Source organism: Brevibacillus fortis, from assembly GCF_003013395.1.
Taxonomy (GTDB): domain Bacteria; phylum Bacillota; class Bacilli; order Brevibacillales; family Brevibacillaceae; genus Brevibacillus; species Brevibacillus fortis.
This window is the reverse complement of the sequence record NZ_PXZM01000020.1, coordinates 56,627-109,593: the sequence shown is the minus strand read 5'-3', so window position 1 is coordinate 109,593 and position 52,967 is coordinate 56,627. Positions and strand designations below refer to the sequence as shown.

Sequence of the window (52,967 nt, the reverse complement as noted above, 5' to 3'; positions counted from 1 at the left end):
TTCAAACGTAGAAGTTTCGATGGAGTATTCCATAAGTGAAGCTTAAATTCCCCGCCATTCATTTCAAAGCTAGGATGGGCTCCAGAGGCGCTTGGACTGGAAATGCGCTTCTTCCTACGCTGCTTTGGTTAAAAAGTGCGAAAGTGGATTCATGGAAGCTACTCCGAATTGCCCCCCATTATGATCTAAAAGCTCTAAAAGCGGGAAGAGATCAAAGCTGTACGAAAGCACTGTCACATGTTTGGAAGGAGACCGCCCGAACGAAGAGAGGATACAGGCGACTGGAAAACATGTGGCAGGGCTTCACCCGACCACTACCGTTAGAAGTCAACCACTAAGGGTTTTACGAAATGAGAACATACGTGCTATAATAAGTTGAAATTTTCCTAATCTACATAATCATCAAACAAAGGGTGAACGCAATGAAGATGTTTTTCCAGTATAACTGGCAGGTACGCGACGAGTGGATGGAATGGTGTAAGCAGCTTACACCAGAGGAATTGCTCCGCAAGCGCACAGGTGGGGCCGGTACGATTTTGTACACCTTGTTTCACATTGCTGACGTCGAGTATAGCTGGCTTCGGGGCGTGCAGGGAAAGCCGGATATTCAGGTATCATACGAAGCGTATAAGACGCTGGAAAAAGTAACAGAGCTGTCGGATGCTTGGCGCGTAGAATTACATGATTTCATCGAGAATTGGTCAGACGAGATGGAGAACGAACCAGTAAAGGTAGCTTGGGATGATGAAGTGCACACGAAGGGGGAGCTGCTTCGCCACGTCATCGCCCACGAGATTCATCACATGGGACAGTTGTCCATTTGGGCGAGAGAGCTCGGGATTACGCCTGTTTCCGCCAATGTCATTGGACGCGGATTAGCGCGCAGGTAGCCCTGACAAAATCCGATCCAAGCTACTCCTATGCATATTTTTCCTCCAAACGGATCATACTCCAACTGTTTTCAATCGCGGTTGCAAGTGAATGACCCGCTTGGGAGGTCGCACAATATGTCATGGAAAAATCAATTGCTGAGGAAAAAGTCGGTTGCGCAAATGCTGGAGCAGGTGGATAAAAACGAAAGCTCTCTCAAAAAGTCATTAGGCGCTTTTGACCTGACGATGCTGGGCATCGGCGCGATCATGGGAACAGGGATTTTTGTGTTAACGGGAGTTGCCGCTGCCTTGCACGCTGGACCGGCACTGGTTTTGTCTTTTGGTATTGCGGCACTTGCCTGTGTGTTTGCCGCACTCTGCTATGCGGAATTTGCTTCGACTGTGCCAGTGTCGGGAAGCGCTTATACATACAGCTATGCGGCATTTGGCGAATTTGTCGCCTGGATGATCGGATGGGACTTGATTCTCGAATACGGAGTAGCTTGTGCTGCGGTGGCAAGCGGATGGTCGGGGTATGCCCAGGGATTGCTAGCCGGGTTTAATATCCACCTGCCGCATGCGCTCACGAGTGCGTTTGATGCATCGAAAGGAACGATCATCGATTTACCTGCGGTCCTCATCATTGTCATCATTACAGCTTTATTGATGAAGGGGACGAGAGAGTCAGCGAGCTTGAATACCATCATGGTGTTAATAAAAGTAGCGGTAGTTGTCCTGTTTCTCGCCGTTGGAGTCATGTATGTCAAGCCGGAAAACTGGAGCCCATTCATGCCGTTTGGTTTTGCAGGAGTAGCGACGGGTGCTGCAACGGTGTTTTTTGCTTTTATCGGATTTGATGCGGTGTCATCTGCGGCCGAAGAAGTGCGCAATCCCCAGCGAGACATGCCAATCGGGATCATTTCTTCCTTACTCGTGTGCACGATTTTGTACATTGCTGTCTCACTGACATTGACAGGAATTGTTCCGTACAATCTGTTAAATGTCAAAAATCCGGTCGCGTTTGCGCTCAGCTATGTCAATCAGAACTGGGTGGCAGGCTTCATTTCGTTGGGAGCAATCGTCGGGATCACGACAGTTTTGCTAGTCATGATGTATGGGCAAGCCCGGATGTTTTTTGCGATGAGCCGAGATGGCTTACTCCCCGAGCTTTTCTCGCAAGTACATCCCCGCACACAGGTACCACAAAAGAGCACGCTCGTCGTGGCAGCCTTAGTAGCAACCTTTGGTGGATTATTGCCCCTCTCTAGCTTGGCCCAGCTCACCAACATCGGAACGTTGTTTGCTTTTATTTTGGTCTCGATCGGACTGGTTGTACTGCGCCGCACTCATCCGCAATTACCGCGGGCTTTTCGTGTCCCATTTGTTCCGCTGGTTCCCATGCTCTCGGTCCTCTTTTGCGGATATCTCGTTTTCAACTTGCCTGCGATGACAAAGATCGGTTTTCTCGGTTGGTTGTCGGTCGGAGCGATCGTCTATTTTCTTTATGGGCGCAAACACAGTCGATTGGCAACAAAAGACGACTCCTCAAAAACGTAAATGGCAGGGTAATCCGTTTAGGCATGTTCTACGTGAGCATGTCTTTGTTTGCTATCTGACAAAGCGATCCCATTCATGTTAGAGTAAAAGCAACCAAAACGACGAGGGAGAGCAGGCTATGAAGCGAAAACGAGCAGATCGACCTGGTTGGAGACGTGTGAAGCGATTGGGCTACCAGCAAAAATGGGTAGAATCTTTATCTTTCTCTGGTTACACTGTCCGCCTGACTCTGGACGAAGTAACGGAGCCTGCCTACATGCCTGTGGGGGACAAAACACTGTGTGTGGGCGATAGAGGATATGTGTACTTGCAGTATTTTCCCCATGGTCAACCTTATGCCGTTACGAAAATGATGGATGAGTTGGGGAATACCGTGCAATGGTATATCGATATTTGCCGGGGACATGGGAAGGATGAGAACGGGCATATCTGGTATGACGATTTGTACCTCGACATCGTGGTACTGCCGACGGGAGAAGTATACCTGCTTGATCAGGATGAACTCGATGAGGCATTGAAAAAAGGCGTTATCACGAGCGAGGATCACCTGTTTGCCTCCGAGACCGCTGATCTTTTATTACGAAATATTTTGGCGGGCAAACGGGATGACTTTGACTTTCCGAATTTTTTTGCATAAACGTATGGAAGAACGAAGGCGGTTGTTGCTTTCGTTCTTTTTTTGTCGAAGTACCGCTTTTGGGAGTGGAGACGGAGGAGGCCCGGAGTTTGCTCCTAGTCCAAAATAACCGTATTTTTATTTCGTGTAAAAAACTGTATGTTACGCCTTAAAAATGAAATACGATTTTTATGAACAAACCATTTAGGAGGAGAAGTATGAAGAGATTATTTCAAGCCTTACTCGCAGTAACACTCATGTTCAGTCTAACGCTAAACAGCAACAACGTATCAGCAAAATCGGAGCAAGAAGAGCTTGGAGTACCGAATCAGTTCCTTGATGATGAGCAGCTAGAGGAAATTGACGCACACTTCGAAAATGGATACCAACTTGATAGCACATATATTTCCGACAACCTAAACAGTTATCCAAAACCTGGGGATGTGTTCGTATCAGTTTCTAATCCTATTATTGCACAGTCAGATGTTCCTACAAATATTCAACCTGCGCTAACATTCTCGGTGCCAATTGCTTTTGACAATGATCCGTCAACAATAGTATCTCTCTATAAGGTTGAAGGAAAATCACCAGTCAGCGGAAAATTGGAGATTAAAAATAACACAATCTATATTCGTCCTGACAAGACTTTGGAATCAAATACGAAATATGCGATCGAGATCGACAAAGGAGCAATTGTAAGTACCACTGATTCTACTAAATCGATCGATAAGTATTTAACTGAGTTTGTGACCAGCAACACCCAAGCGCCTATAGTAATCGATGTAGTGCCGTATGAAGAGGAAACAAAAGTGGATGTAAATGCGGTGATTACAATTAAGTATGATCGCAAAGTGAAAAGTGGAACAAACGAATTCCTATTAATGGATGAAAATGCTGCGGATGTTCCTGCAACTGTTATCGTCAATAATGACACTGTAACGATCCAACCGAATGCACCTTTAAAAAATAATGCAGAGTACTACTTAGCGGTAGTCCAAGGAGCAGTTAAGGATACATCAGGGAATGAAAGCTATAAATATTTTTCCGTGTTTTCAACAGGCACCCCATCTGATGGAGGGTCCATTCCTAAGAATCCAGAACCAATTGATCTAGAATTAGGTGACATTTCAATAGAGTTTGAGTAGAAGAAATCAGAGAAGAGTGGATTGAAATTTGCGACTGCTACAGTAAAGGGCGACAAGTGTATAGGGTGAAATGTAAAGATAGAAGGGTTGTCTCTATTCCAGAGACGGCCCTTTTTTCATTCATTCCTGAATCCGATTTCCCCTCCTAGGGCTTTTTTGTTTACAATGGATACAGATTGTTGAATTGGTTTGAAAGGATGTCGTACATGAGTAAAACAGTTGTATTGGCAGAAAAGCCTTCGGTTGGACGCGACATTGCCAAAGTATTGCAGTGTCACAAAAAAGGAAACGGCTTTTTTGAAGGAGATAAATATATTGTAACGTGGGCGCTCGGGCATTTGGTCACCCTCGCTGATCCTGAAGCGTACGGGCAGCAATTCAGCTCGTGGCGAATCGAGGATTTGCCGATTATGCCGTCCCCATTGCGCTTGGTCGTGATCAAGGAAAGCAACAGGCAATTCCAGGTCGTCAAACAACAATTGAGACGCAACGATGTCGGACAGATTGTCATTGCGACGGATGCAGGGCGGGAAGGAGAGCTCGTGGCCCGCTGGATTCTCGAGCTGGTGCACGTAAATAAACCAATCAAGCGACTATGGATTTCCTCCGTGACAGATAAAGCGATCCGCGAAGGCTTCCGCAATCTGAAAGACGGCAAAACCTATGAAAACTTGTTTGCCTCCGCCGCTGCTCGTGCAGAAGCTGACTGGCTCGTAGGAATCAACGCTACGCGCGCCTTGACGTGCAAGCATAACGCCCAGCTCTCATGCGGTCGTGTCCAGACGCCAACACTTGCCATTGTCGCAACACGAGAAGAGGAGATTCGTCGCTTTACACCCAAGCCGTTTTACGGGCTGTCTGCAGTGGCCCAAGGTCCGATTCAACTTCAATGGCAAGATCAGCAAACGAAGGATGTCAAAACGTTTTCCAAGGAGAAAGCGGATCAGCTAATAGCCTCGCTCAAACAGGAGAAAAGCGCCGAGGTCATCGAGATTACTCGTGCTCACAAAAAGACATTTGCTCCGCCGCTGTACGATCTGACGGAGCTGCAAAGGGATGCCAATCGGCTGTTTGGCTATTCGCCAAAGCAGACGCTGTCCATCATGCAGGGATTGTATGAGCATCACAAGGCAGTGACCTATCCGCGAACCGATTCTCGCTATCTGTCTGCTGATATCGTAGAGACGCTGCCGGATCGAATCCGTGCTGTGCAAATGAAGCCATATGCGCCACTCGCCGCCAGAATCCTGCGTTCCCCGATCAAAGCGAACAAATCGTTCGTGGATGACAGCAAAGTATCTGACCACCATGCCATTATCCCGACGGAGCAAGCTGTTTTTCTCGGTGATTTGAACGATAAGGAACGCAAGATTTTCGATCTCATCGTGAAGCGCTTCCTGGCCGTTTTGCTGCCTGCCTTCGAATACGAGCAAACAACCATTCAGGCGAAAATCGGGAATGAAACGTTCCTGGCAAAAGGAAAAACCGTGCTCTCCCAAGGCTGGAGAGAGGCGTATGACCACGATGTAGAAGAAGACGATGCGAAGGATGGCGTAAAGGAACAAATCCTGCCTTCCCTTGCAAAAGGAGAACGTCTGTCTATCCAGTCGGTATCCCAGACCAAGGGTGAGACGAAGCCGCCAGAGCCATTTACGGAAGCGAGTCTGCTGACTGCGATGGAAAACCCGGCGAAATATATGGCCAACGAGAGCAAGGATTTGATCAAAACGATTGGGGAAACAGGCGGACTTGGTACGGTAGCCACCCGCGCGGATGTGATCGAGAAGCTGTTTAACAGCTTTTTGCTAGAGAAGCGCGGCAAGCATATTTTTGTCACCGCAAAAGCCAAACAATTGCTAGAGCTCGTCCCAGATGAAATGCAGTCGCCGACCTTGACTGCCCAATGGGAGCAAAAGCTCGGTGCCATCGCCAAGGGAAGCTTGAACAAGCGAGCGTTTATCGAAGAGATGAAATCGTACGCCAAAGAAGTCGTCCAACAGATCAAGAACAGCGATCAGACTTTCCGTCACGACAACCTGACCCGTAGCAGGTGCCCGGAGTGCAATAAGTTTTTGCTTGAGGTAAACGGAAAGCGTGGCAAAATGCATGTGTGCCAGGATCGCGAATGCGGCTATCGCAAAAGCATTGCCAAGCAGACCAATGCCAGATGTCCAAAATGCCACAAGAGATTGGAGCTGCGCGGGGAAGGAGAAGGTCAAGCCTTTGTCTGCGCTTGTGGGCACAAGGAAAAACTGACGACCTTCCAGGAGCGTCGTGATAAGGAAAAGGGCAGCAAGGTTTCGAAGAAAGAAGTAGCCAAGTATTTGAAGGGACAGGACAAGGAGCAGGACGAAGGAATCAACTCAGCGATGAAAGACGCACTGTCCAAATTTAAGTTCGACTAAAGAGGCGTGAAACAAAAGGCGGCCGACAATTCCTGTCAGCCGCCTCATTTTATTTACTTTTTCTCCAGCACAGCAAAGTAATTTTCTTCATCGTCTGCGAAGTTAAAGACGCGGCCTGAAGGCATCGTGACAATGTCTCCAACCTTCACATTTTTATTAACCAGGTCGTTTCGCAATTCCTCGATATTTTCCGAAAAGAGCAGGAGCGAAGGAGTGCCAAGATTCATTCCAGGCGACATTTTCGCGACGAATTCCTTATTGTGCAGAACGATGCTTGTTTCAGCGCCTTGTGCGGGAGCAATTTCAATCCATCTCATTTCACCGTTCTTCTCGTCTGAAACAACACGGAACCCTAGTTTTTCGGTCCAAAAGTTCACTGCTTGATCCTGATTATTGACATACAACATGATTTGACCGACTTTGCTAATCATCATAGACATTTTCCACTCCCTAAATAGTAGTTTAAACCCGACGCTCCTAATCCTTTCCATCCCGCCAGTATCTGATACCCGACGTCAACGGACTTTTCTAGCTTGTCTTCATCATAGCATGAATAATCAGACAGGATTTCTTTTCGATTGCGCATTTGAAAAAATGAATTGCATTTCGTAAAAGAGGAGCATATACTCACAATTAAAAGTGAGTAATCACTCGCTAAAACGAAAAGGTCATCGCCATCCTGATTCTATGGCTTGTTTTTTACCATAAAAAGAAAGTGATTACTCACTCCATTAGATGGGTAGGGGGAAGCGTTTATGAAACCAGTTGTTCGCTCAATTTGTATCGGGGGACTGTTACTGGCATTGTCGGGCTGCAATTGGACATCCGAAAATCATCCGTCACTATCCGGGACAATCGAGGCCATCGAGCTGCCGATCGTAGCTGAAGTAGGCGGATTGGTTACAAACGTTACGGCAGAAGAGGGAAGTGCAGTAATAAAAGGACAAGTGCTGGCGCAAATCGATAAACGAAGCTACGAAATAACTGTGGCAGAAGCACAGGCAGTATTGGACCAAGCAACAGCCAGACTAGAAGAGGCGAGAGCTGGTTCACGCGATACGACGATTCAAAGAAGCATGGCCAACGTCCAGCAGGCAAATGCGAATATCCAGCTGGCACAAGCGAGAAAAAATCAGGCGGAAGCAGGAAAAGCACGTGCTACTGAGCAGATGACGCAGGCAGAATCGCAATGGCAAGGGGCGCAGCAGACCCTTTTGTATCAACAAAAAAGACTTGAGGAAGCAACAACGCTCTTCGAAAAAGGAGCGATCTCTGCCAAAGACCTCGACACGCAAAAGGAAGCAGTGAACCAAGCAAAAACGCAGGCAGATCAATGGGCGGCACAAGTAGCGCAAGCACAGGCACAGTACCGTTCTGCGCAAGAAGACATCGTTGCTGCTGCGGCCCAAATCGGTACAGCACAAGCCGCGCAAGCTGGAGCGCAGGCGGATCTCGATCAGGTGAAGGAAGGAAGTACCGATTACGCGATTCGAGCACTGCTCGCCACCCAGCAGCAGGCGAGGGCGAAACTGGATCAAGCCTTATTGCAATTGGAGAAGGCCCAGATTACCGCAACAGACGATGGTACTCTCTTGCGCTCCTCTATCGAACAGGGGGAAGTAGCCAAAACAGGCGCTACCTTGTTTACGATGATGAAGCCAGATCAGCTCGAGCTTGTCGTGTACATCCCGGAAGCACAATTGAATCGGGTGAAAAAAGGGCAAGAGGTCGGCATCGAGGTGGATGCCTACCCTGAAGAAACGTTTACAGGAACGATCAGTCGCATCTCGGAAAAGGCAGAGTTCACGCCGAAAAATGTACAGACGCCAGATGAACGCACCAAGCTTGTCTTTGCTGTTACGATATATATCACAGATGGACTCGACAAAATCAAACCAGGTATGCCTGCCGATGTGCTGCTGGCAGACGAGGAGGGAGGTCAATGAACGCCGCTATCCAATGCGAGCAGTTGACGAAGCGTTTCGGAGATCGAGTAGCCGTGAATAGCTTGACGCTGAAGGTTCCGAGAGGTTCGATTTACGGTTTTTTGGGTCCGAATGGCTCAGGGAAATCGACCACAATCCGGATGCTTTGCGGTTTGTTGACCCCGACGACGGGAAAGGGCACGGTACTTGGCTTCGATGTCATGACACAGAGTGAGGAAATCAAGCAACGGATCGGATATATGTCGCAAAAGTTCAGCTTGTATGAAGATTTGACGGTGGAAGAGAATCTCGATTTTTATGCCGGTGTTTATCAATTAGGTGCAGCAGAACGCAAGCAGCGGAAAGCGGAACTGATTGAGATGGCAGGCCTGACAGGCAGGGAAAAGCAGCTTGCGGGTTCGCTGTCAGGCGGGTGGAAGCAACGCCTGGCGCTCTCCTGCGCTCTTTTACACAAGCCGGAGCTTTTGATTTTGGACGAACCGACAGCAGGAGTCGATCCAGTTTCCCGCCGGATTTTTTGGGATGTCATTCATGAGCTGGCGAGACAGGGGATCACGGTGCTGGTGACTACACACTACATGGATGAGGCGCAGACATGCGATTGGATCGGCTTTATCTTTTTCGGCAATCTGCTGGCGGAAGGCACTCCCCAAGAGTTGATTGATCGGATGGGAGTAGGCAATCTGGAGGATGTCTTCATCGATCTGGTTAGGCAGGAGGAAGCCAGACAGGCGGCGGAGGAGGGAGTCCGATGAGGCATTTTGTCTGGGAGCGTTACTGGTCTGTAGTGAAAAAGGAAGTCATTCAAATCAAGCGGGATCGTCCCAGTCTGGCGATTGCACTGGTCATGCCGCTGATGCTGTTGTTTTTGTTCGGATATGCGGTCAATACAGACGTGAATGACATTCAGATGGCAGTCTGGAATCAAAGCCCTTCTGCTGCCAGCCGCGAGCTGGTTGATCAGTTCGTCCATACGCGTGTATTCGAGGTGGCAGCCCATGTAAGTGGTTACGAGGAGATCGAAGCCATGCTGGACGATGGCTCGGTAAATGTAGCACTGATTATCGGTCCTGACTACACTCGCAAACGTGATCGCAACGAGCCGGTAGACGTGCAAATGCTCATTAATGGCTCCGACCCGAATATCGCCCGGACGGCTACCTCTCAAGCCCAGTTGATCGTTCAGCATCAAGCGATCACGTTGCAGGAAAAGAAGCTGCAAAAACAGGGCTTGGGAGAGCTGGAACAGCCACTCGGCTTGGATACACGCGTACTGTTTAACCCCAATATGGAGAGTATTGTCTTCAATATTCCCGGCTTGATCGGCTTGATTATGCAAAACGTCACGATGATTTTGACGGCATTCTCCCTCGTACGTGAAAAGGAGCGGGGAACGATGGAGCAGTTAATCGTGACTCCTATACGCCCATTGGAGCTGATGCTCGGCAAAATTACTCCATATGTAGGCGTAGGTCTCTTCTCGTTTTGTCTGGTGCTATTGGTTGGAACGTATTGGTTCGGGGTCCCGGTCAAAGGCAGCATTTCGCTTCTGGTGACGTTGTCTGTCTTATTCTTGGTGACGACGCTTCTCTTGGGCATTTTCATTTCTACGGTGGCAAAGACCCAGCTTCAAGCGATGCAAATGGCATTTGCCTTTATCCTGCCCAGTGTGCTTCTCTCCGGCTTTATGTTCCCGCGCGATTCGATGCCGCTCGTGATACAATGGTTAGGCGGGCTCGTCCCGTTGACCTATTTTCTGGAAATCTTGCGGGGAATTTTCTTAAAGGGCGTGGACATCGATGCGCTCTGGAAGGATGTCGTCGGAATGAGCAGCTTCTGTCTCTTGATCCTGACCGTCGCTATTCTGCGATTCCGCAAGAAGATCGAATAAGAGGAGCGTAATGGGTGATGAACAAGCCGCCAACATTTGTAGAAGGCCTGTTGCAATATGTAGAAGAGTTGAAAGACGAGAGTGAGATGACAGAGAAGCAGCGCAATATTTTGCGTGCATCAGTGAAGCTGTTCGCTGAAAAAGGCTTTCATGCCAGCTCAACCTCTGAAATTGCCAAGGAAGCAGGAGTGGCAGAGGGAACGATTTTTCGCCACTACAAATCGAAAAAAGATATTTTGCTTGCCGTCGTAGCACCTGTATTGGTCAAGTTCGCGGCCCCGTTTATCTTGAAAGATGTACGTGAGATCTTCAAAGAGCAGAATAAAAAAACGTTCGCACAAATCGTGACCGAGCTGTACCGAAACCGGATCGATCTAGTGCTGGCGAATGAAAAGCATATTCGCATTTTGCTGCAAGAAGCCTTTTTTCATGACGAAATCAGGGAAGCACTGATCGCGACCGTTTTCACCGGTGTGAAGGAAATGGCAAATAAGCTGATTGAGGCAAAGGTAGACGTGGGCGAATTGCGTCCGCTCCCGACACAGGCTGTCTTTCGGGCGATCCTATCCTCGATGATCGGTCTCGTTCTGTTCCGGCAAGTCTTGGATACTGATGAATTTACGCAGTTCAGTGACGATGAGCAAATCGCCCTGACCGTAGATATTTTGCTAAACGGGATTGGAAATCACTCTATCTAAAAATTTTTATCGATAAGTGAACATTTTTCTCTCTTTTGGGTATAGAAATCCTTTCTGGGAATGGTATAATTGCAAACAACTTTTTGCTGTTTTTTTATGGAGGAGAGTAAACCATGCAATTGTTATCAGAGAGAGAATGGCTCGCGTACCGAGAGAAAAACAAAGATCGTGCGCGCATGCTGATTTCTTGCCCGGACCGCGCGGGAATCGTCGCTGCCGTATCAAACTTCTTGTTCCAACAGGGAGCAAACATCGTTCAGTCTGACCAGTACACGACCGATCCGGAAACAGGCCGGTTTTTCATGCGCATTGAATTCGATCTCATCAATCTGGATGAGCGTTGCGAAGAGATTAAGGAAGCATTCAGCCCTGTAGCCGAGAGCTTTGGCATGGAATGGTCGCTAGTCGAAGCGAACAAGCGAAAAAAGGTCGCGCTGTTTGTTTCCAAAGAAGATCACTGTCTCTTGGAGCTCTTGTGGCGCTGGAAATCCGGGGAGCTGTTCGCGGATATCGCGGTTGTCGTCAGCAACCATCCTGACATGCAGGAGACCGTAGAGTCGTTTGGCATTCCGTATCGCTGCATCCCTGTTACGAAGGATAACAAGCCACAGGCAGAAGAAGCACAGCTGGCAGCAGCAGAGGGCGTCGATCTGATTGTTCTGGCTCGCTACATGCAGATTTTGTCCCCGCGCTTTTTGGACGATTACGCGATGCGGATCATCAATATCCACCATTCTTTCCTCCCAGCCTTTGTCGGAGCAAAGCCTTACGAGCAGGCGTATCGTCGCGGCGTGAAGCTGATCGGAGCGACTGCGCATTACGTCACGGAAGAGCTGGACGCAGGGCCGATTATCGAGCAAGACGTTCAACGCGTATCGCACCAGGAAGATGTCGAGGCATTGAAGCAGCTGGGACGACAGGTAGAGCGTACGGTGCTTGCACGTGCGGTTCGCTGGCATCTGGAGGATCGGGTGCTGGTATCCGGCAACAAGACGATTGTGTTTCCATAAGCATTGCGTATAAAAAGAGGCTATTCCTTTGAGGAAAAGCCTCTTTTTTCCAATGAACGAAGGCTTTATTAGCCGTGAATACAAAGAGAGGTCTCATTTCTTATTTTCAAGTGAGTTTCTCATGCTTTACCAACTCAAGAAACTGAGCCACAACAGGCCGCTGATCTGTCTCACCGTCACGCGTACAGACATACAAGGGCCGCTTGATCTCCACCCCAGGCACGGTTACTCGACCGACCTCCCCACGCTCTACCATTTCCCTAACAGCCAGCGCAGGAGCCAACATCGTCCCATATCCCGCGCGAACGGAGTGGATAGACTCGACCAGACCGTGATACTGCATACCGACCTGCGGACGTTTCACACCATGCTCGCGACAGAGGGTAAACAGCCAATCGCGGGTAGAGCTGCCTTGCTCCCGCAACAAAAATGGTTCCTCCACGAGCTGCTCCATACTGATCTTTTTTCCAGCAAGCGGATGATCAGCAGGCAAAATAAACCAATAGGGAACATCCATCAAATGATGTCGATTGATAGGCAGCTCATCCCACGATTCCTTGATGATGACGGCCACATCGACCTCACAGCTCAAAAGCAGTTCAATGGATTGCATAGAATTACGTGTGCGAATTTCCACATCGACCCCTTCATAATCGCGTTTGTACTGAGCCAGCCACTGCGGTACGAGATAATGAGAGGGGAGAAAGGTAGAAGCAATGCGGAGCTTTCCTTTCTTCCCTTGCTTCATCTCTGTCAGCTGTGTTTCAATTTCGCGCTCCCAGTCGTAAATGCGACGTGCTTTTTCATAAAGAAAACGTCCCTCATAGGTGAGAGAAATACCGCGCCCATCCGGGATGAGCAAGGTGATTCCCAACTCGTTTTCCAGCTTGCGGATTTGGGCACTGACGGCAGGCTGACTGATCGAGAGGGCGATTGCTGCTTCGGTGACACTGCCTCGTGACGCTACTTCTACGAAAATGCGGAGTGCATGTAAGTTCATCCTGTACCTCGATTCATAACTTTTGTTTATGAGTTGTAGATAAAGATGTATTAGAAATGATGAGTGATTGCGCGTAAGGTATAGCTCAGAAAGACTGAAAACGAGTAGAGAGAAGGATCAGGAGATGAGAGAAGTCAGTGGAAAAACACAAGTCGTGGCAGTCGCACTGGTGACAGCATTATGCATGATAGGGGATTCGATGCTGTATGTGGTGCTTCCTCTTTTCTGGGAGGAGGCAGGATTAACATCGCTGTGGGAAGTGGGGGTATTGCTTGCAGTGAACCGCTTCATCCGTGTACCACTCGGCCCCCTTGTTGGAAAATGGTATGAACGCTCGGGAGGACGCGCGGGTTTGATTGTGGCAGTTGGGCTGGCTTTTCTGACGACACTTTCGTACAGCTTGGAAGGCTTTTGGCTATGGCTAGTGATGCGATGCTTGTGGGGAGTGGCTTGGACATTTTTAAGGCTAGGTGCGTATTCCTTGATCGTGAGCGTTTCCGAAGGGCATAATCGCGGGCAGCTCATGGGCTTGTACAACGGACTGTATCGATTGGGCAGTCTTGGCGGCATGCTGGTCGGAGCGCTGCTGGCCTCTTGGTACGGGCTGTCTGTTGCTTCTATCGCACTTGCGGTGCCCTCCTTGTTTGCGTGGATTCTTGTTTTTCGCTATATACATCCTTCCTTTACTAGTCAGCATCCAAAAGACGTGAAGCCGAAGCATACAGGCAAACGCTTGTGGAGTCAGGCGCAGGTGCTGATGACGATGACGACGGCATTACTCGTCACGATGGTGTACCAGGGGATGTTTACCTCCACACTAAGCAGAGTAATCGAAGTGCGTGAACCGCTTATCATGATTGGCGGGGTCGTGCTGGGGGCAGCAGTGATTGCCAGTGTGATTCAAGGAATTCGCTGGGGGTGGGAGCCGTGGGCTGCCCCATTGGTAGGCAAATTGTCGGACAGGCATGGCAGGACGAATCTATTCATCGTGACGCTGCTGGTCGCTTCCGTTCTGTTTGCCGCGTTGCAGGCAACGTCTTCACTTGTTTTATGGTTTGCGCTTTTATTCGGCATCCAGTTGACCGCGACGATTATCACGACCGTGCTGGATACCCTTGCGGCAGATGAAGCTGCGAGACAGCCTAACAGTCAAGTGGTAATGACGCAATATTCAGTCATAAGTGATCTGGGCGCGGCGTTAGGGCCGCTCCTTGCTTTCTGGCTGGATGAACACGTAGGTCTGGGTCCGATGTACTTCGGAATTGCGATGATCTTGCTTCTGGTGGGACTTGTATGGTTGGGGCGACCGAAGCTGATCAAGTTGGAAAACGCTTCTTGATGGTTGTCATGACGTGAGCAATGGCTGCTTCCTTGTCCGGACCGTGCAGCAGCATATGGTTCGAATGCTCATACCAGGTGATTTGCGGGGAGGCAGATTCGTCTACGCTGGTTGCGAGTATTTGTGCACTCACAGCGTGAACTGTATCGTCCCGCCTTGCTTGCAGCAAGATGTAAGGCGTCGTAATTTGAGCCAAAAGCGGCTTCGTTTCTGCCAGCAGTCTGCGAAATTGCAGCATGCTGGTAAAAGGGATTCTGCCGATGCCATGTATGTAGCGTTTGGAGTGGGTTGGGAAATCCTCACGCAAATAATGCATCGCCTCTTTGACATCCCAATATTTATAAGGGGTGTTGATGGTAAACAGCAGGGCGACGGGGTATTTTGTCGTCAAGTGAAAGGCGAGCAGTCCGCCCATGGAAAATCCGATGACCACGATTGTGTCAGCGCGCATGGACAGTCGCTTGTAGCCTTCTTCTGCCGAGCGGAGCCAGTCGTGGCGGGTGCTTTTTGCCATGTGACGACGAGTAGTCCCATGTCCCTCCAAAGTAGGGCATTCCACCTGATAGCCAGCCTCGCGGAGCTTTTTGGCGAGTGGGAGTATGTCGTTGATGTCTCCGGCAAATCCATGGATGAGTAAGCAACCGACTGTTCCTGACATGGAATCTCTTCCTCTCAGATACTGGGAAATTTGATGGATCATCCATATTATATACGAAAAGGTGAGAAGGAGGCGACCGCGCAAGTGTGCCCAAGACTAACAGATAAAGGAAAGAAAAAGCGACTTCACGCAGCTGCGATGAAGTCGGCTATTCACTAATGGGGTTCTGTACTTGAAAAATAGGTTACAGCCCAATTGTTTTCAGTTCGGAAGAGATAAGTAGCGTAGGTTGCGTGCAGGCTTGGATATCTTCCGCTGTATAGCCTTCTGCTACTTCGACGAGAACAAGCCCGTCTTGTGTCACGTCCATGACAGCTCTGTCCGTAATGATACGGTTGACAACCTTCTTGCCGGTCAGTGGCAGCGCACATTCATTCAAAATTTTTGTCTCACCATGCTTGTTGACATGATCCATGATGACGACGATTTTTTTCGCGCCGTGAACGAGATCCATGGCACCACCCATGCCCTTGACCATTTTACCAGGTATCATCCAGTTTGCGAGATCACCCGCAGCAGAAACCTCCATCGCCCCCAAAATCGCGAGGTCGATATGGCCGCCGCGAATCATCGCAAACGATTCAGCACTGGAGAAGTAGGCCGCACCCGGAATAGCGGTAACGGTTTCCTTACCGGCATTGATCAGATCTGGATCGATGTCTTCTTCAGTCGGGTAAGGGCCAATTCCGAGCAAGCCGTTTTCCGATTGCAGAACGACCGTTTTACCTTCTGGGATGTAGTTGGCGACGAGCGTGGGCATTCCTATACCCAAGTTTACGTAAAAGCCATCTTCTATTTCCCCGGCGGCACGAGTGGCGATTTGCTCACGTGTAAGCGACATCTTTTGTTTCCTCCCTTGAATGTAATCAGGTTCTTTGTTTTGCTGCTTACGAGCGGACTGTGCGTCGTTCAATGCGTTTTTCGAACGAAGGTGCCTGTATCACACGCTGCACATAGACACTTGGTGTGTGAATATGCTCAGGGTCCAGTTCACCCGTCTCTACGATTTCTTCTACTTCGACGATGGTGATTTTTCCGGCTGCGGCCATCATCGGATTGAAGTTTTGTGCTGTTTTGCGGAAGACGAGATTGCCCATCTTGTCAGCTTTCCACGCTTTGATGAGTGTGAAATCACCTGTGATGCCATACTCAAGCAGGTACTCTTTTCCTGCGAAATCGCGCGTTTCCCGTCCTTGGGCGATAGGGGTGCCGACTCCAGCTGGGGTATAGAATGCCGGAATGCCAGCTCCGCCTGCGCGAATTCTCTCTGCAAGCGTCCCTTGTGGTGTCAACTCGACTTCGAGCTCACCAGACAAAAATTGACGTTCGAATTCCTTATTTTCTCCCACATAAGAGGAGACCATTTTTTTGATTTGCTTTTCGCGTAAAAGGAGACCGAGTCCCCAATCATCTACACCGCAATTATTTGAGACGACTGTCAAGTTTTTCACTGCTTTGTCTCGCAGGGCGATAATCAGATTTTCCGGAATTCCTACCAGTCCGAAGCCGCCCACTAATAAAGTGGCACCATCGTGAATATCAGCCACGATGTCCGTGTAAGAAGTGTAAATTTTAGCCATGACGATCACTCCCACCATGAAAAAATAAAGGATTTTTGTAAGCGCTAACAATGGGGGCGATGCAGTTGCCCCGTCTCCTTGCCCTTCTATCATACTAGATGCGAGTTACAAACAAGTGACGAGACATTTGGATTATAAAAAATAATGTAAAATGACAGAAAAGTAGTATAACTATACCATGTTTTTCTGTAAAATATATTTTGTCAATAATCGTCGTTTCTTTGTCAGTATAGGAAGATTCAGGGGGAAATGTGGGGTTGCAGGAATGAAAAATACGAAAAAATGGATAAGTCTCACGGTTGTGGTCCTGCTACTCGTAGGGTGCGAAAAGCTGAATGAGGGTGTTGAGGGTCTGAAACGAACGAAAGAAGATACGGTCATCAAGGTGAAAACCGTGAGTGCGTATACGGTGGAGCAAGGCCAGGATGAGCGATTGATGGAAGTCGCAGGTGTAGTAGCACCGCGTCAGGAGCTGGCTTTATCGTTTGGCGCCTCGGGCAAAATCTCAGGCATTCTCGTTGAAAAAGGAGCCACTGTCAAGGCGGGGCAGACGTTGGCGACATTAGATGGAACGGCCCTGCAACAAGGAATTCACGCAGCACAAGGACAGGTAGCCAGTGCTGCGATCAAGCGGGAAAAGGCTTCCAAGGGACCAGAGAGTCATGAGGTGCAGACTCAGAAGCTGCAGGTAGAAAAAGCGAGAGAACAGACACAAAAAGCTCGCGACGAGCTCAGCAAAGCGGAGATTTTGTATGCGAATGGGGCCATCTCGAAAGATGAAAAAGACAAGCTGTCCTCCGCACTGCGACAGGCCGAGCTTGGTCTGGAAGAAGAACAAGTTGCGTACAACAACCTGTTGAAGGGCGCCGATCCACTGGATATCGAAGAAGCGAATGCAGGTGTCCAGCAGGCCAATGTTCAATTGAGCCGCGCGAAGCAGGAAGCGGCTGATGCGGTGATCAAAGCTCCGTTTACAGGTGTGGTTGCAGCGATCTCCAAGACAGCATCGGAGCAAGCTGGACCTGGGACAGAGGTTATTCGGATGGTCGATACGAGTTCCTGGCTTATCAAATTGCAGGTAGAAAGGGAGCAAATCGCCCATTGGCAGGCAGGTAAAGTGGTAAAGGTGAAAGCTCCCGACGGCAGTGAAGCAGAAGGAAAAGTGACGTTTGTCTCACCTGTTATGGATACTAGCTTGGGGTCTTATCCAGTCGAGGTGACCATAGACGGCAAGAATGTAGCGTGGAAGGGTGGCATGACCATCACTTGTCAGTACCCGCTGCCAGCGTCAAATGTTGCGCTCGTACCAGTTAGCAGCATTGGTGTCTCAGATGAGGAATATTACGTCATGAAAATCAATGAAAATTCAGTGGAAAAGACGTTTGTCAAAGTGGGGGCCTTGCAAGGAACCTTCTATGAGGTAGTGGAAGGTCTCGTGCCTGGTGACCAGATTGTTGCTGCAGGCTTGTCGTATGTAGTGGATGGTGAGGCGGTGAAGGTGGCGGATGAATAACAAGACATTTTTAGCGATTGTCCCCTCCTTTGCCCGCATCCTGGCGGTCATGTGCTGTCTACTTGCGGTAGGAGCTTGGTTCAGGCTTGATATCAAGACGTTCCCTGATCGGTCTGTGCCTGAATATACAATCAGTCTCTTGACACCCAAACTCTCCTCTGCGGAAGTAGATGAATCGGTCGCGAGAAAAGTGGAGGAATCGGTACGTTCATTAGGCAGTGTGCTTACGATTGCTTCCGAATCTCGGACGGGGTCTGCGGTTATTACGGTAAAAACATCGGAACAAATCGGTTCGGATTACAAGGAACGTTTGGAAAAGAAGCTGGGAGAAATCACGAAGCAGCTGCCAGTGCAGGAGTGGAGCGTCAGCCAAAGCAATCTGGCAAATAGCAAAATCGGCTTTTACCTGCTGTACGGTACGGACTTGCAGACCTTGTCTGATATTGCCCAGAATACCGTCTACGACAAATTGATCAATCTGCCAGGAATCGCTCGCATCGAAATGGACAAGCAAGCCTTGAAGGAGCAGGTAGATATTATTTTCCGACCATCGATGCTACTCGCCTACGGGCTTACACCTGCTGATGTTCTGTCACAACTGCCGACAGATGTGGTTGGGGAAGAGGTAGGTTCTGTTGGCGCTGATAAGGATCGAACCATTATTCAATGGACGAGTAAATCGGAAGGGCTGCAAGATCTGGGCAAGCAATTGATCTCCTCCGATAAAGGATACGTGCCATTAAATACGTTGGCGGATATTCGTGATCGACGCGGGAGCAAAGGCGAACAAATCGGGATGTATCGGGGCTCGCCTGCATTAGGAATCACTGTGTATGCAGCAGATGTTGGGCAATTACCTGTAATTAGCAAGCAAGTAAATGAAGCGGTTGCCGAGTTGAATCAGGCTTCAGGCGGAAAATACCGCCTCGATTTGTTTAGTGACGATGCGCAGACAATCACTGCTGCATTAAGACAGCTTGGGGCACTTGCTGTTCTAACCGCTGTCATCTGTTCTCTCTTTTTGTACCTGACCCGAAAACAATTGGCAGGGGCTGTACTTGCGTTTTTGGCAAACGTTCTTGCGGTCGGCAGTGTCCTTGGGGGTATGTGGCTTTGGGGAATCCCATTGACGCTCTCCACGCTTGGACCGCTCCTATTGTTTTCGCTATTGTTCACAGGAGCAGGCTCTGCGTTGTTTCATCAATTTTCTCGCCTGCCCTCGTTCTCGTTCGTTCGTTGCTTGCAAGTTGCCTGGAGTTTGATGAAGCCGATTTTGCTTACGGTTGTCGTAGTGGCAGCCTGTTGGACAGGTGTCGTCTTCACTGATTTCCTCAAGGCAGAAGACAAGGTTGTCTTGTACGATGCTTGGCCTGTTCTCCTGCTGGGGACATTTGCTCTTATTCTTGTCTATGGATTTATCACACCGGTACTGACAGGAACGTGGCTGGAGGCTTCCGAACGAGTCGAGAAGAATACACCACGAGCCTCGAATAAAGTGACAAGCTATTTTCAAGGTCGCTGGGAGCGATTGGTGGAACAAGGGTATTTGCCTTATGGAATCACACTGGTTGCCTCGCTTGCCTTTGTCTTTTTGCTCAAGTCGTTTATTTTAGTAGATCCGTACGCCAAGCTTGATTATGGGGACAAGTCGCTTTCTTTGCCAATGGTACAGGGGAGCAGCATCGATGAGGCCATGCGAGCAGCACAAATAGCCGAGGAGCGTTTGCTCGCCATCGCCGAAGTCCGAGATGTCTATACGATTGCCTCCGAAGAAAAACTAAGCTTTCACGTAAAGCTCGTGGACAAATACGGTTGGACGCAATCAGTCTCGGAGCTAGAAAAAGTGCTGGACAAAGAACTGCGAGATATTCCTCAGACAGATCCGTTTGCTCTGGTCATTAATAAAGATAAGGCAACTCGTCTCGTATTAACGATCATGGGGCCATCCTTGCAAACGACGCAGAACATTGCCAATGAAGTACTGGCATTCATGGAAAAACAGAGAGTGAAGGATAAAGATGGGCGAGACCTTGTAACAGATGAAAGAATCGGTCCGGGTGCAGAGGGGACCTTTATCGAAATTCGCCCGAAACAAGAGATGCTGGCACGCTACCGGATTACGCAAGAGGAGATCAAGAGACAACTAGAGAGCTATTTAGGAGAAAAAACTGCTGGCAGTGTCTATTGGAATGAGCGTCAAGTACCTATCCATGTCCGATTTCCTGACAGGTGGATGGACTATCCGGATCAGGTGAAAAATATTTTGATTCGAACATCACAAGGCACGGTGCGCTTGTCTGAGCTGGTAGATTGGTCCATCGGCAGCGAACCGCCCATTTATCAACGGGAAGACGGGCTGTATGTCTTCAAGGTAAGCAGTGCGGTATCAGACCCAAGTCGAATTGAGCTGTGGTCTTACATCATTCCTTCTTCCATGCAAGAAAAGGTGACGATACCGGAGGGCTACACGGTATATAACGACGATGAGCTGGAGAAATTGGAGGAGAAAAAGCTCAACATGGTTGACTTGAGCAGCCGGTTCCTGACGATCGGCAGTCTGGTTGCCCTCGTACTTATCGTGAGCTTGCTTTTGCAACGCAGAACACGCGATGGATTATTTGCCCTCGTTCTCTTGCCAGTCTTGTCTGGAGGCTTCTCGCTGGGATTGCTGTGGTTGGATCGACCCATGAACGTTATGGGCTTTTACGGAATGATTGCTGCCATTGCGGTCATCGTTTTGCAGGCTCTTCTTGCAATGGATGAGCTGTACAAGGCCCAAGCTGAGCAGGAGCGAGCTTGGGACGGTATCAAGCTAGGGGCCAAACGCACCATGCTCAATCAAGCGGGGATATACTTTGCGATCGCGTTAGCCAGCCTTCCTTTGGCTAGGGGCTTGGGTGCTGGGAATGATTCGTTTGCATCCTTTGCCAGCGTACTATTGTTTGGCATTTTAATGGGGGCTTTTGCCACAATGGCACTTCTTCCTGGCATGCAATATGCAGCCATGCAAAGACAGGCTGCCCATTCTGAGATGTCCTTGCCGATCCTCACCCGTCATTTGCGGATTTGGTGGGAAAACGGCCAAGTACGTCGCCGCGATTTCAAAGAAAGAAAACGGGAGCAAGCCCGCTCACAAAAAACAGTGCAAGCCAAAGCCACGAATCACGATTCTAGGGAGTATGTGCCTGCACAAGAGGACTTCCTGCCTCTTACTTCTTCTACACAAGACGTCAACCGCTAAATAGGTTGGCGTTTTTCTTTTTCAATCGTTCACGTAGCTGTAACCGACTAACTACATATGCGTCATGGTAAGATAGGAAAGAGAATCGAAAGCAGGGGGTAGCAAACACGTGCGTCGATATCGAAAAGTATGGGATTACTTGCTTTTGACAGTCATTCTGCTTGGGTTGTTCATTTCTTCTTCACAGCCTTACGCCAAGCAAGACATGCGAGGGACGATAGACAAGCTAGTGGATGAACAGAGCTTACAGGACCGTCTAGGCGACATAACCATTCCTTATGCAGGTAGGGAAGTGAGCTTGGAAGAAAAAGGAGCGGCTGGTTTTATTGAGTTCTTTATCCGGAAAGGAACACACTTTGCTGTTTTTGCCCTTTTGGCTTTTAGCTGGTACCGCGTGTTTTCGCAACATCTCTCGTTTGGGCAAGCGCTGCCCTGGAGCGGTTTTCTCAGTGTGATGACGGCTGTATTGGATGAATGGCACCAGACGTTTACACCGGATCGAACCGGAATGGTGCAAGATGTTTTGCTCGATGCATCTGGATCTGTCACGATGTTGTTGATAATTGCTCTCAATTACCTGTATTCACGAAGAGCATATCGTTATAAAATGTAGGAAGCCTATCCATCCTATGAGGAGAGAAGGCTGTGATTGAATGATTGGAGAGTGGATTAGATCGTGTTAGAAAAAAAGAATGTCCTTGTACTGAATTGCGGAAGTTCTTCTGTGAAGTACAAGCTGTATGAAATGCCTTCCAAAACATTGATTGCGCATGATTATTTGGAGCAAATCCAGCGTGATCAATATGAAGATACTATTCGGGGAGTGTTTGAATCCCTCAAACAATATTCGATAGATATCGTTTCCCATCGTGTTGTCCACGGCGGGGAAGCATTCAAGCAGTCCGTTATTGTCAATGACCAAGTAAAAGACGAAATTCGTAATCTGTCCCGTTTCGCCCCGCTTCATAACCCCATTAACCTGACCGGGATTGAAGTTGCTCAAAGTCTGTTTCCAGATTTGATTCACGTAGCTGTTTTCGATACAGCGTTCCACCAAACAATGCCACCATCTTCGTATTTGTACGCACTGCCTTATGAGTACTACGAGCAATACGGAATTCGCAAATACGGTTTCCATGGAACGTCTCACCGCTATGTAATGGGACGTGCAGCAGAAATGATGGGTCGCCCGAAAGAGCAGCTCCGTCTGATCAGCTGCCATATTGGGAGCGGGGTAAGTATTACTGCGATCCGAAATGGTGAATCGTTTGACACGTCGATGGGAATGACGCCGTTAGCTGGTCTGTCCATGGGTACACGCAGCGGAAACATTGATCCAGGTATCATCCCGTATATCGAGGAAATTGAAAAGACCGACACGGCGGGCGCTATTAAGATTTTGAATAACAATAGCGGACTGATGGGCGTATCAGGTGTATCCAATGATTTGCGTGACGTTATGAAAAAAGCAGAAGAGGGACATCATCGCAGTAAGCTTGCACTGGAATTGTTTACCACGATTTTGCATAAGCATGTGGGACTGTACCTCGCGCGACTGAACGGAGTCGACGGCATTATCTTTACAGCTGGTGTTGGAGAAAACAGTTCTGCCGTGCGCGAACTGGTTTGCTCTGGTCTGGAATATGCTGGCGTCAACCTTGATCGTGAGGTAAATCGCACAAGCAAAGGCGAGGCATTTATTAGCACGAAGTACTCTCCAGTTAAGGTAATGGTAATCCCGACAAATGAAGAACTCGTTATGGCGATGGATGCTTTCGAACTAGGCCATAAATAGTTTGGAGTAAGCGCCTAGAAAGAATAGGCTTTTCAGTATTGGAATTTCTCTGCTATACTAAGAGAATGAGGCTTCTGGTTTGAGGTTCTCACCATTTTTCTGAAAAAATAAAAGGAGTGCAAACTGGATGGCAGTACAAGTGGGAAGCATCATCGAAGGAAAAGTGACAGCGATTAAACCGTTTGGGATGTTCGTAGCAGTCAGCGAAACCGAGCAGGGGCTGGTCCACATTTCCCAAGTAGCAAACGGTTTTGTTAAGGATATCAATGATCACTTTACCGTGGGGGCACAAGTAAAGGTAAAAGTACTCTCCATTGATGATGCAGGTAAAATCTCGCTTTCGGTTCGCGCAGCACTCCCAGCGCCTGAGCGTCCGGAACGTGAAGAACGCCGTGGTGGTGGATATCGTGGAGGCGACCGCGGAGGGAATGCAAAACGAGAAAGCGGAGCTTCTTTCGAAGATAAGATGAAAAAATGGATGAAGCACAGCGAAGAGAACCTTGCGACAATCAACAAAAAGAACGCAAAACGCGGCTACTAAGCCTTGCGATAACGTGAAAAGGACGGGATAATTCCCGTCCTTTTTTGCGTCTAGTGTTCCAGTGGATTTCCTTCTTTTAGCCAGTATTCAAACCCGCCGAGCATTTCTTTTACTCGAAAGCCGAGAGCGGCCAGTTTCGCGCACGCCTTTGCAGCACCGTTGCAGTTGGGACCCCAGCAGTAGACGACCATGAGCTTGGTAGGGTCCAGAGCAGCCGTCGTTTCAGCCGAAATCAGCGCATGGGGGAGATTCAGGGCTCCGGGAACATGCCCATCCCGATACGCTTTTTCGCTGCGGGCATCCAGGAGGTAGAAGCCTTCTACACCGTTTTGCATGTCATTCCATACATCTGCGACATCTGTCTCAAGAGAAAGCTTGTCGAGAAAATGAGCGCGTGATACTTCAGGTGACGCGGCGGGTGTTTGCAAAACAAGGGACATATCAAATCCTCCTCGTTACGTGTGATGGTTATGTACCAAGCATAGCATTGAAGCAATTATCATAGTTATCTATACTATTTAATGAATGTCATTACTGATTTCTATGGGAGGAAGCGGGATGGAGCTAGTCTATTTACATACATTTCGCGAAGTAGCCCGGTATGGGAGCTTTACACGGGCAGCAGAAGAACTGGGCTATGCTCAGCCGACGGTAACCGCACAAATGCAAAAGCTGGAGCAGTCGTATGGAGCGCCGCTGTTTGAAAGATTCGGACGCAAGCTGCGACTGACGCAGGCAGGTGAAGCCTTGCTACCGTACGCTCGGGAATTGATTCGTCTGTATGGGGAATCTAAAGAAGTGATCAAGCAACAGACAACAGGTCCCATTGCCATTGGAACGATCGATACATTGGCGGCGTTCTTTCTGCCACCGTATTTGCAGGCTTTTTGTCAGCAATATCCTCAGGTCGATTTAGTATTGCGGACGGCTGGGGAAGCAGAAATTGTGCAACAGATCAGGGATGGTTATCTCGATTTTGGGATCATTTTCGACCGACCTTGTACAGACCCTGAGCTGATTACCCACGTCATTTGCGAGGAAGAATTGGTGATCATCATGCCACCAGGACATCGATTCGCAACAGCAACTGCACTCACTGTTCATGATCTGTGCGGGGAGCCGCTTGTATTGACCGAAGAAGGCTGTACGTATCGGGGCATGCTACTGGAGGCCATTGGAGAGGCGGGGATGACGCAGCGAATCGCCTGCCAGTTCAGCAATCCGGAAGCGATCAAGCAATGCGTGCGCTGTGGTTTGGGGGTGGCTTTGCTGCCGCTCATGGCGGTCAAAAGAGAGCTCGCAGAAGGGGCGCTGACAGCCATCCCGTTCCAGTCGGATAAACCGCCTTTTACCATTCAGCTTATTTATCATAAAAAGAAATGGCTATCACCTTCGATGGTGACGCTTGTGGATACGATTACGAGATCACAGAGAGAGGAATCGTGAGCAGGATGCAGCTAGATATTTCACCATTTGTCACATGTACACCTGAGGAGACAGTCCATCCAGGAGTGCGGCTCTATACCGTCAGCTACTACAGTCAAGACTTGCTGGTAAAAGCTGCATTGGCTGTACCAGAAGCCTATTTTCAGGAGGGAGCAAGTCTGCCGGCTCTCCTGTATTGCCGAGGTGGGATTAAAGGAGTAGGACGCGTCAGACCCGAGAGAATCAGTCAGATGGCTGCATTTGGCTACGTGGTCCTGGCTCCTCATTACCGTGGCAACGAAGGCGGAGAGGGAAGGGATGAATTCGGAGGGGCAGACAGGCATGATGTGTTTGCCGCATTCGAATTGCTTCGCAGCCTGGAGAAGGTGGACAAGGGGCGAATCAGTGTTTACGGCTTTTCACGTGGCGGCGTCATGGCCTTGTTTGCTGCAATGGAGTGCAAGGGTGTGCTGTCTTGCGTCGTATGGAGTGGCGTCAGCGACATGTTTTTGACCTACGAGGAGCGGGTTGATTTGAGAAGGATGCTGCGCAGAATCATCGGTCACCCGCGCAAGCAGGAGGATGCCTACCGCGATCGAACGCCTTTGTATCGGATTGACGAGATTTCTTGCCCCGTGCTGATCATACATGGAACGGAAGATGAGAATGTGGGAGTGGAGCATGCTCATAAATTGGCAGATACGCTGACGCGGGCAGGCAAATCGCATGAAAAATGGCTGGCGCAAGGGGCCAGCCATCTGTTTGTCGGAGATGAGATCGAGATGTATACACGTAAAATGTTCGCTTGGTTGGATGCGCAAGCCTAATCTTCTTTGGGTATAAGCGGCAGCGAGATGATGATTTCCGTGCCTTTCCCCAGCTTACTGTTTACGTGCAGCTCCCCACCGTGGTTTTCGACCATTCGTCGCGAGATCGGCAGTCCCAATCCTGTCCCATCCTCTTTTAAGGAGAAGAACGGATCGAATATACGCACGAGATACTCTTGGGAAATGCCTTCTCCCGTGTCTCTGACATGAATATGGACAGCTTGATCGTCCAGGCGGCTTTCAATGGAGAGAACGCCGCCGTCTTTCATGGCTTCAATGCTGTTTTTCATTAAATTTAACAGGATTTGCTTTAATTGCTCGACATCGACGTGAATACGAACGCTTTGATCACAGCGATCTACGATTTCTATTCCATGCAGCATGGCCTCGGCTTTCATCAAGGGAAGAATCGAATGAACGACACCGGCTAGCGCAACCTCGCGATAATCGGGCTTGGACGGTTTGGACAGCATCAACAACTCTGTCACGATGCGGTTGACCCGTTCAATTTCCTGCAAGATTAAGGGCAAGTAATACAAGTCGCGCTCTTGATTCGATAAGCGTTGCTCCAATAGCTGGATAAAGCCGTAGATGACCGTTAGCGGATTGCGGATCTCATGAGCGGCTCCTGCTGCCAGCTGACCGACCATGGCCAGCTTCTCGGACTGATTCAAGTACTCTTGAATTTGCTCCTGCTCCGTAATGTCCAAGAAGGCGACCATCCACCCGGTTTCCTGATCGTGGTGATGATTGTGCAAAGGAATGTAGGAGACCAAGGCAATAAATGGTGTGTCGTCTTTTTTGTACAAGGTCATTTTGCGATTGACGAACCAGGGAGTCGGCTGATTGCATGTGGATGCATCAAAGGAATCCTTGGACACGGGGTAGCCGTGATCGTCGAGCTTGACCAAATGCTGTGCCAGCTGGTTTACATGAAGACCGACTGTCGCATAGGAACGGGTAATAATCCCAACAGGCAGAGAATTTAAGATTTGCTCCCGGATGTTTTTTTCTTCGGTCAAAATTTGCCGTTGCCTTTCATCTTGTGCGAATAGATTGGCGATGCTGCTCGACATTTTGTTGAATTCCTGCGCCAGCTCAAGGAATTCATCTTGATGGGTATAGACGATTTGCTGACCGAATGTTCCTTTCGATACTTCACGTGCTTGCTGCATCAGGGACTGGATCGGGCGCAACAGCTCATTGCGGAAGTAAAACGTACAGAACAGACCAAACAAAATAGAGGCTACGGAAACCGAATAAGTCAGGATCAACGAGACTTTGATGCTCTCATTCGAATTCTGAAACTCTTTGTTTGTCTGATACTCCAGCTGATTGAGTGAGAAAGAGAGATCCCGATCCAATCGATCGAGCAAGGGCTTTACTTCGTTGTCTAGTACATAGCTGACGGCTGGAACATTCCCTGCTTGCAGCAGCGGATTGATTTTGTTCAAAAAGATAAAGTCCAGTTTTGAGATGGATTCAATAATGGAAAACAATCCGCTGTTCGCCTCCGTTTTGGGAAGCGAGGAGAAGCGAGCCGTATCAATCAGATTCGTATAGTACTGATCCAGGTAAGACTCGTCTCGTGTCGAGGTATACATGTTTAGCGCATACGTCTTGGTGTATATCTGGTTTTTGACTTCTAGTAAGGCGCTCGTCTGCGGCAAGAGGTTTTGCGTCAAATACACTTCATCAGAGGTGACCTTGGTCATTTGATAGCTGAACAGGGTCGTCACGCAACCGATGAGAAGCATCATTACGAGATAGCTGAGCATGATTTTTTTCTGAAATCCGAGATTGCTGAAAAGGGGCATGCTGATTAACCTCCATACGAGCCACGGGAAGGAATGAGATTTTTCAGTTCCCGTTCTAAATCTTCACGTACATCTGTTGGTACCATGTGACCGAATTGACTGAGCTGGTTGACTCCTTCGGCAAGTCCGTACATAACCTTTCCATTAGGGAGCTCCCCCTGAATGAACTCTTCCATGATGATGCGGTAGCATTGACGAACATCCTGCATCATGGAGGCCAGCACGTATTCTGGAGCGATGTAGCGTTGATCGGCAATATATCCGATGGTGAATACTTTTGAGCGTTGCGCTTCCGTAATCACTTCGAGATTGAAGCTGTCGCCTGTGGTGTAGATGACATCCACACCCTGTGAAATCATGTCGCGAGTCGTGAGAACGGCTCCCTCAATATCATTGAAATCAGGAACTTTTCCCACGATCACAGACGTTTGGGGCGATGCCTTTTTCACTCCCTCGATAAAGCCTTCTACTTGAGTGAATTCTGTGGGCTTGTCCACCATGATGTATCCGACTTTATCCGATTTAGACATTTTCGCCGCAAGAATACCTACGAGCTTGCCGGCAGGCTTCATATCGTAACGAATAGTCGTCTGATTCGGATGCGGAGCCTCACCGTTAAAGGAAACAAAGTGTGATTTCGGATAGCGCTGTGCCACTTCTGTAAAAGGATCAGAGAAGATGAGGCCATGACCGAGTATGAGATCATAGTCATTGGCTGCATATTTCTCAGCCACCTTCGTGATTTGCTCCGGTTTTATATTGTTGGCGATTTCGAGTGAAAAGTTATATCTTTTTTGCAGTTCTGTCATGCTCTCCAGTGCACTGCTGTTCCAGCCCTGATCGTAAGTGGGGCCCTCCAATAACAGGGCGACACGCACTTTGTCAGAAGAATGGCTGCTTTTATTTATGACTTTATCGAGATGTTTCAGGCTGGTAACGAACTGACTGGTAATGAGCAGAAGCAGCCCGACTACTAAACCGGTAAATAAGACGGGAAATGGCAGCAGCTTTGGCATGCGGGATTCCTCCATAGAAAAAAGCATAATCCACTTGAAAATATAGATACATGTCATGCCTATTATATCGGTTCTCAGAAGGTTGTGCATGGAAAAAAGGGATACGGACAGGCTAATCGTATGGAGAACCTATCCTCCTGCCAATAGGGAACAGAAGGGAGGCGTACACGCGATGGAAAACGATATGGTGGAAATCCCCCAGATTCATATTCCTGATGAGGTAACACAGGTCGATCGACCGGAGATTGGAGAGACCACTCCACACCCGAAACCAGATAGCCCTCTAGCGTCGAGCGGGACAGCCGAATCCGACAGCGACAACAGTACGAAAGAGAGCAGCGAGCGAATCGGATTTATTTCATAATGCCGATCGGATTTTGCGCTATTCGACAAAAGAAGTCATTTTCTCTCGTGGACAAGGCTTGCGATTTCTGCAAAAGTAGGAAGTAGAATAGCAAGCGAGATGCGAGGGGATAAGACTGCATGGCCCGATTGCTGATAGTAGATGACGCAGCCTTCACGAGAAGGGTGCTCAAGGATATGTTAGGCGAGCAACATGAGGTTTGTGGAGAAGCGAGCAATGGCTTGGAGGCAATTGAAAAATACAAGGAGCTCAAGCCAGACATTGTTACGATGGATATTACTATGCCGCACATGCACGGGATTGAAGCCATGCGTCACATCTTGGATTTTGACCGAGATGCCAAAATTTTGATCTGCTCGGCAGTCGGGCACCGGCAGAAAGTGCTGGAAGCGATGAAAACAGGAGCGAGTGATTTCGTCGTGAAGCCTTTTCAAAAAGAGCAGATTCTCGATGCAATCGCACGACTTTTGTAAACAGGAAAAGGCAAAACAGCCGCCAAATCCCGGGTGGGGTGGCGGCTGTTTTTCTATAAGACGCGATTTACAAGCTGATTTCTGTTCCCATGCCGTTTGCTTTCGCCCGTTCATAGACCGTTTTGGCAACGGCTGTGTCCAAATAGGCAACACCCACGGATTTGTACAGCGTGATTTCTTCCTCGTTTTCTCGACCAGGCTTATTCCCAATCAAAATGTCTCCTAGCTCCGCATGCATTTGTTCGAAGCTCCATTCTCCGCGTTCAATCGGAATGAGCAGATCGCCTGCTTCGTGCTGGGCTCCCTCCAATGTATCAACCACGACTTTGCTGTTTTGTACGGTAGTCAAGTCGACCTCCTGCATATGGGGGAGAAAAGCACCGATGGCATTGATATGCGTTCCGGGACGCAAGTGTGTTCCATCAAACAACGGGCTGGTAGCCTTGGTGCTGCAAATCACGATTTCGGCATTCGCAACCGCTTCATTGGCATCATTCATGACCGCGATTTCGCCTTGCCACTCCGGGTAGAGGGAGAGTAGTGCTTGTTTCATTTCGGCCGCTTTCTCTCGCGTACGGTTATAGAGATAAATGTTTGTCAGCGGACGGACTTCCATGACGGCTTGAATCTGCCCGATGGATTGTGCCCCGCAGCCCAATACAGCGCAGCTTTTCGCATTTTCTTTTGCCAAGTATTTGGTTGCAACGCCACTGCTTGCACCTGTGCGCATAATCGTCAACAGGCTTGCGTCCATCATTGCCACATGCTGTCCCGTCTTCGCTTCAGTCAACACGATCACGCTTTGCAGTGCTTTGATATCGTGCTTGTGATTCTCGGGGAAAATGCTGATGATTTTTACTGCTACGTAATCGTCCGTTTCCAAATAGGACGGCATGTATAGGCTGGTTGCTCCGTATTTCGGATGGTCAATGGCGGTACGAACAGGAGTAGTGACGTTTCCCAGCATATGCTCACGGAAGACGTGCTCCACATCTTCCAAGCAATCTTTCATTGTGTAGATTTGTTCAATGTTTTCACGGCTTAATACGAGCATTTCATTCTTCCTTTCCATCAGGATTCGTCTAAATTCAAATCCTTTGTTTCCTTCGTAGCAGAGATGGCGATCAAAGAGATTACCCCGGAAATCACGATGTACAAGGCAATTGGCACCCAGGAGTTAAAAGTGCTTAACAAGGCAGTAGCGATCAGCGGAGCAGTACCACCCGCCAAAGCAGCACCGAGCTGGTAGCCAACGGTAACCCCAGTATAGCGTACATTCGTACTGAAAATCTCCGAGAACATCGTACCCAATACAGCTGTGACTGGAGCCCAGAGAATGCCGAGCCCGATGACGGTAGCGACGGTAAGCCACAGGGCCGATTTCAATGACAGCATATAAAAGTACGGGAATGCAAACAGCATCATGGCTACTGTGCCTGCGATATACAACGGTTTTCTGCCGAATTTATCTGACAGCATGCCCATGTACGGAATCGCGATGGTTGTTACCAGCGTAGCGATCGTGACGGCATTTAGCGCCGTTATTCGGTCGTACCCCAAGTAGTTCGTCGCGTAGGCAATGATAAATGTCGAGAAAATATAGAACGGCGCCGTCTCAACGACCTTGGCTCCGACGGCAATCAGAACGGCTTTCCAGTGGTAACGGAATGTATCTACGATAGGAACTTTCGCAATGTTCCCGGTCGCTTTTGCTTCCTGAAAAGCAGGTGTCTCATCGATGCCATTGCGAATCCAGAGTCCTACAAAGACAAGTGCTGCACTCAACAGAAACGGAATTCGCCAGCCCCAAGACATGAATTGATCATCTGGAAGTGCACTCATCAAAGAAATGGCCAACGTACCGAGCAGCATACCGATCGTTACACCCATTTGCGGGATACTTCCAAAAAAGCCGCGTCTGCCTTTGCTGGAGTACTCTACGGCGAGAAGCAATGCACCTCCCCATTCACCGCCGATCCCCAAGCCTTGAATCAAGCGCATTAGGACGAGAAGAATCGGAGCCCAGACGCCAATGGCATTGTAATCAGGCAGCAAACCGATCAAAACGGTAGCGCCTCCCATCAGTGATAACGTCAAGACCAGCGTCTTTTTGCGACCGATTTTGTCCCCAATATGACTGAAGATGACGCCACCCAAAGGCCGGATGAAAAATGGAAGACCAAACGAGAGATAAGAGAGCAGTAAGCCTACAGTTGGATCAGAAGAAGGAAAAAATAGCTTGTTGAAGACGAGCGATGCCATGGTTCCATACAGAAAAAAGTCAAACCACTCTATGGAGCTGCCAATGAGGCTCGCGACTAACGCTTTGTTTTGAACTTTTTTGGAAACGCCAGTCTGTGTTTGTAATGCCATCGGGTAATCCTCCTTTGTCAGTAGATATTGAAGTGTCACTTCAATTTTTGAGAATAAAGCGATTACATATCTGATAATAATAAAGATTATAAAATGCAATATAATTTGTAGCAATAGTAAAAATTGATACTTATGCTAACTTTACAACTTTTTTCAGGAAAGAGTATGATAGACCTATCCTTTTTACGACGAGGTATGCAAATGGAACCTACCATTGGTGTATTAATCAAATCGCTTCGTGTCGGCAAAAAGAAGACACTCAAACAAATCGCGGAAAAAACACAGCTGTCGATCAGCTTTTTGTCCCAAGTAGAGCGCGGAAAGTCTTCCATTACACTGGAGTCATTGAAAAAAATTTCGGAAGCCTTGGGAGTGAGCCCGGGCTATTTCTTTTCGGGTGAGTCGGGTGGAGGGAATGAGCAGGTACGCAGGGCGAGCACGGAGCAATCCCAGCTTCAGCGTACGCCTTTTGTGTATGAGGACCTGTCCGGTCGCTTGGCGAATCCGTCGCTGGTACCGATTCTCGTCACGCTTTCACCACATGGAGAAAAAGGCACGCCTTTTGTGCACAAGGGTCAAGAATTTATTTACGTCCTCGAAGGTGTGCTGACTCTTTTGCTAGGGGAAGAGGAGCATGATTTGTTCCCTGGCGACAGCATTCACATGGATTCATCCGTACCGCACAACTGGGTGAACCGTACAGGCGAGGTCACCAGGTTCCTTTGTGTCAATTCGCATGACAGCGACATGATTCCAACCGCTCCTTATTAATAAACCGAGAGCGTTTAGCGAAGCCATGTTTTCTACTATAATAGAGGAACGTTAGAAAAGAGCGGTAAAGAGGTGAAATTGTGCCCATAGAGCCTAACTATTTTCAACAGTATCAGCATGCTGATATCGACGAATTAGCTGATGTCATTGGAGAACTTTTGCAAAATCCGATAACAGTTGAAGATGCCGATCATAAATTGATTGCTTACAGCTCGCACGGAGAAAGCACAGATGAAGCGCGATGGTCTACCATCATGGGGCGACGGGTACCGGAAAAAGTGCTGACGCGCCTGTGGAAGGACGGCGTATTTCAGGAGCTGTTAACGCAAGACGACCCCGTACACATCCCAGCTAAGGACGAAATCGGGTTGGGTAAGCGTGTGGCGATTGCCATTCGCAGAGGGAGCGACGTGCTCGGCTACATTTGGGCACAAGAGGTGAATCGACCGATTACCCGGGAAGATGATGAAATTCTTCGTCAGGCAGCACGTGTAGCTGTCTCGCGTCTCATTCAGCGGCAGGGAAAACGCAAGGCGGAGGAGCAGCGACGCAAGGAATTTCTGTGGGAGCTGTTGCTGGGGAATCACAGCAGTGAGGCTGTCATTCGTCAAAAAGCGGACAGCTTGCAGATGCAGCTTCCGACCTCTTATTTAATCTGTATTATTGAAGCGGCAGGAGCGCGTCTGGACCAGTACTTGTATCCATTATTAATGCGTGACAAGCTGCTCTGGGTTGTCGACGGCTCGCAAATCATCTTATTGATCGGTCTGTCCGATACGAAAAAAGACAAGAGCGACGTGCTCATTCGCAAGGTGGAACAGTTCCTGTCCGACTCGCTCGGCAAGCTTGAAGCACATGTAACGGAAGGATGTCAGGTGATTGCGGGGTACGGGAGAGATTACAAGTCTTATACGGATATTGTGAAAAGCTACAGGGAAGCGCTGCATGCTCTCAAGATCAAGAAGCTGTTTCCACAGGAAAATGAGGGGATTCACGGGTACCACGAGCTTGGGATTTATCGATATCTCCTACAGTTGAAGCAATGGGAAGAGGAGCAGGGCTATCAGAATGAACGGCTGGAAAAGCTCCGACAGTACGATCGCGAAAACCAGACCACACTTTTGACGACATTAGAGACTTTTTTGGATGCCGCAGGCAAAGTCAACAAGACAGCAGAGCGCCTGCATATCCACATTAATACGTTGAGCTACCGACTGAGACGAATTGAGGAGATCATGCGTGTCGATCTCGACAATATGAACCAGCGGGCCGCCCTATACTTAGAGCTGAAAATCGCGAAATTAGATGGGGAACAGTAGTTTGTTTGTGAATTTTCACAAATGAAAAGACACTAAAATTAAAGGAATCTCCAAGGAGTATGCCCGAAGATACGCTGTACAATAATAGTAATCGCAAAGAAATCGGCGTCTCCAAGGAGGACATACTTATCATGATCGTTGGAATTCCAAAAGAAATTAAAAATAATGAGAACCGCGTAGCCATTACCCCAGCAGGTGTAGCTGCTTTGGTACAAAACGGACATTCGGTTCGTGTAGAAACAAGTGCAGGGCAAGGCAGCGGTTTTACGAATGAAGATTACAAGGCAGTAGGCGCTGAGATCGTAGAAACAGCAGCAGAGGCATGGGCGTCTGACATGGTGATGAAAGTTAAAGAACCACTCCCTGCTGAATATGGATATTTCCGCGAGGGTCTGATTCTGTTCACCTATTTGCATCTCGCACCAGAGCCTGAATTGACTCGTGAATTGATCGATAAAAAAGTGATTGCAATCGCTTACGAAACCATCCAGCTCGACAATGGCGCTCTGCCTCTGTTGATGCCGATGTCTGAAGTAGCAGGCCGCATGTCCGTTCAAATCGGCGCGCAATTCTTGGAAAAGCAATACGGTGGAAAAGGCGTTCTGCTCGGTGGCGTACCAGGTGTACCAAAAGGCGAGGTAGTTGTAATCGGTGGCGGGATCGTAGGGACAAATGCAGCGAAAATGGCGCTTGGACTGGGTGCAAATGTAACGATCATCGATGTAAATGCAGACCGTCTGCGCCAGTTGGATGATTTGTTCCAAGGCCGCGTTCAGACGCTGATCTCCAATTCCTTCAACATTGCAAGCGCTGTGAAAAAAGCAGATTTGCTGGTAGGCGCTGTACTCATTCCAGGTGCGCGTGCTCCACGTTTGGTAACAGAAGACATGGTAAAAGAGATGTCACCTGGTTCTGTGATCGTAGACGTAGCGATTGACCAAGGCGGATCGATTGAAACCGTAGATCGCATCACGACGCATGACAAGCCGACCTATGAGAAGCACGGTGTGATTCACTACGCTGTAGCTAACATGCCTGGTGCAGTTGCTCGTACATCTACATTGGCTCTGACCAACGTAACCGTTCCTTACGCGGTACAATTGGCAAACAAAGGCTACGCACAAGCGATTCGCGACAACAAAGCATTGGCAAAAGGTGTAAACGTCATCGACGGCAAAGTAGCTTATAAGGCTGTAGCTGATGCGCATAACCTGCCGTATGCTTCTATCGAAGAAGTTTTGCTGGTGAAAAACTAGCTTCAACGGTAAATAGAAAGAAGAAACTGCTTGTCCGAGCTTACGGCAAGCAGTTTTTTTATTCATTCGGTCCAAGCGGGTCAGGGTATTTGACCGAACCCATCTTCATTTTTCCGGAATCACTTAAGTACATATTCACCTGGATTTGGGTCAGGGAATCAGGTGTGAGCTTATTGCGCTTACGTATTTCGTACTTTCGCCAAGCCTGGTAGTCTTTTTTAAACAAACTTTCCTCCAAGCTATACAGATCAACCCCTGCTTTGACTCCTTTTAGAAACGTCCCGCGAATTTGTTCGGCTACCTGTTCTTCAGAGTTTTTCCGTACGAAAGCAGGCGTAACCGCATTCATTATTTCACGAACGAACCCCTTAAGTCGAACATTGACCTGATAACGAGGATGCTCTCCGGTGGTAATCGGAGTGATGTCCAATTGGACGTGCTCGATGCGCATTGTTGCTTTGGGAGTGTTGTTTTGTCTCACAATGAGGCCAGCAAATTCCGTGTCATTATTCATCCACCGAATCCCCATTAAATCACGACCGGGGAAGTAACCCTGCCAATTTCCACGATGAATGGCGTGGATGCCATCGATGGAGAGACGCGAGATGAAACGGTTATTTTCTTTCCAGGAACGCTCGTATAGCGTGAGGTTTGGCAACAACACGGTGCTCGACGGCTCCCAAAAGTTCGAGATAAACCGAAAAAATTGGATCGGCTCGATAAACGAACGCTGCTGGTAAACATCTTTTGGCTGATGCAAGAGAGAGTCCAATGGAGAGAATCCGACCAGAGAATGAGAGCTTAACACTTTGTCTATCGGCTCTCGAGTTCCGAATACCCATTTGGTGTAACGAATCAGACCGTATCGATTCATAATATCATGGGAGGTAATAATGCCCTTTTGCAAGAGGCGCTCATGAAATACGAGGGAGGATACAAAGCCTAGAAACACGGGTACCTGTGCGTTTTTTTGCAGGTTATCAAAGGCAGACTGAAGTGTTTTCCCTTTTCCGATCGAAATGGTGGCAGGTGGAGATTGAAGGGCAGTTGATGATTCCTGCTTGGCGACGGTAGACAGATCAGTGGATTGGGCGTATAAAACATACTCATTGTTGATGTAATCAATGCCCATCGCAGATAAGTAGCGAAGGTCCTGAATGGATTTCTGGTCCCAGCAGCCGCTAAGAAGAGTGGTTGCCAACAGTAGAATAGCCGACGTAATCCGCATGCACTTCATTTGTTATCGCCGCCCTTAGCCGTTCTTGTCCGAAAAAAACTGGTCATGGATTTGAACAAGACATTGAACAGTGTGGAAATGGAGTTGGATGAACCCATCAAAATATACGATCTGCCAAAGGAGGTCAAGGTGGACAAGTAGTACACGATGGCAATCATTCCGAGGATAAAGCCGTACATGCCGATGGTCGCAGAAAGGAAGAAAACGGTGAAACGAGCAACTGTTACCGCGCCGCTTAATGACTGGTTGACCAGTGTGAAGGAGGCGACGACGGTAAGGGAGCCGATAAACAGCATCGAAGGAGATGTCAGCCCCGCACGAATAGAAGCATCCCCGATAATCAGTGCACCAACCAGTGCCAGTGTTTGCCCGACATTTTTTGGCAGACGGGCACCTGCCTCGCGCAGAAATTCAAAAATGAACAAGATGAGAAATAGCTCCATCGGCGCGGAAAATGGCAAACCTTTTCTACCTTGTGTAACAGTAGCGAGTAATTGAAAAGGAAATTGCTCTACATTATAGGCGGATAGTGCAATCCAGAAGCCGGGCAGAAAGATCGCAATCCAAAATCCCCCTAGGCGCAGCATGCGTTCCAGCCATACATAGGTAACAGGATATTGATCGTCTTCAGGAGATTTGATCAGCTGAAGTAAGGTTACAGGTGCCACGAGGGCCAAGGGAGAGCCGTCTACCAACACGACAACCTTACCTTGCAACAGCATGTAAATCGTATAATCAGGACGTCCCGTATAATCAACTAAGGGAAACAGCGAATGAGTGTTGTCACTGAGTAATTTTTCCAGGATAGCGCTATTCAAGATCTTTTTATTGGTACATCCAAGGAGCCTATCACGTATCATCTCTACGAGATCTGGAGATACCCCATCTGTGATATACATCATTGCCACTCTTGTACGTGAGCGTGTTCCGAGAACAAAAGGCTCGTAGGCCAGAGTAATGGTTCGCATACGCTTGCGAATGAGAGCCACGTTCGTGGAGAGATCCTCGACAAAGCCGTCCCGGGGACCTTTGATCGAAATCTCTGTATTGGATTCCTCAGGACCACGCTCCGGCCGATTGGAGATATCCCAGGCGAATGGCGGTGAGTCTCCAATGAAAATCAGCAAATCTCCTGCAAACAGTCGTTCAATCCACAACTCTGGATTTGTGAAGAGTGGGAAAAGCGGCAGGGAACGCAAATCACCGATAGCCAGGAATCGCTCCAATTGCGGCAAGACCGTATCTTGTAAATGATGAACGTCTGCTAGTCCTTCGCAATAAAGCATCAAAACAGGCTGGTCCTCGGATGTGACCGTACGCATAAAAATGACGTCCGCACAATGCGCGAATTTTGCCCGCAATTCCTCTTCAAGGGTCATGGCCTATTCCCTCCTGTCTGGATGGCTTGCGCAGAGTAACCAGAATGAGTGCGAGCGTAATCACAACCATAATGACTAAGTAGAGCGGATAGTATATGTGCGTCAGAAAAGATACGAATTGCATGTCGCTGAAGGGGAGGCTGGTAAAGGCGATCATGCTTCCGCCCAGAAACATCATCATGAATTTGCGCTGTTTTCGGGTACGGAACGTGAGTAAATCTCCCAAGAGCAGCAAGCAAATAGTGATGCGAATAAAAGAGCCAGCAAGCCATTGAAAAATCGAGAAAAACTCCATGTTCTCAATGTCTTTTCCGATCGTGAGGAGCCGCCATTGTTCAAAAGCGGGAAAACGCTGACGAGCAGACTCCACAGGGCCAAATTCCGCAATCGCCCCTGTCAACGGGCTGAGTGTCAACAGAAGCGTGATACCGAGCATGAATAAAAAGTGTACGAGTCGAAAAGGTTTCCGTACGTGATGCTGAAGCAATAGCAACAGAAACAGCTCGGTGAAACCGCCGCCAACGTAGAGCATCCCATGTAGAAGAGGACGAAAACCGTTCTGGAAAAGCGGTAGCAATAAACTATAATCCTTTTTGGGAATATTGCCAAAAGCAACGAAAAATCCGAGCATCACGACTACGGGCAGCAAGATTCCCGCTGTGATTCCGACAGAGGTCATTCCTCCAATAGAGGCAAGTACGCATAACCCCATCAAGGCAAAAGCAGTTACCCATTCAGGCGTTCGAGGCAAGTAGTTAACGGTTGTCCATGTCTGTGTATCGATAAGATTCGTTAGCGCCATCATGTACAGGCAAATCATGATCGGAACGAGCAAAAGATTGGTGACTATTTTTCCCGATCGTTTCGTAAGCCATTCATACAAGGACTGTTGATTCAAATTTCGATGAATCACAAACAGAAGATACGCCCAGAAGGAAAAGGGGATGCCCGCAAGCAACACGCTCAACCAAGAATCTCTGCCTGCTTTGCTAAGTAAGAGGGGGATGACGGTTACGTGGTTCGTAATGCCGATCGTCAGCATCATCACCATAATGGCTTGACCAATCCCGATTTTTCCGTCCACTTTCATGTAAGACTTGTCCCCCTGTGCGTGGTGGTGCTGTTAGGATTTGCCTGCTTGCTTGGAAATATGTATCACGTATAAAGGTTACATCCTCCCGAAAAAGTATGGTATTCTACTATGAGGTAAAAAGGTAGAACCAGAGTAAGGAGTGCAGCCGATGTATCAGCTCATAAGAAAATATCTGTTCCAGCAAGATGCGGAAGAGATTCATGAAAAGACAATTGGTGCCTTAAGGCTGGTGGAGGATTCTGCTCCAGGCAAAAGCATCCTGAAGATGATCTATCAGGTAAAAGACCAGCGATTGGAGAATAAGCTGTGGGGAATGACTTTTCCGAATCCAGTCGGACTCGCAGCTGGCTTTGATAAAAATGCAGAGGTCTATCATGCGTTAGGTGCCCTTGGTTTTGGGTTTGTGGAAATCGGGACGTTGACGCCACAGGGGCAGCCAGGCAATCCAAAGCCACGTTTGTTTCGCTTGCCGGAACATCAAGCTGTCATTAACCGAATGGGCTTCAACAATCACGGTGCATATCTGGCTTCCCAGCATTTGGTCGGTTATGCATACTCAGACGTTCCGATTGGGATTAATATTGGGAAAAACAAAGTAACGCCGAATGAAGAGGCGGCCATCGACTATAGCAAATGTATGGACATGCTCTATGCATACGGTCACTATTTCGTCATTAACATCAGCTCTCCGAATACCCCGAATCTGCGTGATTTGCAGGAAACAGAGAGCTTGCGTCATTTGGTGCGGGCAGTAAGGGAAAAAGCAACTGAAATGGAAGCGCGTTCCATCAAGAAAAAACCGATTTTGCTGAAGGTAGCACCAGACATGTCGGATGAGCACATGCGCGATGTTGTTCAGGCTGCGGTAGAAGAAGGCATTGCCGGAATTATCGCCACCAATACGACACTGTCACGCGAGGCGGTTTCCGGACATCGATTTGCCGAGGAAGCGGGCGGCTTGAGCGGAAGACCTCTTACGGAGCGCTCTACTGCTTGGGTGAAGGAAATTTATCAAGAAGTAGGAGACAAGGTACCGATCATCGGTGTCGGGGGCATTTATAATGGCGAAGACGCCTACGCGAAAATCCGAGCAGGAGCCAGTCTCGTTCAGGTGTATACGGGGATGATTTATCAGGGCCCAGGTATCGCCAAGCAAATCAACAAAAAACTGCTCAAGCTCATGCAGCGCGATGGTTTTAAACACATTAGTGAAGTAATTGGCGTAGACGCAAAGGAATAGATAGAACAAGTACGCATAGGTCGATGGCTCTGTTTGTAGCGCGGGTCATCGGCTTATGCGTTTTTGCTTATATTCTTCCGATTTATGTAGTGATCCGGTATAATGATGTGGGACAAACATGAATTGTCTGTCAATTTCATATTGTCGGCGTTAGGTGCCTTTATGTGACGCATAAAGGGTAACAGGGAATCGGGTGAAAGTCCCGAGCGGTCCCGCCACTGTAACCAGGGAGCTCTCTTTGATAAGGAAACCACTCATTTTCGTATGGGGAAGGACAAAGAGCGCATGGATCTGGAAGCCAGGAGACCTACCTAGTAGCCACACCCACAAGACCTTCGCGGAAAGGAGCGGTGAATACGAGGCAATGAGACTGTGTGATCAGTCTGTTGTTTTGTGTGCACATCTCGTCCATTGATGGATGGGATTTTTTTGTTTGCAGGAAAGAACGAAAGACAGTGAAGGAGGAATGAACATGAATCGATCTCGTCTCGTATCTACATGTCTGTTGATCGCGGGCTTTGTCCTTTATTTTTTGCTCAATGAACCAGAGACAGGACACGCGATGCACATCATGGAAGGGTATTTGCCATTATCCTGGGCCTTATTTTGGTGGGCTGTCTTCTTGCCATTTTTTATTCTTGGGCTTCGCTCGATTAACAAGATTGTAAAAGAACATCCCGAAATGAAGCTCCTCATTGGCGTTGCAGGAGCGTTTGCGTTTGTTTTATCTGCACTGAAAATTCCTTCGGTTACAGGCAGCAGCTCTCACCCGACTGGAACGGGTCTTGGCGCCATTATGTTTGGCCCTTTCGCGATGTCTGTGCTAGGGAGCATGGTACTCTTGTTTCAAGCCTTGCTGTTAGCGCATGGAGGTTTGACTACGCTAGGAGCAAATGCCGTATCCATGGCAGTAGTAGGACCACTAGTGGCATACGGAATCTATCGGATGATCATGAAAGTAGGTGGAAGCCAACGTCTGGCTGTTTTTGCGGCGGCTGCTTTGGCTGATCTCGCTACCTATGTGGTGACTTCGGTACAATTGGCGCTGGCATTCCCGGCTGAATCTGGTGGAGTGTTCGCCTCGTTCGCCAAATTCGCAGGAATTTTTGCATTCACGCAAGTACCGCTCGCCATCAGTGAAGGTTTGTTGACCGTGCTTGTTTGGAACTGGTTGTTATCTTACAACGCAAAAGAGCTTACACAGCTTCGTTTGCTTAAACGGGAGGAATCGCTGTGAAAAAAGGATGGAACTGGCTATTGCTCTTGGGGGTAGTCGTGTTGGCTATTGTCCCGCTGTTGCTGGTGCAGGATTCGGAATTTGGCGGCGCAGATGGTGTGGCAGAGGAAGCGATCAAGGAAATTTCCCCGAACTACGAACCGTGGTTCCAGCCATTGATAGAACCGCCAGGAGGAGAAACGGAGAGCTTGTTGTTTGCGGTGCAGGCAGCGTTGGGTGCGGGAGTGGTCGGCTACGCCGTGGGCTTGTACAAAGGTCGGTTGGATAAGCGGAAAAAATGAACGGGCTGCAGCTTGATTCTCTCTCTTATCAAAACAGGCTGAAACGACTGCCGCCAGCTCATAAGCTATTGCTGGCGAGTGCCTTGTTACTGCTTGTTTTGGTGGGACACGTATGGATGCAGATGGCCGTCGTTGTCTGGATGACGGTATGGGTAGTGGTGTATGCCCGTATTCCTGTCCGGATCTATTTGTCCTTTATGATGGTGTCCCTCTCGTTTTTCGCGGCGGGGCTTCCTGCACTACTGGTCGAAGGGGCGAGAGCAGGAGAAGTACAGAGCCAGGTCGCGGCAGCATGGGAACTGGGTTCGTATGTGCTCTATGTGCCGATGTCCTCCTTCAGTAAAGTCTGGATCTTATTTTGGCGCACCATGGCGAGCTTATCTTGCTTTGCCTTCATATTGTTTACCGTGCCGTTTGCGGAAATCTTGCAGGTGCTTCGCCGTCTGCATATGCCTGTCCTTGTGACTGACTTATTAATGATCATGTATCGGTTTATTTTTGTGTTAGTAACGATTTCGCACCAGCTGTGGATTGCCCAACGTTCTCGCGGAGGTCATCGTGGCTTTTTGGCGACGCTTCGGGATGCAGGGATTCTGGTTGCTCAATTATTTGTCAGAGCGATGCGCAAATACGAAGCTTTGCACAAAGGAATGGCGGCTAGAGGCTTTGGGGAGAGCATGCATGTGCTCTCGTTTCATACCCATGCTCGTTCGCGACGCTATGAGTGGGAGTCAATCGCAGGCTGTATGCTATTGGTCCTGCTTGAGTGGTGGACAGGAGGTTGGCGGTTATGACATCGCGATTGTTGGAGTTCATCGATTTGCAGTACACGTATCCGGGAGGGCGGGGACCCGTCCTGTGTGGGCTGTCCTTGTGGATTCCAGAAGGGAAAAAATGTGTCCTTTTGGGACGAAATGGCTGTGGAAAGTCGACCTTGTTCTTGCATGGAAACGGGATCATCGAGCCACAGCAGGGACAGGTGCAGTGGAGGGGGAAACCCCTTGTCTACAAACGCGCCGCACTGCAAGAGATGACGCAAAAGGTAGGCTTGGTCTTTCAAGATCCTGAGCATCAGCTGATCGCAAGTACGGTCGCGGAAGATATATCCTATGGTTTATGCAATCAGAAGCTGCCTGTAGACGTAATCCGGGCAAAGGTAGAAAAGGTGCTGGATGCATTCGGGTTGAGAGAGCTGGCAGCAGCTCCGATTCATCATTTGAGCCTAGGACAAAAACGGCGTCTGGCACTCGCGGGGGTCATGGTCATGGAGCCTGAGCTGTTGCTGCTCGATGAGCCTACTGCATATCTGGATCGCTATCAGACGAAAAATTTACTGCGAGAGCTCGATGCCATTCACCAGCAAGGAACGACTGTTTTGATGGCGACACACGATATGGATATTGCGTTTGAATGGGCGGAGTGGATTTGCATCATGGATGAAGGCAGGCTTGTTTTTGCGGGAGATCCGCAGGAGGCATTGGAAAACAGAACCATGCTGGAGAGTCTTCATCTGGGTATGCCGTTGCTCGCGGATGTGTGGGAGGTACTGCCAGAGGAGTGGAAGCAGGAACTTGGCGGTAATATTCCACGTTCGGTCGATGAGCTGCGAAAAATGCTCAGTGTTCAGCGGGTGTGGTGAATGGAGTGGCCGCTTTCGGGTAAGCTAACCCCAAAAAGCCATGGAGGTACGCCGTATGGAACAAGACTCTGTCACGAGTACATCGGTCCCGAATCATCAGGAAAAAGGAATTTCACGCAAGGTGAAGGATGAACTGATGTATCAAGTATTGGAAAAAGAGATGACTACCGACGAGCAGGAAAAGAAGCTAAAAGATGATTATTTAAAAGGAAAGGCGTAAATTTGCGCCAAGAAGCCCTTCTCGCCACCTAAAGGCGTGAAGGGCTTTTTTACATGGAATGATCCCCGTACCCACCCTCGTCCGTCAGACAAAATCAACACACGGTAGTTACAATACCTTGTACGCATTACTCATGTCACATTACTGGGCGTCTTATGTAAGAGAGGGATTTGAACCCTGAGGGCGGCCCCTCGACCCGACCAATGAGTTTTCAACATTAACCCTGTTGAATGGGGACGTGTTCGCCTTTTGCAGACAGACTACCGACTTCCATGCCTCTTTCGTTAAGCTTCCTGCAATTCCGTTAACCAGTTGAATTGTTGAATGCTTGCATCCAGTTCCCGGTACTGCTTGGACAGCTCGTCGACTTGCTTTTGCAACTGAGCAATATTTACAGTCGAGCAAATCTTGACCTCTGAACGGCTGTAGCGATCATGCTTGACTGTAGCTGCTTTGATCAGGTCGGCCAACTCATTTCGTTTTGAACCGAGAACATCACGTTTGGTTAACGCATCGGAGAGCGTCATGGTTTCATTAAAGCGGCAAGACGCATTGGTTCGATTGATTTGCTGAACAATACGTTCGAGCTGGTCAAACAACTGATACAGCTCAGACAAGAGATCGTTAGGATTTTCAGGAGGAAGCTCGCCTTCCTGAACCTTTGCGCTGTTATGCAATCGGTGACCCAACTGTTCGATCCGTTTTTGATAATCGGCACGAATGATTAACGCTTCCGCGAGTTTCACAACCGTTACCCCCTATACCAATCTGTTTGGTTATACGCTTGTTTGCTTGAATGGTTGTGGTGAAAAAAATAAAATTTGGTAAAAATTGATTTTCGCTGAAAAGTTAAGAAGATTTGTGCGAATTTTGTAGGGATATGTCTTTTCATCACGAATTACGTAAAGAAAGCACTTACTTACAATGGAAGAAGTGATGAGGTTGTGATTTCAACTTTGAATAAGACGCTATGCGTTCAACAACTCGTAGAAAAATTAAGAGACAAGCAGCTTCTTCATATACCAATGGTTGATCTTCGAGAATCCAATAAAGCGTTATATGAATACGTCAATCAGCTCAATGATTCGATTGCGATCATTCCGACTACGATTAATTCTGTCATTACAGGCGTCATCCGTTTTCAGGAAGGGCACTTTATTACCTTGGGCATGCTCATCTGGAAAGACGCCAACAAAAAAGGGGCGTTCAAAGAAGGGACATTTCTTTTTTACAAGCATGACGCTCATGAATCGATTGAGGATTGCGTCCATATTACCAATTCCATCGAAAATCACAATCTGATGGAAAGCTTGTTCTTTGCGTGCTGCGAGAGCAAGGATGGCGATTCCGTGCTTTCCTATTCGCATATCGAGCATGCGATCACATACGGAGAGTTGTATCGTGACATGAAGACCAAAATCAAAAAAGGGTTTGCGTAGTTTTTGGTTGGTGAGAAACTTTACATGCCAAGTTCTGGGTGATATACTACTGAAAATTTATAAAAAATTCCAATTGAAGAGGAGTTTTCCTACGTGATGACCAAGAAGTAACGTCTTGCCATTCACCAGTTGGCCCGACCCCCTCCATGTAAATGGTTTTGTCTACCCACAAATAAAAACCACTTACAACAAAATGGAGGAATATCACGATGAGTAAACCTGAAATGAATGTTGCCTTAGTAATCGGTCCGGATACGGATCTGGATAGCCAAGCAATCCGAAGTACACTTGAGTATTTTGGAGCTCGAGTCTTTACGTACTGGATTGGTCGACCAAGCGATTTGATCGATGTATTGAATGGCAGCGACCTATACCTAAATACCGACATGATTGTTCTGAATTTCCATGGCGATGAGGGAAGTCTCATCATGCCAGAGCTGGGCGAGGACGTTTACGAGGAAGGAGAACCAAAGGGTGATTTTGGTCCTGACGAGGTCAGACGTTTTGCTAAGCTGGATGGAAAAATCGTGTTAGGTAACGGATGCTCGCTTGGTGATCCCGAATTAGCGAAGGCCTTTCTGGACAGTGGTTGCCATACGTATATTGGGCCAAAAGATTACCCGGACGGAAATTCTGCGCTGATGTTCGCACTGCGCTATTTCTACGAGGTAATTCAAAACAAGAAAAGCGTGGAAGAAGCTTTTCGAATCGCAAAAGCTACTGATGAAGAAACCGAGATGTATCAGCTTTATGTAAAAGAGTAAATGCAACACAAAGGGAGCCTTGTACTAGGCTCTTTTTGCAATTTATTCCCGAGAAGTCTTGGATGGTTTTTGTCGAAAAATGTCAGGTTGTTATTCTTGTTGGGAGTCATATTTTGGATTATGGTAGGGGAGATTCATTTCAGTTAAGGGGGTCTTTCCTTGAAGAAAATGTCTTTTTTCATAGTGGCTTTCGCCATCATGTTGGCTGGATGTAGCTCTGGGCAACCAACGAATACGGCATCACCTCCGCCAGCAACGCCAACTGGTACGGCTCCAACACCTGAGGCAACCGCGCCAGCTACACCTCCACCAGCTACACCTGTAACAGAAGCGGCTACTCCTGCAGCGACAGAGAAAGCAACGATCACGAAGAGTGAATTTGAACAGATTGAAAATGGGATGAGCTTTGAAGAAGTAAAAAAAATAGTGGGCGGGGAAGGCGAATTGCTTGCTGAGGTTGGTAAAGCCGGAGAGGAAGGATACACGATCGTCTACATGTACGAGGGAGAAGGGACGATTGGGGCAAATGCGAATTTTACTTTCCAAGGCGGGGTTCTTCAAGTAAAATCGCAAATTGGACTGCAATAGGGGAAAAAGGGCGCAGGCAAATGCTTGCGTCCTTTTTGCGGAATAGGTCATCGTACAGGCGAATCATCCGCGAAGAGCATACAGTAGTGTGTCTAAGGAAAAGGAAAGGGGGAGGCAGAATGGGTTTCTTTGATGGCTTTGATGACTTTGCTCTGATCCTTGTCCTGTTCGTTTTGCTTGTCATTGTCGGATGTTCTTTGGATTAGAAATTTGATTAGCAAAAGAGTGATGCAAAGGGACAAATAATCCCTTTGCATTATTCATTTACGAAACGAGGTGAGAGTGAAAAGTGGCTAGACAAATTAATGGTTTTAGCACTGAATTTGCAGATTGGCTGAAGTCGAATAAGGTCTCGATCAGAAAGCTGCATAAAAATCCAGAATCCCTCGGGCAGTATTATCAAGAGTGGACAAAAACGAGCCGTCGGGCGAGAAGAGAGTCGCGACCATCAAGGGTCTCCAATCTAAACCTTGATATGGATACCATATTAAATGGTGTACGCATAGCAAACGAGGTATTCAGAACTTTCCAAGGAACGAATGGGATTGGAAATATGTTTAGAAGGTTCATGTAGTGAGCTGTACATCTCCACCAACGTCGCCTTCCGCTAAATTTCTAGGATCATGGGTGTAGGTGCCTTTTATTCGAAAGCAAATAAAAGCCCTACTCATCAGAGAAGGGCTTTTTCCTGCAACTTATAGGTCGTAATACAGCTCATACTCTTTCGGATTCACAGTCCGCTCAACTTGCTCAATCTCACCGCGTTTTTGAGCGATCCAGCCTTCAATTACTTCTTTTGTAAAGACATTACCTTCAAGCAAGAAGTCATGGTCTTGTTCAAGTGCAACAAGTGCTTCTGCAAGAGAGCCGGGAGCGCTCTTTATTTCGTGTTTTTCCGCATCGGACAAGTCGTAGATGTTTTTATCCAATGGCCCAAAGCCCAGTTCGCGCGGGTCGAGTTTGCGCTTGATGCCATCGAGGCCAGCCATCAGCATGGCGGCAAAAGCCAAGTACGGGTTAGCAGTAGAGTCCGGGGTGCGGAACTCAATGCGGGACGCTTTTGGCGTAACGGCAGCAATCGGAATCCGAACGGCAGCAGAGCGATTTCCTTTGGAGAAGACCAAATTCACGGGTGCTTCGTAGCCGGGAACAAGACGCTTGAACGAGTTGGTGCTCGGGTTAGTCAGGGCGATCAATGCAGGTGCGTGGTGCAAAATACCGCCGATGTAGTGTAGCGCAGTCTCACTTAGGTTGGCATAACCGCCTTGCTCATAGAATAGCGGGGTATCGCCGTTAAACAAGCTTTGGTGAACGTGCATCCCAGATCCGTTGTCACCAACGATTGGTTTTGGCATGAAGGTAGCTGTTTTGCCGTGTTTCGCAGCTACGTTGCGCACGATGTATTTGAACAGCAAGAGATTGTCTGCTGTACGAGTCAGAGTATCAAAGCGGAAATTAATCTCACCTTGACCGGCTGTTGCCACCTCATGGTGATGGCGCTCCACATGCATGCCGCATTTCGTCATCATCGTGCACATTTCATTGCGGATATCCATTTGGGAGTCGGTTGGTTGAACAGGGAAGTATCCGCCCTTGTTACGTACCTTGTAGCCCAGGTTTTGTCCTTCTTTACCTGTGTTCCAGAAAGCTTCTTCTGAATCGATGTGGAAGAAGGAGCCGGACGGACCAGAGGCATAGCGTACGTTGTCAAAGAGGAAGAATTCGGATTCTGGACCAAAGTAAGCAGCGGTAGCGAGGCCGGTTTGTTGCAGATAGGCTTCGGCCTTGAGTGCAATGCCACGGGGGTCGCGTGTGTAGACGGTGTTGTCTGGATTGACGATGTTGCAGATGATATTCATGGTTTTGGCTTCGACGAATGGGTCAATGAAGGCGGTAGTCGGATCAGGCATCGCTACCATGTCGCTTTCCTCAATGGACTTGTAGCCAGTTAGACTGGAACCGTCGAATGCGACGCCATTGCGGAATGTTCCTTCATCTACCGCGTAGGCAGGAACTGTGACATGGTGTTGGCGGCCGAGCAAGTCAACGATGCGAAAATCAACATATTCCACTTTTTCTGCGTCAATTGTGGACAAGACTGTTTTCATATCCAACATGATTCACTCCATTTCACGAATTAAAGTTATGGAATCATCAGCAACGTTCGGTTTTTCCTTGATTTCTATATTTCGAATTATATCGACAATTCTCATTGTTCGTCAAGAGGTTTTCTTACGTGTAATGTAAGTTTTTCTAACATTATATTGTGGGGTTTAGAAAATGGTTACTTTTTAATAAAATGAAGACAAACCATGACTTATAAACGCGGAGGCGATATAAATGAAGGTTCTCGTACTGGGAGCAGGGGGCATTGGCGGTTATTTTGGTGGCAGGTTGGTTGAATCAGGGGTAGATGTAACATTTCTTGTGCGCGAACGTAGATACAAACAGCTGCAGGAGCGAGGTTTGCGTATTCAGAGCGTTCATGGGGATTTGCTTTTGGAGCAGCCGCAATTGATTCAAGCAGGTGAGGAAGCAGGACCATTTGATGTTGTGCTTTTGTCCAACAAAGCTTACACGTTGGAAGAAAGCGTCGATGCCATCGCTCCGTACGTAAGCGAGGACACAGTCGTCATTCCGCTGTTGAACGGAATTGCACATATGGAGCTGCTGTGGGATCGTTTTGGCCGGGAGCACGTGCTCGGAGGGCTTTGTTTCATTGAGACGACCTTGAATGCAGACGGAGATGTGGTGCAGACTAGTCCTATTCATGATGCGGTGTTCGGTGAGTGGGAAGGCGGCAAAAGTGAGCGTGTAGAGCGAATGGAGCAAGCTTTTTCCAAGATCAACGGAACGATCCGTGCAAGCGCAAATATTCAGCGGGAAGCCTGGCACAAATACTTGTTTATTGTAACGTTTTCCGGTATTACCACCCTGATGAATTCCGCTGTCGGACCTATTCGGGAATCGGCTTGGGGCGTAGAGTTGACACGTCAGCTCGCTGAGGAAATCGCTTCGGTCATGAACGCTTTGGAAGCACCAATCAAGCCGGATATCGTCGACAAGCAGATGGAGACTTTCCAGAATCAGCGTCCTCAAACGAAATCGTCCATGCTGCGTGATATGGAAAAAGGTCTTCCGGTCGAAGCGGATCATCTTCAAGGCTATCTCTTGGAGAGAGCGGAACAAAAAGGCTTGTCCACGCCGCTTTTAAAAGTTGTTTACAATAATCTGAAGGTTTACGAACAGAAGCGTGAAGGAGACAAATAAGGTATAATAATGGCTGAAATGTCTTTCGCTCACGCATTATCAAAAAGTAGGAGGGGTAAAGATGGAAGTCATCAAGATTTCCCCCCGTGGATATTGTTACGGTGTAGTGGATGCCATGGTATTGGCACTGCGAACAGCGCAAAACTTTGACTTGCCCCGCCCGATTCACATCTTGGGCATGATCGTACACAATGCTCACGTCGTCGAGGCGTTTGAAAAACAAGGGATAAAAACATTAGATGGAGAGGATCGACTGGCTCTCTTGGATCAGGTCAATGAGGGAACGGTAATCTTCACTGCCCATGGCGTGTCTCCCGAGGTGCGCAAGAAAGCGCGCGATAAAGGCTTGACTGTCGTCGATGCGACTTGCCCGGATGTAACGAAGACACATGATTTGATCCGTGAAAAAGTAGCAGAAGGCTATCATGTCCTCTACATCGGGAAAAAGGGACATCCAGAGCCAGAGGGTGCTATGGGGATTGCGCCGGATCACGTGCATCTGGTTCAAAAGCTGGAAGAGCTGGACGCGCTCGATCTGCCAACAGGCAAGCTGATCGTTACGAACCAGACGACGATGAGCCAATGGGATGTCAAACATCTGATGGACGCTATTCTTCAACGTTTTCCTGGCGTGGAAGTGCATAATGAAATTTGTCTCGCTACGCAGGTTCGTCAGGAAGCTGTAGCAGAGCAAGTAGGAGAGGCGGATTTGTGCCTCGTTGTGGGTGATCCGCGCAGCAACAACTCCAACCGTTTGGCACAGGTCTCGGAAGAAATCGCGAATGTTCCGTCGTATCGAATCGCTGATTTATCGGAGCTGGACATTGAATGGCTGCGTGGAAAGAGAAATGTGGCGGTTACTTCTGGAGCTTCGACGCCGACTCCATTGACGAAGGAAGTGATTTCCTTCCTGGAGCAGTTCGATGAATTCAATCCGGCTACATGGGAGAAAAAACGGACCGTGAACATGGCGAAAATCTTGCCAACGGTGAAATAAATAACTGAGGCATGCTCTGCGTTACATTTTCTTACACGGTTGAATAACCTCAAAATAGGAGAGTTATATGCCAGAATCACTTTCCGGTATAGGGCTGGGGGGCGCGAAAGGCAGATATGTAAGTCTTTGCGCCCTTTATCTTTTTATTTACTACGGGTTTGGCGCTTTTGCTCCGCTCATTACGCAATACTACGAATCTATCCATTTAACAGGAACCCAAATCGGTCTCATCAGTGCAGTCGCGCCGATTGTGTCCATTGTGGCGCAGCCGATGTGGGGCATGATCTGTGATCGGTATCAAATTCGCAAAACTGTGCTGATTCTGACATTGATCATCACTGGCTTGGTGGGACTTTTCTTTACGGGTGTTTCCACCTTTGTTTACGTATTTTTGCTCTACATACTGCTGTCGTTTTTTCAAAGTGCCGTTGTTCCTATCTCAGATAGCTTGGCTCTAGGTTATGCAAAGGGACATGGCATGCAGTTCGGCGACATTCGCTTGTGGGGAGCCATCGGCTTTGCACTAGCAGCATTCATCACAGGTATTCTCGTCGAGCAGTGGGGGCCACATGCTCTTTTTTACTCGTTTTGCTTGGCGTTTCTGATTGCCATTCTGTTTCTTCGGAAGGTTCCGGAAGAAGTGACAGAGGCTTCGCGGTTTCGAGTCAGTATGCTTGCGGGGATCAGGGATTTGGCACGAATTCCGCGATTTGCGCTGTTCTTAATTTCGTCATTTTGCATGATGGGCTCTGTAAACGCCAATAATATTTGGTTTTCCCTGTTTTATCAGGATATCGGAGGGACCATTGCAGGAATTGGTCTTGCCTTCTTGTTGTTTGCAGGCAGTGAGGCTCCTTTTATGAAGCTGGCGGGTTATATTGTCCGGAGGTGGGGCCTGGAGCTGACGCTTCTGTTGTCTGCGATTTTTTGCGCGATGCGCTGGTTCTGGTATAGCTCAGCTCCGAGTACCACTGCCGTGATTGCCATGTTTTTTGTGCAAGGCATTTCGGTTGGCTTTTATCTGGCAACAGCAGCCCAGTTTGTACGCGAAAATACACCCGCATCCCTTCAGGTGACGGCGTTGGCCATCTTCTTTTCAGTGGGAGGCGGGTTGGGTGCGATGTTTTGCAATTTGGTAGCAGGATGGATCAAAGATTCATTTTCGATCCTGGCCATTTATTTGTTTTTTGGCATCATCACCGCGATCGGGATCATTCCTCTGCTCATGATAAAATTCGGACGGTGGAAGCAAATCTCACCAGACGAAGAAGTGCAAGCTAGTCAATGACGAGCATGCCTTGGAATCCTGTTTCTGGATAGCCAGGTGCGTCAGATACGAAATGATACCGACCGCGTTTGGCGGCTGAAAATTGTAGGAGAGTCGATTGGGTCGGCTTTAGCTCTGTGGATGTAAGGTTCAGATCACGAATGGATAGATTGTGAGGGCGTGTATCGGTGTTGACGATCATAAACGAGATTCGCTCTCCTTCGTGTGCAGTCAATTGATTGGGCAAAAAGCCAGCGCTAGAAATCGTAACTGTATGTGTCCGCGTCGCGACAGCGTACGAAGCGGGCAGGCGATGGTGATGATGTGTCCAAAGTAGCGTTAATGTCACAGCCAGAGCGATGATTGGATAACGAAGCTGCCGATACCAGTGACGAGACATTTTGCTTTCAACTCCTTCGAGGACCATTGCTCAGGGAAATTACTATTATCCTGTCCCCGGAGTGAAGGGGATAAACAACTTTTCCCTATTTGGGTGAAGTCAATTCCTATATCTCTTACATGAGGAATGTCTTGTGTAGGGCTAGCCTACTAGCAAGCCCATGTCTTCGGATGGATACAATTACGTGCTGTGCTACATTACAATGGAAATTGGTTTTTATATCCATTCATGAAGGGGTTGAAAAGCGCATGAAAAAAATCGTTTCTGGAATGATCGGATTGTGTCTGGCCGCACTGCTTGTACTTTCCCTGCAATCTGCAACAAATCCGCTCCATGCTTTTGCTTCTACGAATGCAGCAACTACTACTGAGGCGGCATCAAAAACTGAAAATAGTGCCTTGCAAAGCCAATTCAACTTGAGCCACGTTGTCAAAATCTATGTGCCATCCACGATGAACGGAAGCACTC

The 52,967-nt window shown here is 48.3% G+C and carries 53 protein-coding genes and 1 riboswitch (1 of these 54 cut by a window edge); of the genes, 37 read left to right on the top strand and 16 right to left on the bottom strand.

What is annotated here, in order from left to right; all coding sequences use genetic code 11:
* Window positions 1–422: 422 nt before the first annotated feature.
* The 5 genes from C7R93_RS13155 to C7R93_RS13135 all read left to right on the top strand — a co-directional run bounded on the left by C7R93_RS13155 (window position 423) and on the right by C7R93_RS13135 (window position 6,595).
* Complete coding sequence (locus C7R93_RS13155) at window positions 423–890, top strand: DinB family protein (protein ID WP_106839236.1); 468 nt, start codon at window positions 423–425, stop codon at window positions 888–890.
* Between the two features lie 117 nt (window positions 891–1,007).
* A complete protein-coding gene (bcaP, locus tag C7R93_RS13150; protein WP_106839235.1) occupies window positions 1,008–2,429 on the top strand; it encodes a branched-chain amino acid transporter BcaP in 1,422 nt (473 codons plus the stop codon).
* Window positions 2,430–2,547: 118 nt separating this feature from the next.
* Window positions 2,548–3,066, top strand: a complete 519-nt coding sequence (locus C7R93_RS13145; protein ID WP_106839234.1) for a ribonuclease FAU-1 family protein — start codon at window positions 2,548–2,550, stop codon at window positions 3,064–3,066.
* Between the two features lie 197 nt (window positions 3,067–3,263).
* A complete protein-coding gene (locus C7R93_RS13140; protein ID WP_106839233.1) occupies window positions 3,264–4,190 on the top strand; it encodes an Ig-like domain-containing domain in 927 nt (308 codons plus the stop codon).
* Window positions 4,191–4,396: 206 nt separating this feature from the next.
* On the top strand, window positions 4,397–6,595 hold the full coding sequence (locus C7R93_RS13135) for a DNA topoisomerase III (RefSeq protein ID WP_106839232.1): 2,199 nt from the start codon (window positions 4,397–4,399) through the stop codon (window positions 6,593–6,595).
* Window positions 6,596–6,648: 53 nt separating this feature from the next.
* Here C7R93_RS13135 and C7R93_RS13130 read toward each other — a convergent pair whose 3' ends face one another.
* On the bottom strand, window positions 6,649–7,026 hold the full coding sequence (locus C7R93_RS13130; protein WP_208637818.1) for a VOC family protein: 378 nt from the start codon (window positions 7,024–7,026) through the stop codon (window positions 6,649–6,651).
* A 324-nt stretch (window positions 7,027–7,350) separates the two neighbouring features.
* Here C7R93_RS13130 and C7R93_RS13125 point away from each other — a divergent pair, with 324 nt between their 5' ends.
* The 5 genes from C7R93_RS13125 to purU all read left to right on the top strand — a co-directional run bounded on the left by C7R93_RS13125 (window position 7,351) and on the right by purU (window position 12,140).
* Window positions 7,351–8,541 carry an HlyD family secretion protein gene (locus C7R93_RS13125; protein ID WP_106839230.1) on the top strand — a complete coding sequence of 397 codons (1,191 nt, stop codon included), beginning with the start codon at window positions 7,351–7,353 and terminating at the stop codon, window positions 8,539–8,541.
* On the top strand, window positions 8,538–9,296 hold the full coding sequence (locus C7R93_RS13120; protein ID WP_106839229.1) for an ABC transporter ATP-binding protein: 759 nt from the start codon (window positions 8,538–8,540) through the stop codon (window positions 9,294–9,296). The genes C7R93_RS13125 and C7R93_RS13120 overlap by 4 nt, the downstream gene beginning before the upstream one ends.
* Window positions 9,293–10,432, top strand: a complete 1,140-nt coding sequence (locus C7R93_RS13115; protein WP_106839228.1) for an ABC transporter permease — start codon at window positions 9,293–9,295, stop codon at window positions 10,430–10,432. Before C7R93_RS13120 ends, C7R93_RS13115 begins: the two co-directional genes overlap by 4 nt.
* Window positions 10,433–10,449: 17 nt before the next feature.
* Window positions 10,450–11,130: a TetR/AcrR family transcriptional regulator gene (locus tag C7R93_RS13110; protein WP_106839227.1), complete on the top strand. Its 681-nt coding sequence runs from the start codon at window positions 10,450–10,452 to the stop codon at window positions 11,128–11,130.
* A 113-nt stretch (window positions 11,131–11,243) separates the two neighbouring features.
* Window positions 11,244–12,140: a formyltetrahydrofolate deformylase gene (purU, locus tag C7R93_RS13105; protein WP_106839226.1), complete on the top strand. Its 897-nt coding sequence runs from the start codon at window positions 11,244–11,246 to the stop codon at window positions 12,138–12,140.
* 106 nt (window positions 12,141–12,246) lie between these two features.
* On the opposite strand, the gene C7R93_RS13100 is transcribed toward purU, so the two are convergent.
* Complete coding sequence (locus tag C7R93_RS13100) at window positions 12,247–13,140, bottom strand: LysR family transcriptional regulator (RefSeq protein ID WP_106839225.1); 894 nt, start codon at window positions 13,138–13,140, stop codon at window positions 12,247–12,249.
* Window positions 13,141–13,264: 124 nt separating this feature from the next.
* Between C7R93_RS13100 and C7R93_RS13095 the strand changes: the two genes are divergently transcribed.
* On the top strand, window positions 13,265–14,479 hold the full coding sequence (locus tag C7R93_RS13095) for an MFS transporter (protein WP_106839224.1): 1,215 nt from the start codon (window positions 13,265–13,267) through the stop codon (window positions 14,477–14,479).
* Here C7R93_RS13095 and C7R93_RS13090 read toward each other — a convergent pair.
* The 3 genes from C7R93_RS13090 to C7R93_RS13080 all read right to left on the bottom strand — a co-directional run bounded on the left by C7R93_RS13090 (window position 14,457) and on the right by C7R93_RS13080 (window position 16,717).
* On the bottom strand, window positions 14,457–15,221 hold the full coding sequence (locus C7R93_RS13090; RefSeq protein WP_106839223.1) for an alpha/beta hydrolase: 765 nt from the start codon (window positions 15,219–15,221) through the stop codon (window positions 14,457–14,459). The two genes, C7R93_RS13095 and C7R93_RS13090, sit on opposite strands and share 23 nt — an antisense overlap.
* 100 nt (window positions 15,222–15,321) lie before the next feature.
* Window positions 15,322–15,978, bottom strand: coding sequence for a CoA transferase subunit B (locus C7R93_RS13085; protein WP_106839222.1), 657 nt, complete (start codon window positions 15,976–15,978; stop codon window positions 15,322–15,324).
* 46 nt (window positions 15,979–16,024) lie between these two features.
* Window positions 16,025–16,717 carry a CoA transferase subunit A gene (locus C7R93_RS13080; protein ID WP_106839243.1) on the bottom strand — a complete coding sequence of 231 codons (693 nt, stop codon included), beginning with the start codon at window positions 16,715–16,717 and terminating at the stop codon, window positions 16,025–16,027.
* Between the two features lie 265 nt (window positions 16,718–16,982).
* Here C7R93_RS13080 and C7R93_RS13075 point away from each other — a divergent pair, with 265 nt between their 5' ends.
* The 5 genes from C7R93_RS13075 (at window position 16,983) to C7R93_RS13055 (ending at window position 23,807) form a co-directional block, all read left to right on the top strand.
* On the top strand, window positions 16,983–18,230 hold the full coding sequence (locus tag C7R93_RS13075; protein WP_106839221.1) for an efflux RND transporter periplasmic adaptor subunit: 1,248 nt from the start codon (window positions 16,983–16,985) through the stop codon (window positions 18,228–18,230).
* Complete coding sequence (locus C7R93_RS13070; RefSeq protein WP_106839220.1) at window positions 18,223–21,471, top strand: efflux RND transporter permease subunit; 3,249 nt, start codon at window positions 18,223–18,225, stop codon at window positions 21,469–21,471. Before C7R93_RS13075 ends, C7R93_RS13070 begins: the two co-directional genes overlap by 8 nt.
* 109 nt (window positions 21,472–21,580) lie before the next feature.
* Window positions 21,581–22,084: a VanZ family protein gene (locus tag C7R93_RS13065; protein WP_106839219.1), complete on the top strand. Its 504-nt coding sequence runs from the start codon at window positions 21,581–21,583 to the stop codon at window positions 22,082–22,084.
* A gap of 63 nt (window positions 22,085–22,147) precedes the next feature.
* Complete coding sequence (locus C7R93_RS13060; RefSeq protein WP_106839218.1) at window positions 22,148–23,266, top strand: acetate/propionate family kinase; 1,119 nt, start codon at window positions 22,148–22,150, stop codon at window positions 23,264–23,266.
* 127 nt (window positions 23,267–23,393) lie between these two features.
* Complete coding sequence (locus tag C7R93_RS13055; RefSeq protein WP_007718541.1) at window positions 23,394–23,807, top strand: S1 RNA-binding domain-containing protein; 414 nt, start codon at window positions 23,394–23,396, stop codon at window positions 23,805–23,807.
* 50 nt (window positions 23,808–23,857) lie between these two features.
* On the opposite strand, the gene C7R93_RS13050 is transcribed toward C7R93_RS13055, so the two are convergent.
* Window positions 23,858–24,247 (bottom strand): rhodanese-like domain-containing protein, encoded by a 390-nt coding sequence (locus C7R93_RS13050; RefSeq protein WP_106839217.1) that lies wholly within the window; start codon window positions 24,245–24,247, stop codon window positions 23,858–23,860.
* Between the two features lie 118 nt (window positions 24,248–24,365).
* Here C7R93_RS13050 and C7R93_RS13045 point away from each other — a divergent pair, with 118 nt between their 5' ends.
* Both C7R93_RS13045 and C7R93_RS13040 read left to right on the top strand, forming a co-directional pair.
* Entirely contained in the window at window positions 24,366–25,253 is an 888-nt protein-coding gene (locus C7R93_RS13045; RefSeq protein WP_106839216.1) for a LysR family transcriptional regulator, read from the top strand.
* 5 nt (window positions 25,254–25,258) lie between these two features.
* Window positions 25,259–26,059, top strand: a complete 801-nt coding sequence (locus tag C7R93_RS13040) for an alpha/beta hydrolase family protein (protein ID WP_106839215.1) — start codon at window positions 25,259–25,261, stop codon at window positions 26,057–26,059.
* Here the strand turns inward: C7R93_RS13040 and C7R93_RS13035 are convergent.
* The gene (locus C7R93_RS13035; protein WP_106839214.1) at window positions 26,056–27,876 is read right to left on the bottom strand and encodes an ATP-binding protein; all 1,821 of its coding nucleotides are present in this window, start codon (window positions 27,874–27,876) and stop codon (window positions 26,056–26,058) included. The genes C7R93_RS13040 and C7R93_RS13035 overlap by 4 nt on opposite strands.
* Window positions 27,877–27,881: 5 nt before the next feature.
* Window positions 27,882–28,892 (bottom strand): BMP family ABC transporter substrate-binding protein, encoded by a 1,011-nt coding sequence (locus tag C7R93_RS13030; protein ID WP_106839213.1) that lies wholly within the window; start codon window positions 28,890–28,892, stop codon window positions 27,882–27,884.
* Between the two features lie 172 nt (window positions 28,893–29,064).
* On the opposite strand from C7R93_RS13030, the gene C7R93_RS13025 reads away from it, so the two are divergent.
* Both C7R93_RS13025 and C7R93_RS13020 read left to right on the top strand, forming a co-directional pair.
* Window positions 29,065–29,256: a hypothetical protein gene (locus tag C7R93_RS13025; protein ID WP_106839242.1), complete on the top strand. Its 192-nt coding sequence runs from the start codon at window positions 29,065–29,067 to the stop codon at window positions 29,254–29,256.
* Window positions 29,257–29,375: 119 nt separating this feature from the next.
* Window positions 29,376–29,729 carry a response regulator gene (locus C7R93_RS13020; RefSeq protein WP_106839212.1) on the top strand — a complete coding sequence of 118 codons (354 nt, stop codon included), beginning with the start codon at window positions 29,376–29,378 and terminating at the stop codon, window positions 29,727–29,729.
* A 67-nt stretch (window positions 29,730–29,796) separates the two neighbouring features.
* Here C7R93_RS13020 and C7R93_RS13015 read toward each other — a convergent pair whose 3' ends face one another.
* On the bottom strand, window positions 29,797–30,783 hold the full coding sequence (locus C7R93_RS13015) for an ornithine cyclodeaminase family protein (protein ID WP_106839211.1): 987 nt from the start codon (window positions 30,781–30,783) through the stop codon (window positions 29,797–29,799).
* 17 nt (window positions 30,784–30,800) lie between these two features.
* Complete coding sequence (locus C7R93_RS13010) at window positions 30,801–32,102, bottom strand: MFS transporter (protein WP_106839210.1); 1,302 nt, start codon at window positions 32,100–32,102, stop codon at window positions 30,801–30,803.
* 201 nt (window positions 32,103–32,303) lie between these two features.
* Here C7R93_RS13010 and C7R93_RS13005 point away from each other — a divergent pair, with 201 nt between their 5' ends.
* The 3 genes from C7R93_RS13005 to ald all read left to right on the top strand — a co-directional run bounded on the left by C7R93_RS13005 (window position 32,304) and on the right by ald (window position 35,448).
* A complete protein-coding gene (locus C7R93_RS13005) occupies window positions 32,304–32,873 on the top strand; it encodes a helix-turn-helix domain-containing protein (RefSeq protein ID WP_106839209.1) in 570 nt (189 codons plus the stop codon).
* 80 nt (window positions 32,874–32,953) lie between these two features.
* Window positions 32,954–34,192: a PucR family transcriptional regulator gene (locus tag C7R93_RS13000; protein ID WP_106839208.1), complete on the top strand. Its 1,239-nt coding sequence runs from the start codon at window positions 32,954–32,956 to the stop codon at window positions 34,190–34,192.
* Between the two features lie 131 nt (window positions 34,193–34,323).
* Window positions 34,324–35,448 (top strand): alanine dehydrogenase, encoded by a 1,125-nt coding sequence (ald, locus tag C7R93_RS12995; protein ID WP_106839241.1) that lies wholly within the window; start codon window positions 34,324–34,326, stop codon window positions 35,446–35,448.
* Between the two features lie 58 nt (window positions 35,449–35,506).
* On the opposite strand, the gene C7R93_RS12990 is transcribed toward ald, so the two are convergent.
* Genes C7R93_RS12990 through C7R93_RS12980 form a run of 3 tightly spaced genes read right to left on the bottom strand, consistent with a single transcriptional unit; the run spans window position 35,507 to window position 39,154 of the window.
* Complete coding sequence (locus tag C7R93_RS12990) at window positions 35,507–36,685, bottom strand: Ger(x)C family spore germination protein (RefSeq protein ID WP_106839207.1); 1,179 nt, start codon at window positions 36,683–36,685, stop codon at window positions 35,507–35,509.
* On the bottom strand, window positions 36,682–38,064 hold the full coding sequence (locus tag C7R93_RS12985) for a spore germination protein (RefSeq protein ID WP_106839206.1): 1,383 nt from the start codon (window positions 38,062–38,064) through the stop codon (window positions 36,682–36,684). The genes C7R93_RS12990 and C7R93_RS12985 overlap by 4 nt, the downstream gene beginning before the upstream one ends.
* Window positions 38,054–39,154 (bottom strand): GerAB/ArcD/ProY family transporter, encoded by a 1,101-nt coding sequence (locus tag C7R93_RS12980; protein WP_106839205.1) that lies wholly within the window; start codon window positions 39,152–39,154, stop codon window positions 38,054–38,056. The genes C7R93_RS12985 and C7R93_RS12980 overlap by 11 nt, the downstream gene beginning before the upstream one ends.
* Before the next feature lie 151 nt (window positions 39,155–39,305).
* On the opposite strand from C7R93_RS12980, the gene C7R93_RS12975 reads away from it, so the two are divergent.
* From C7R93_RS12975 to C7R93_RS30280, 6 genes are all read left to right on the top strand, one after another.
* Window positions 39,306–40,397 (top strand): quinone-dependent dihydroorotate dehydrogenase, encoded by a 1,092-nt coding sequence (locus C7R93_RS12975; protein WP_106839204.1) that lies wholly within the window; start codon window positions 39,306–39,308, stop codon window positions 40,395–40,397.
* A gap of 135 nt (window positions 40,398–40,532) precedes the next feature.
* Window positions 40,533–40,726: riboswitch (cobalamin riboswitch) on the top strand.
* 143 nt (window positions 40,727–40,869) lie between these two features.
* Window positions 40,870–41,634 (top strand): energy-coupling factor ABC transporter permease, encoded by a 765-nt coding sequence (locus C7R93_RS12970; protein ID WP_106839203.1) that lies wholly within the window; start codon window positions 40,870–40,872, stop codon window positions 41,632–41,634.
* Window positions 41,631–41,915 carry an energy-coupling factor ABC transporter substrate-binding protein gene (locus C7R93_RS12965; RefSeq protein ID WP_106839202.1) on the top strand — a complete coding sequence of 95 codons (285 nt, stop codon included), beginning with the start codon at window positions 41,631–41,633 and terminating at the stop codon, window positions 41,913–41,915. The genes C7R93_RS12970 and C7R93_RS12965 overlap by 4 nt, the downstream gene beginning before the upstream one ends.
* Window positions 41,912–42,709: a cobalt ECF transporter T component CbiQ gene (gene cbiQ, locus C7R93_RS12960; RefSeq protein ID WP_106839201.1), complete on the top strand. Its 798-nt coding sequence runs from the start codon at window positions 41,912–41,914 to the stop codon at window positions 42,707–42,709. Before C7R93_RS12965 ends, cbiQ begins: the two co-directional genes overlap by 4 nt.
* Complete coding sequence (locus C7R93_RS12955; protein ID WP_106839200.1) at window positions 42,706–43,554, top strand: energy-coupling factor ABC transporter ATP-binding protein; 849 nt, start codon at window positions 42,706–42,708, stop codon at window positions 43,552–43,554. The genes cbiQ and C7R93_RS12955 overlap by 4 nt, the downstream gene beginning before the upstream one ends.
* A gap of 55 nt (window positions 43,555–43,609) precedes the next feature.
* On the top strand, window positions 43,610–43,774 hold the full coding sequence (locus tag C7R93_RS30280) for a hypothetical protein (RefSeq protein WP_167402464.1): 165 nt from the start codon (window positions 43,610–43,612) through the stop codon (window positions 43,772–43,774).
* A gap of 284 nt (window positions 43,775–44,058) precedes the next feature.
* Here C7R93_RS30280 and C7R93_RS12950 read toward each other — a convergent pair whose 3' ends face one another.
* Window positions 44,059–44,520, bottom strand: a complete 462-nt coding sequence (locus tag C7R93_RS12950) for a DIP1984 family protein (RefSeq protein ID WP_106839199.1) — start codon at window positions 44,518–44,520, stop codon at window positions 44,059–44,061.
* A gap of 198 nt (window positions 44,521–44,718) precedes the next feature.
* Here C7R93_RS12950 and C7R93_RS12945 point away from each other — a divergent pair, with 198 nt between their 5' ends.
* From C7R93_RS12945 to C7R93_RS12930, 4 genes are all read left to right on the top strand, one after another.
* A complete protein-coding gene (locus C7R93_RS12945) occupies window positions 44,719–45,213 on the top strand; it encodes a hypothetical protein (protein ID WP_106839198.1) in 495 nt (164 codons plus the stop codon).
* Between the two features lie 209 nt (window positions 45,214–45,422).
* Window positions 45,423–45,977 (top strand): delta-aminolevulinic acid dehydratase, encoded by a 555-nt coding sequence (locus C7R93_RS12940; protein WP_106839197.1) that lies wholly within the window; start codon window positions 45,423–45,425, stop codon window positions 45,975–45,977.
* Window positions 45,978–46,145: 168 nt separating this feature from the next.
* Window positions 46,146–46,565 carry a hypothetical protein gene (locus C7R93_RS12935; protein WP_244191531.1) on the top strand — a complete coding sequence of 140 codons (420 nt, stop codon included), beginning with the start codon at window positions 46,146–46,148 and terminating at the stop codon, window positions 46,563–46,565.
* Window positions 46,566–46,684: 119 nt separating this feature from the next.
* Window positions 46,685–46,771 carry a YjcZ family sporulation protein gene (locus C7R93_RS12930; RefSeq protein WP_106839195.1) on the top strand — a complete coding sequence of 29 codons (87 nt, stop codon included), beginning with the start codon at window positions 46,685–46,687 and terminating at the stop codon, window positions 46,769–46,771.
* Window positions 46,772–47,260: 489 nt separating this feature from the next.
* On the opposite strand, the gene glnA is transcribed toward C7R93_RS12930, so the two are convergent.
* On the bottom strand, window positions 47,261–48,679 hold the full coding sequence (gene glnA / locus C7R93_RS12920) for a type I glutamate--ammonia ligase (protein ID WP_106839240.1): 1,419 nt from the start codon (window positions 48,677–48,679) through the stop codon (window positions 47,261–47,263).
* Between the two features lie 226 nt (window positions 48,680–48,905).
* On the opposite strand from glnA, the gene C7R93_RS12915 reads away from it, so the two are divergent.
* The 3 genes from C7R93_RS12915 to C7R93_RS12905 all read left to right on the top strand — a co-directional run bounded on the left by C7R93_RS12915 (window position 48,906) and on the right by C7R93_RS12905 (window position 52,120).
* Entirely contained in the window at window positions 48,906–49,835 is a 930-nt protein-coding gene (locus C7R93_RS12915; protein ID WP_106839193.1) for a ketopantoate reductase family protein, read from the top strand.
* 61 nt (window positions 49,836–49,896) lie between these two features.
* The gene (locus C7R93_RS12910) at window positions 49,897–50,832 is read left to right on the top strand and encodes a 4-hydroxy-3-methylbut-2-enyl diphosphate reductase (protein WP_106839192.1); all 936 of its coding nucleotides are present in this window, start codon (window positions 49,897–49,899) and stop codon (window positions 50,830–50,832) included.
* Between the two features lie 67 nt (window positions 50,833–50,899).
* A complete protein-coding gene (locus C7R93_RS12905) occupies window positions 50,900–52,120 on the top strand; it encodes an MFS transporter (RefSeq protein WP_106839191.1) in 1,221 nt (406 codons plus the stop codon).
* Here the strand turns inward: C7R93_RS12905 and C7R93_RS12900 are convergent.
* Complete coding sequence (locus tag C7R93_RS12900; protein WP_106839190.1) at window positions 52,110–52,499, bottom strand: cupredoxin domain-containing protein; 390 nt, start codon at window positions 52,497–52,499, stop codon at window positions 52,110–52,112. The two genes, C7R93_RS12905 and C7R93_RS12900, sit on opposite strands and share 11 nt — an antisense overlap.
* A gap of 248 nt (window positions 52,500–52,747) precedes the next feature.
* On the opposite strand from C7R93_RS12900, the gene C7R93_RS12895 reads away from it, so the two are divergent.
* A protein-coding gene (locus C7R93_RS12895) for a DUF3574 domain-containing protein (protein WP_244191529.1) crosses the window boundary here: on the top strand, window positions 52,748–52,967 show its 5' end (the start). Its footprint extends 278 nt past the window's final position; the window shows 220 of its 498 coding nt (coding positions 1–220); its start codon is at window positions 52,748–52,750; the stop codon falls past the right edge of the window.

Bases quoted from the DNA above. Each gene is read 5' to 3' on its own strand.
- C7R93_RS13155 (WP_106839236.1), top strand. From the start codon at position 423: ATGAAGATGTTTTTCCAGTATAACTGGCAGGTACGCGACGAGTGGATG.
- bcaP (WP_106839235.1), top strand. From the start codon at position 1,008: ATGTCATGGAAAAATCAATTGCTGAGGAAAAAGTCGGTTGCGCAAATG.
- C7R93_RS13145 (WP_106839234.1), top strand. From the start codon at position 2,548: ATGAAGCGAAAACGAGCAGATCGACCTGGTTGGAGACGTGTGAAGCGA.
- C7R93_RS13140 (WP_106839233.1), top strand. From the start codon at position 3,264: ATGAAGAGATTATTTCAAGCCTTACTCGCAGTAACACTCATGTTCAGT.
- C7R93_RS13135 (WP_106839232.1), top strand. From the start codon at position 4,397: ATGAGTAAAACAGTTGTATTGGCAGAAAAGCCTTCGGTTGGACGCGAC.
- C7R93_RS13130 (WP_208637818.1), bottom strand. From the start codon at position 7,026: ATGATTAGCAAAGTCGGTCAAATCATGTTGTATGTCAATAATCAGGAT.
- C7R93_RS13125 (WP_106839230.1), top strand. From the start codon at position 7,351: ATGAAACCAGTTGTTCGCTCAATTTGTATCGGGGGACTGTTACTGGCA.
- C7R93_RS13120 (WP_106839229.1), top strand. From the start codon at position 8,538: ATGAACGCCGCTATCCAATGCGAGCAGTTGACGAAGCGTTTCGGAGAT.
- C7R93_RS13115 (WP_106839228.1), top strand. From the start codon at position 9,293: ATGAGGCATTTTGTCTGGGAGCGTTACTGGTCTGTAGTGAAAAAGGAA.
- C7R93_RS13110 (WP_106839227.1), top strand. From the start codon at position 10,450: ATGAACAAGCCGCCAACATTTGTAGAAGGCCTGTTGCAATATGTAGAA.
- purU (WP_106839226.1), top strand. From the start codon at position 11,244: ATGCAATTGTTATCAGAGAGAGAATGGCTCGCGTACCGAGAGAAAAAC.
- C7R93_RS13100 (WP_106839225.1), bottom strand. From the start codon at position 13,140: ATGAACTTACATGCACTCCGCATTTTCGTAGAAGTAGCGTCACGAGGC.
- C7R93_RS13095 (WP_106839224.1), top strand. From the start codon at position 13,265: ATGAGAGAAGTCAGTGGAAAAACACAAGTCGTGGCAGTCGCACTGGTG.
- C7R93_RS13085 (WP_106839222.1), bottom strand. From the start codon at position 15,978: ATGTCGCTTACACGTGAGCAAATCGCCACTCGTGCCGCCGGGGAAATA.
- C7R93_RS13080 (WP_106839243.1), bottom strand. From the start codon at position 16,717: ATGGCTAAAATTTACACTTCTTACACGGACATCGTGGCTGATATTCAC.
- C7R93_RS13075 (WP_106839221.1), top strand. From the start codon at position 16,983: ATGAAAAATACGAAAAAATGGATAAGTCTCACGGTTGTGGTCCTGCTA.
- C7R93_RS13070 (WP_106839220.1), top strand. From the start codon at position 18,223: ATGAATAACAAGACATTTTTAGCGATTGTCCCCTCCTTTGCCCGCATC.
- C7R93_RS13055 (WP_007718541.1), top strand. From the start codon at position 23,394: ATGGCAGTACAAGTGGGAAGCATCATCGAAGGAAAAGTGACAGCGATT.
- C7R93_RS13050 (WP_106839217.1), bottom strand. From the start codon at position 24,247: ATGTCCCTTGTTTTGCAAACACCCGCCGCGTCACCTGAAGTATCACGC.
- C7R93_RS13045 (WP_106839216.1), top strand. From the start codon at position 24,366: ATGGAGCTAGTCTATTTACATACATTTCGCGAAGTAGCCCGGTATGGG.
- C7R93_RS13040 (WP_106839215.1), top strand. From the start codon at position 25,259: ATGCAGCTAGATATTTCACCATTTGTCACATGTACACCTGAGGAGACA.
- C7R93_RS13035 (WP_106839214.1), bottom strand. From the start codon at position 27,876: ATGCCCCTTTTCAGCAATCTCGGATTTCAGAAAAAAATCATGCTCAGC.
- C7R93_RS13030 (WP_106839213.1), bottom strand. From the start codon at position 28,892: ATGCCAAAGCTGCTGCCATTTCCCGTCTTATTTACCGGTTTAGTAGTC.
- C7R93_RS13025 (WP_106839242.1), top strand. From the start codon at position 29,065: ATGGAAAACGATATGGTGGAAATCCCCCAGATTCATATTCCTGATGAG.
- C7R93_RS13020 (WP_106839212.1), top strand. From the start codon at position 29,376: ATGGCCCGATTGCTGATAGTAGATGACGCAGCCTTCACGAGAAGGGTG.
- C7R93_RS13015 (WP_106839211.1), bottom strand. From the start codon at position 30,783: ATGCTCGTATTAAGCCGTGAAAACATTGAACAAATCTACACAATGAAA.
- C7R93_RS13010 (WP_106839210.1), bottom strand. From the start codon at position 32,102: ATGGCATTACAAACACAGACTGGCGTTTCCAAAAAAGTTCAAAACAAA.
- C7R93_RS13005 (WP_106839209.1), top strand. From the start codon at position 32,304: ATGGAACCTACCATTGGTGTATTAATCAAATCGCTTCGTGTCGGCAAA.
- ald (WP_106839241.1), top strand. From the start codon at position 34,324: ATGATCGTTGGAATTCCAAAAGAAATTAAAAATAATGAGAACCGCGTA.
- C7R93_RS12990 (WP_106839207.1), bottom strand. From the start codon at position 36,685: ATGAAGTGCATGCGGATTACGTCGGCTATTCTACTGTTGGCAACCACT.
- C7R93_RS12985 (WP_106839206.1), bottom strand. From the start codon at position 38,064: ATGACCCTTGAAGAGGAATTGCGGGCAAAATTCGCGCATTGTGCGGAC.
- C7R93_RS12980 (WP_106839205.1), bottom strand. From the start codon at position 39,154: ATGAAAGTGGACGGAAAAATCGGGATTGGTCAAGCCATTATGGTGATG.
- C7R93_RS12975 (WP_106839204.1), top strand. From the start codon at position 39,306: ATGTATCAGCTCATAAGAAAATATCTGTTCCAGCAAGATGCGGAAGAG.
- C7R93_RS12970 (WP_106839203.1), top strand. From the start codon at position 40,870: ATGAATCGATCTCGTCTCGTATCTACATGTCTGTTGATCGCGGGCTTT.
- cbiQ (WP_106839201.1), top strand. From the start codon at position 41,912: ATGAACGGGCTGCAGCTTGATTCTCTCTCTTATCAAAACAGGCTGAAA.
- C7R93_RS12955 (WP_106839200.1), top strand. From the start codon at position 42,706: ATGACATCGCGATTGTTGGAGTTCATCGATTTGCAGTACACGTATCCG.
- C7R93_RS30280 (WP_167402464.1), top strand. From the start codon at position 43,610: ATGGAACAAGACTCTGTCACGAGTACATCGGTCCCGAATCATCAGGAA.
- C7R93_RS12940 (WP_106839197.1), top strand. From the start codon at position 45,423: ATGAGTAAACCTGAAATGAATGTTGCCTTAGTAATCGGTCCGGATACG.
- C7R93_RS12935 (WP_244191531.1), top strand. From the start codon at position 46,146: ATGTCTTTTTTCATAGTGGCTTTCGCCATCATGTTGGCTGGATGTAGC.
- C7R93_RS12930 (WP_106839195.1), top strand. From the start codon at position 46,685: ATGGGTTTCTTTGATGGCTTTGATGACTTTGCTCTGATCCTTGTCCTG.
- C7R93_RS12915 (WP_106839193.1), top strand. From the start codon at position 48,906: ATGAAGGTTCTCGTACTGGGAGCAGGGGGCATTGGCGGTTATTTTGGT.
- C7R93_RS12910 (WP_106839192.1), top strand. From the start codon at position 49,897: ATGGAAGTCATCAAGATTTCCCCCCGTGGATATTGTTACGGTGTAGTG.
- C7R93_RS12905 (WP_106839191.1), top strand. From the start codon at position 50,900: ATGCCAGAATCACTTTCCGGTATAGGGCTGGGGGGCGCGAAAGGCAGA.
- C7R93_RS12900 (WP_106839190.1), bottom strand. From the start codon at position 52,499: ATGTCTCGTCACTGGTATCGGCAGCTTCGTTATCCAATCATCGCTCTG.